This is a genomic window from Streptomyces sp. SX-6 (assembly GCF_059089585.1).
Map to the genome: position 1 here is coordinate 55,592 of NZ_JBTHHU010000014.1, position 55,545 is coordinate 111,136.

Here is a 55,545-nt window from a genome sequence, read left to right on the forward strand (position 1 = left end):
CGACCTCGATCGCACTGGTTCTTGTCGTCATGCCGACCATGCTGCGAGGTTGCCCCTGCGTCAGGGTCAACCGGCGGTGTCGCCCATATGCACCCTCGTCCTCAGCCGCCTAGGGCCTTCGACATGCCGAACCATCTGCCCCGGGCGAGACTGTGCCTGTTGCCGTCACCGCAGGAGGTTTTCCATGAGGCGTACGCACTCCGCCGGGGTAGCTGTTGCCACTGTCGCCGTTCTGTTCACCGGAACCGTCGCCGGCACGGCGCAAGCCGCCGAAGCCCACGGTCGTCATGCTGCCGCCTCCAGGGCTCTGGTCAAGGCCCTGTTCAACCGCTGGAACGCGGCTCTGGCCACCGGCGATGCGAACCGTGTCGCAGACCTCTACGCCTGCGACGCCGTACTACTGCCGACCGTCTCCTCGGAGATCCGCACCACGCGGGCTGCAAGGGTCGACTACTTCAAGCACTTCCTGGAGAGCAAGCCGGTTGGCCGCATCCAGCAGCGTCGCATCAAGATCCTGAGCCGTAACGAAGCCGTCGACACCGGCTTGTACGAGTTCACGCTGACCAACAAGGACGGCAGCAAGTCCAAAGTCGACGCCCGCTACACGTTCGTCTACGAGCGGCGCGGAGGCAGATGGCTCATCCTCAACCACCATTCCTCGGCGGTGCCTGCGGGGTGAGTACCAGGAAATGTGTGAGATGTGGTCACGGCGACGGTGCACATGGGTGAGCCATCGGCGAGCCGGCCCGCTGAGGCGCAGGGTGGTGTCCGCCAGCAGCTCACCCACGGGGGTGCCTCCTTGTTCAGGTGGACGAGATCGTCTTGAGTGCGAGGGTCCGTAGTGGCGCGATCCGGGTGCGGGCCGGGCCGTGGTAGACGGCGTTCGTGCAGACGACCACGTAACGGCCGGTGGCCGGGGCGAGATAGAGGCTGGTGCCGGTGAAGCCGTGGTGATAGGCCACGGTCCCGCCATGGGCGAGGATCCAGGACAGACCCCTGTCGAGTCCTGGCTCGATGCCTGACTGGGGCACGGTGCTGGCGCGCCACCAATCACCGAGCGGGCTGTTCGCGTCGCTGGTCAGGAGTTGGCGGGCGTAGGTGGCGAGGTCGTGCGGTGTGGAGAACACGCCGGCGTGACCGGCCACTCCGCCGAGCAGGGCGGCGTTGTCGTCGTGCGCAGCGCCCCAGATCCTCGGCGCGCCGGGGAATCGTCGTTCGGTGGGCGCGACCTGTGGGGTGCGGGTGACCGGGCCGTAGGCCGTCGCCGCCATGCCCAGCGAACCCCACATCCGGGCGGCGAGTTCGTCGAGCGGCCGATCGTTGATGTGGGCGAGGGCGAGGCCGAGGAGGATGTAGCCCCTGTTGATGTACCGGTGTTGGCCGGGGTTGTCCTCGAGCGGCTCTCGGCACATTGCTTCGTGCAGGGGGATTTCGGCGCCGCGGTAGTGGTCCAGGCGGGTGGAGGCCCGCAGGCCCGAGGTGTGGGCGAGCAGTTGGCGTACGGTGGCCTCCCCGCTGGGTACTTCGCCGTTCATCGCCGGGAGGATGTCGCGTACAGGCGCGTCCAGGTCGATCAAGCCATCCCGCACGGCCCGGCCGACAAGCGGCCAAGTGGCAATGACCTTGGTCAGTGAGGCGATGTCGTACAGGGTGCGGGCGGTGGGTGGTTGGGGGCCGCACTCCGGGGCGATGGTGCCGGCCGTCATGACCTGTTGATCGCCGTCGATGGTGCCGGTGATGACGACACCGCCGGGCGTGCCGCCATCGTTGACGATCTCCCGGAGCGTCTCGTTGAGGCGGTTGCTGTCGTCGGTGCTGAAAGGTGCGGGCATCTACTTCTCCGATGACGTGGTGATCTCGGCGCCCAGCGTGGCCAGTCGAGTGAGCAAGTGCCCGTAGCCGCGCCGGAAGTGGTGCAGGCCCCGGATGGTAGAGGTGCCGTCGGCCGCCAGGGCGGCAATCAGCAGTGCTGTCACCGCCCGGATGTCAGCCGCTTCCACTTCCGACGCATGGAGCCTGCTGGGGCCGTGCAGACGGATCACGGACCCGGTTGAGGTGATGTCCGCGCCGAAGGCCCGCAGGGGTGGCACGTGGGTGTCCCGTCGCGGATAGACGCGCTCGTCGATCACCGAGGGACCGACCGCCTGCGTGAGCACCGCGGCCAACTGTGGAGCGGTGTCGGTGGGGAGAGCGGGGTGCGGGCCGGTCGCTGTCCGTATGCCAGAGAGCGCTCCGGCGGGCTGTGCGTGAACGGTGTCGCCAGCGGCAGTGAGAGCGATGCCCGCATGGGCGAGGACCGCGATCAGCCCGTCGGGGAGACCGGCGTACGTGATGCCGTCCAGAGTGACGCTGCCGCCGGTCACGGTCGCTGCCATGGCGACAGTCGCGGCCTCGATGCGGTCCCCGGCCACCTGGAAGGTGCCGCCGCCGATCCGGTCGCTGCCCGTCACATGCAACCCATCGGCGTCCCAGCCGACTTCCACGCCCCGTTCGCCGAGAAACCGGCAGGTCTCGGTTACTTCGGGCTCGACGCTCGGACTGGTGATCAATGAGGTGCCCGATGTACGGGCAGCCAGCAGCAGCGCGGTCGCCGTTGCCCCCAGGCTCGGACCGTAGCGGGTGCCCACGTCCACGGTGAACGCGCGCAACCCGCGCGGGCCGGCCACGACCCGCACACCGGCTCCAGTGGTGATGACCTGTGCACCGGCGGCCCGCATGGCCGCCAAGTGCCGGTCGATCAACCGAGGGCAAAACGCGTCGCCGCCGGGGTACGGGAAGGTGACTTCTCCGGTGCGGGCGAGCACGGCAGCAGCCAGGACGGCGGTTGTGCGTACTCGCTTGCCGAGGTCCGGCCGGATCGCGGGGTGCAGCGTGTCGGCAGGGGTTACGGAGAACCGGTGTCCGTCAAACGTGACCGAGGCGCCAACGTTCCGGAGGATGCTGGCACACACACCGGTGTCGACGATGTCCGGTGCCTGTTCCAGCGCCACCGGAGCCTCGGCGAGGAAGGCCGCCGCGTATAGGTGCAGAGCAATGTTCTTACTGCCCTGCACCCGGTAACGGCCCTTCAACGCCCGTCCGCCGGTGACCTTGACGAGCCCGCCCGAGGGGATGTCGTAGGCCACGGTGGTCACCTGGCCCGTGACCCGGTGGGCAGGAAGCCGCCGATGTGGTGGTGGGGATAGATCACGGTGCCAGGACCGATCAGAGTGCCAGGAGACATTACGGTCCCGGCGGGCAACGCCACCTCGTCGCCGATGACCGCGCCGAACTTGGTCTGTCCGCTGCCGATCCGACAGCCGTCCAGGTTGACGGTGATCTCCTCGATGGCCGGTTCCGCGATCGGGCCCCGATCGCATCGCAGGCCGGTTGTCGAGCAGAAGGCACCGATGTTGACCCGTCGCCCGAGGATCGAGTCGCCAACAAAGCAGGGGTGTTTGGCGAAGGTGTGCCCGACGAGCAGACTGCGGGTGATGTCCGCGCCGAACCCGATCCGACAGCCTGGACCGATCACGGAGTGGTCCCGCACCAACGCGCCCGCCCCGACAACGGAGCCGGCGCAGATCAGTGCAGGCCCCACGACCTGAGCCCCGGTCTCGATCCGCGCCCCTGCCTGAACGATGACATTGCCCTGGCACAGCGCCCCGTCCTCGATCACGCCGCCCCGGTCTGTGTCCAGGCCGCAGACAGCCGGGGCGTCCAGGTCAGCGGTCAGCCGAGGCTTGACGTCGAACACAGTCCGGCAGCGGGCCAACAGTCCCGCGACGTAACCGCTGACGGCAGCGGAGTCGATGTAGTAACCGGTGCTGAGCCGTTCGTCCCGTGTCGTCGCGGTCGGGACGGGTGAGCGTTGCTGCACAGGAACCTCCGATATGCGTCGTGGAGTCGAGCGAGGAGGAACGACCGACCTTCGGCAACAAGTTCCGTGCCGGAGGCCAACGAGCCATCTACGGAGTGACGGTGTCCGGACGGGCATCCGGAGACGTCACGACCACACCGACACCCCTGGACTCGGTGCGCACGTCATGGGCGACGATCATCGCCAGGAGCGAAAAGCCGGCGACCGTCCCGGTCAGCCAGACGAGCACGCTCGTGGTCTCGGCATCAATCCGCGACCGGTGGCGTCCCATCACCGACCACCCGCTGCCCGGGCACGCTCACGAGCGGCAACCGCGCGGTCGATCTGGACTGCCGCGGCGTGCATCTGCCCCGGGTCCAGCACGAGTTCCGTACGGAGGGCCCGGCCGTCACGGAACCGGACCTCGACGGCCATGCGGGTCTGCTCGGCAACGTGGTCGTATCGGGCGTCCCGCTGGAGCGGCACGACGCACTCGACCATGGGGAGATGTGCGGCGGCACTGCTGTGCGTCACCTCTTCGAGCGGGGCGCTGGTTCTGCCTGTTCCTGAGCCATGCACCGTGAGATCACCAGCTCTCTGTTCACCGGGGCAGCCGGAAACGGGCAGCCGACAGCCCATGCGGGTAGGGGGATGCCGTGCCGATGGGATGGCCGAATCAGCCGACGGCGACCAGTGAAGAGCGGATCGACAAGCGCGGTAACCCCATGCAGGGGGCACCCACGGTGGGTACATTCCGTGGGGGTACGTCCAACTGAGGGGGCAGGTATGGAACTTCCGGCTTCACCGGCGGCGATCCCCTCCGCCCTGCTCAATGATCAACGACTCGTCCGCGCACTCGTCCGTCGCGACATCGGCACGGTGTTCGCGCTGGCCCATGGCGAGGCCGGCATCAGCTTCAACCGCATCAGCGAAGCCTGCGGAATCCGCGCCGAACGGGTAGGCAAGATGGCACGCGGGGATGGAACAGTCACATCCCTCCCCGTCCTGGAACGGATCGCCGACGGTCTCCGGATTCCGGGCCAGGACTTAGGCTTGGCCCAAAGGCCATGGGAGAGCCACAACCCCACAACTCCCCAACATCACCACGCAGATGGAGATGACCCCATGAAGCGCCGCGACGCAGTGCGCGCGCTCGCTGCCGGTCTGGCAGGTCCCGGGCTCGCCGCTTTGACTACCACCCGCCACAACGTCGACGCTGCCCTCGCCGCCGACCACACACCGTCCGACCTCGGTTTCTGGGAGAGCACAGCCGAACGGTACGGATACGGCTACCACGGCCAGGCTCCAACCGACGTGCTCTCGAACCTCGTCCAGGACTTCGACGAGCTCAAGCCCCTCCTGGACCAACCGCAAACGGTCAAGGCCCGCGCCACCCTGTGCCATGTGACAGGGCAGATGGCGGGCATGGTCGCCATCGTCCTGCACGACCTCGGCCAGCACCGCGAGGCGCACCACTGGTTCCGCACCGCCGGCCGGGCCGCCGAGCAGGCCGGAGACAACCTCCTGCACTCCTGGGTTCTGGGTCGCGAGGCCATGGTGCCGCTCAACTACGGCTCCCCACAGGCAGCCGCACAACTCGCCGAGAAGGCCCGCCACCTGGCCGGCGGCAAACCCAGCGCTGCGTCCGCCCTGGCAACGGCCGTCGCGGCCCGTGCCTACGCCACCCATGGCCACCGGGACAAGGCCCTGCACTTCGTGAACGCCGCCGAGGAACTTGCCGAACGGCTGACGCCTCAGCAGCGCACCGACACGTGGTTCGGCTACCCGATGCAGAAGCACCACGTCCACATGAGCCAGGCCCTGACCCTGCTCGGCGAAACGGGCCGTGCCTACGCCGCCCAGGACCAGGCACGGGCACTCTCCCGCGCGCCCTCGCTCATGACCCGCGCGCTGATCTCCATCGATCAGGCATCGTGCCGCGCCCGCGACGGTGAACGGGCCGAAGCGGCACACCTCGCCGCCACGGCGTACGGCGCCCTGCCTGCCTCGTACCAGACCGGACTCACCCGAACCAGGGCCCTCACTCTGTACCGAACACTCCCAAGCGATACCCCTGGATTGGACAACCTCTCCGACGCACTCGCGTTTGCCAGCTGACAGCCTCCAGGGCAAGGCCCTTGCCGCATGCCGACTCTGCGCTGGACTCCCATGCTGCGACTTCCATTCTTGGGGGTGTTGGAGGCTCGTAGGAGGGTTATCACTTCCAGATGGTCACCCGGGCAGTGCCATAGCGGTTTGGGGGCGTAAGTACCTTGAGGTAACCAATTCGTCCCTCTTTTGTGACGAAGCAAGCCGTGTGATGGATCCGCACGTCAACGCGTGGCATGGGGGTGCTGGTGGACAGGAGGCGAGCGCATTGTTGCTGTCGAGGATCCGTGGCTTGGTCCCATGCTGAAATCATGTTTCCAGAAATCGAAGCTGAGGCACAGGTCGAAGCGCACGTGATGGTGAAGTCGCCCATTTCGTCTGGTGCCGCCTCTGGTGGTGCGTGGTCTGTATACCAGCTTTTCCCCTGGCTAAGGTTAAGGATTCCGTTCCACAGAACAGGAAGGTCTGTAGAGTCTGTTGAGCCTGGGGTTCCGGACGGCGGAGTCTGTTGCGGAGAGGTGACGGCTGGACCAGGATCGCCGTGGGGCGGCTGGCTTTGGCTCACGACCCTGGTGAATGCGTAGAAGAAGACTGCTATAGCCACCAAAATTATGTACAGCCATGGCCGGCTGAAGCGTGACGTGCTCACTGTTACGCATGCCGTGGCTGTGTGCCCTGAAGGGTAATGCGGCCGCGGCGTCAGGCGGGTCTCGTTCTCGCTGGAATCCTTTATAGCTGTAGCGTCAGTGTGAGGGTTAGAAGCTCCAGGGAGTTGCACGTCGAGTAGTGACGCCATGTAGCGCCGCCGCCAGGAATAGCGTGAGTGATCTCTTTCCAGGGGGGCGGACGCCGGTGAGGAATCGGTGCCGATCAAGGCATTTGCGTACCGTCGCGCAAATTTCATCTGCATCACCGCGCTGCAGGGTTGCTGTGTCCGCCGTCAGGCTGGGGAGCTGGATCTGGTGATGGCTCGCCGGGCTGCTGGTCACTTCCCCTAACGGCAACTTGCACAGTTCGAAAAGCTCCAAGCTGTCGGATCAGCGCCGGCGCTGAAGCCCCGGCAGCAACTGCAGCGTAAAGGCCGGTAATTTGAGGGTGCAGCAGCCACCCCATGAGAGATCCCAGGAGGATGCGGCTCAGTCCAGCTGCGAGGTCGGCGGGGAGATCGATGTACTTGCGTAACGGGGGAAGTCTCCTTCTGCTTTCACGCGCCTCATGGCGGGCTGCCTGCCAAGTCAACAGGTACCCATTCCACACCAGAGCTTCGACAAGTCCTCCACCGATGGCTCCGTAGGCAGCAGCTTGAGTCCAGTTCATGCGCCCTCCACCACGGTTGACGGCCCGTCCCTGCCAGCCACTTGGCATGAACGGCCCGACTCTCGCGAGGTAGCGTGTCAGCCTGGGGAGGCTGCCACAACTGGTTCAGGCATAGTCTTCGTCGCAGTGGAGCCGCATCAGCCACAAATACATTCCTGTCTTTCGGGATGTGGCGGGAGGGTGCGTAGGGGCGGGCGTGCATCGGGTAGTAGATGCGCCCGTCCGCCCCGGGGCCGTCGACCACCAGCACTCCGCCCGGGTGTGGGCGGCGGCCGGGTCGGTCAGCAGCAGTTCCAGACGGCAGGCGTTGACTGGCAGCAGCAGGCTGGCCAGATACTCACGGAACGCACGCCGCTGGGCCAGTGTCCCGAAGAGATCATCCAAGTGAACAGCGTACACAGCCGCTTCGTCATCTCGGTCTCCCCAGAACATGGTTGACGCCCCTTCCACGGCCTACTCCCGCACGAACCCGCCGTCAATACGCCACCGCGGCTTGACCGCGAAGCAGCGGTCGCAGCGGGAACAGGTGCGGTTCGAGGCCGCGGAGTTATTCGCGCATGGAGTGGGGCCACCGCAGGTCGCCCGGCAGTTACGGGGCTTGAGGAAGTCGGCCCATGCCGGGCACGCCCGCTGCCTCGATCGGGCGATTAGGGCGCGTATCGAGTCGTGATCAAGCGGCTGGCGCAAGGTCTTTGATCCAGATCATGGAGGCGCGGAGATGAAGGCCGGCGAGGTAGCTCTCGGGGGTCTTGTCGTAGAACGCGGTACCGCGGTACTTGTCTCCCACCAGCCAGCTTCCCGTGCGGACGAAACTGCTGACGATGCCGGCATCCTTGGTGGAGGTCGGTGTGCTGCTCGTCCAGGGGACCGGCTGCAGGTCCTTCACTATGGATTCCAGTTCGGCCTTGGACTTGGCGCTGTACACCAACTCCAGGCGCTCATCCAGTTCGTCGGCGGAGACCCGGCCATCGGCGGTGGCGGCTTGCAGTACGGCCGCGGTCCGCTCGCGGTCGGCATCGGAGGCGCGGAGTGCGGGGGTGGTTTCGGAGGGCTGTGAGATGTCCATGGTGTCCGAGCGTACGTCCGTCGAGCGCCCTGAAAGGGACGTACGCGGCTTACCGTCCCCGGCGGACTGTGGCGCATGAGAGGAGGCGGGCTGCCTTCCGGGCCTGGCTGGTCAGGGCGCCGAGCAGGAAGGACAGCGCGAGGATTGCGTACGCCGTCCGTTTCGCCGCCGTACCCACGGCCGTTGGCACGGTGCGCGGGTCCTCTTCATACGCCTTCCGGGCCTCGTGGCGCACGTACGCCGTCGGTACCCGGCGTCGCCAACTCCGCTGACGGCGTGACTGTACCTCATTGTCCTTGACTGTCAGGGCTTCTGTTGGGGCAAAGGTGGACCGTCCGTATTCCACGGCAGTCCGCCATACCCTGATCCAGCGTGGAGTCTGCGGATCGTCAGGGTCTCCCGCGTCATTGAGCAGTGCCATGACGGCGTCGCCGACCTCTTTGATCTCCTGCGGCCTGAGGGAGGATTGGAGCAACGTGCTGTCTGGTTGGGTGAGTTGCGCGAGATGTTCTTCCATCCAGAGGCGCGCCTGATACTCCGTCGGCTGTCCCCCATGCGTGCGGTCAGACGGTGCCTCGGCGACGAGGATGGCCTTGTGCAGCCGCTGCTCCTGCTCTCTGCGCTCCTCATCGCTCATGCCGTCGAGGAGGCGCAGCAAGTGGTGCGCGCCGTCCATACGGCCCCAGGTGAAATCGGACTGCCGCCATTCCGCATCGATGAACGCGCCGAAGTGGGACAGGCGAACCCCGTAGAGCTTGCGCTCACCCATGTCGTCAAGGTGGTCCTCATGGAAGAGCGGGCTCATTGTGTCCGGACCGAGTCGCATGAATTCGAACTTCGGCGGGAGCGGTTCGACGAGTTTCGAAGGCGGCGCGTAGGCGCGCGTCACGACTTCGACGGCCAGGCAAGCAGTGACGGCCTCCTGAGCGCTCCAGCCGTTGTGCAGACCCGCCGCGTTCATCGCCTCCACATACTGCTCCCCTGCGGCCTTGATGGTCTCCCTCAGCTGCTCGGGGATGTCCAGCTGCCGGTAGAGCCCTTCATAGAGTCGAGCTGCCCCTTCTTCCGCCACATCACCGGGATTGGCTTTGATCAGGATCTCGGTGTCGAGCGCTTCGGCCAGAGCGAGCACGCGCCGCAGATACGTGCTGACCTTTTGCCCTCCGCAAATCAGGGCCGACTGAATGTCCTTATTCGTCTCTGTGTCAAGTATTTCCAGAAGGTGGCCGGTGAGGCACTGGAGGACACGCTCAGCTGCGATGATCCCCCAGTTCCACGGCCCGTCCGGGGCGAATTCCACGGGCTGGTCGTAACAGGGGATCCAGCTCGGGTTTTCGTCTCGTCCTGTGTCGCTCGGGGCAAGGACCTTTTCGAGGCGGGCGCTACCCATTTCTGGCGTCGCCATCAGTGATCTGGTCTGGCCAGTCTCACTGATCCGCTTGCGCAGGTCGTAGAGGAGGGCTGCGGCTCGGTTACGGCGGTATTCGTTATTGAGGCCGCCTGCCACGTTCCGGATGTGTTGATAAAATACTTCCTTGCCTCCGATGTTCTTCACATCGTTGAATATCCTCTGGAACAGTTCCAGTTGGCGATCGCGGATGCCGGAACATACGCGCGCGGCGAGCTCTTCCGTACCGGACCGGAGATTGACCTCCTGCGGATAGCGGATCGCGTTCAGAGCCGTCGAGCTCCAGCGGATCTTGTCGCACGGCTGTTCCTTGGTGCTCTCCTGGGCCAGTCGGCCTACTGACGGCACCACGTAGACGACGACGCGCTTCAGGGGATTGTCGAGCTTGCGCCTGGTGATCGCTTCAAGGACAGGGCCGAAGGGAGCGTTGTTGAGGATGCCGCCATCGAGAACGCAGCTGGCGGGAAAGTCGAGCTCAGTGCGCGGCTGTACGCGGTAGTCCAGCAGCGGGTACTCGGACACCGCGGGGAAGGCCACCGGAAACCCGGCGGTGGCACGGGCAGCCTCGACCAGCGCCGGTAGATCCTCGTCCTTGAAATGAGAGACACAACCACTTACGTCGAATTTCCAGTGTCGGCAGTCTTTCTTCTTGTACGTCACGTGCTCGTCTTGCTCAAAGCGATAGAGGCGCCTATGGTCACGGACGTCGAATTCTCCGCCGAATCCGTCCTCGTAATTGAGGTTGCGTCCGTCCAGGGCCGTTGCTGTCACGAACAGCGTGACGGGATGGCCGCTGCTGCACGGGGCACCGCCGATGTCGCGCACGGCTTCGTCGACCTTCTTTCTGAAGGTGTCGCCGTTGAGCACACTGATCTGTGACGGCGGACGCAGCAGTGTTTTGAGATCTGCGGAGTCCTTCCACAGCGCGCGCAGCTGGGGCTGCTTCGCGTTCCGGGCGATCGTCGTGGCCAGCATCAGACCGTTGATACCGCCGGCCGAAGTTCCCGAGATGACGTCGATCACGACCCGCGTTCCTGCCTTGCGCACGAGCTCGGCCCAGATGCTGAATACCGCCCGGTCCCGTTCGTCGATGCCCTCGGGCTGGCCGTTGGACGCGCGGCGCAGCAGGTCGAGTTCATGGGTGACGCCGCCCATCCACACGGCGAGGCTGACGCCCCCGTTCATCACCAAGGCAAGCCGGGTTTCGTGATGAGGGGTCGTGTCGGTGTCGTTGGCCATCCCGACTTCCCTTCCCTTGGGGAAATCGCTCCGGGCTTACCCGGCGCCTCCATCAGCCGGAGCGACCATCTGCGCCGATGCGCATTGATCGCCCTGTGTAACCGACCATCGGCCAAGTGCGGGGGCGCCGCAACTCAAAGGCGTCTCACTGGCCCAACAGGAATGGGCCCGTCCAGCCGGTCGGCCAGGAACCGCCGCCGCCACTTACGGACCGTGTCCGCAGCCGGTTCTCGGGCGACTGCGACGATCGGCGGCGCCTCCGGCACCGCACACGCCAGCACAATCCGCGCTCGCAAAGCAACGCCTGGGCCGACATCGCCCGGCGTATCCGTCGCTTCAACACCGCCCGCTCCTCATCAGAGAGCAGCAACGGTTCCGGCTTCGGGTTCTGACAAGGAACTGGCGCACCAGCAACAGAAGTTACACAGCAACTAACGATCAACTGCTGGCGCAGAACGCTAGCGTGCTGTAGGCCCGGTTCGCCAAGCGTGCGGCACGACCCGAACTCCCATCGGCTGGAGAGCGAGCGCCGGCCGCGGTGTGATGCGCTCCGGGTGGAGGAGCTCCAGCCGGAAGCGGTGCCAGATGTCGGCGACCAAGTGGACGGTTTCCGTCATGGCGACGGCGGCGCCCACGCAGACCCGGGGGCCGAGGCCGAACGGGAAGTACGAGCCGCGGGGCATGGATGCGGCGCGGCCCTCGAGCCAGCGTTCGGGGCGGAATTCTGTCGGGTGTTCCCAGTGGCGGGGGTCACGGTGGTTGACCCATTGGCTCACGGTGACCGTGGTGCCGGCTGGAATCACATAGCCGCTGAAATCGAGGTCTTCGATGGTGTCGCGGCTGGTCAGCCAGACGGGCGGATACAGGCGCAGCGCTTCGCGGACCACCGCGTGGGTATACGGAAGAGCCTCCAGTCGGGCCATTCCGGCCGGGGTGGAGGAAAAAGCGGCCCGGGCCTCGGCCCGTAATCGCTCGGCAGCGTCCGGGTGTTGCGCGAGCAGCACGCAGGTCCACACGACGGCGTCATTGGAAGTCTCGAAACCCGCCATGACCAATGTGGCGAGTTCATCGCGTAGTTCCTCTGCCGATGGAGCGGGATTCCCGTGCACCAGGGCATGCAGGACGGGTGCGCGCTCGGGATCGGATGCGGCGGGGGAGTCGGCGAGTGCGTAGAGGGTGCGGTCGATACGTGCCAGGGAACGCCGGATGCGTAACTTGCGTGGTGTCGGTGCCCATTCCGGCAGTCGGACGGGTGTGGTGGACAAGTCCATGATGGGTGCCACCAGGCGGGCCACTTCCGCAGTGTCCGCGTCGCTGAATTCGTCCCCGAACATCAGCTGTGTGACCAGTCGGAGGGTCACTTTCGCGATGTCGTCCTGCAGTGTGCGAGCCTGCCCCGAGCGCCAGCCGCTGAGCATCTTCGCACCCTGGACGTCGACGATCTCGGCCGCCTTGATGGACAGCGAGCGGCCGAACGCCGGTTGCATGCGGTGCCGTTTGGCATGCCAGTCGGCACCGTCGCTGTTCATCGTCGACCGGGGAAATCCTTGTCGCCGGAATCCGCGCCGGGTGTCGGCGCTGCGCTTGGAGAACTGGGCATTCCGGTCGACCAGCATCTTCTCGACGTCACCGGGATCGGTGAGCAGGACATTGTTGGCACCGAGCCGGACCACGTCCCCGTATTTCCGTGAGCACTCGGTGAGGAAGCCGAGTGGGTCGGCGAAGAAGTCATGAAGATTGCCGAGGTATTTGTCGCCGACGGGACCGGGGAGATCGGTGCGCAGAGGGGCAGCAGCCATGAACACCTCTCTGAGGTGGCCCGGGCATCGCTGCCACGGGCCACTGTCTGTGCATTCCGCTCAGCCGGTTCAGTAGTAGTAATACGGCAGGGTGAGTCGGTCCTTACGCGTGAGCCGGGCGAAGAGTGCGCCGGTCAGGATCATCTTGCGCATGGCGGTCACCATCCTCTCGATGGGCTCGCATTCAGCGTGATCACTGCATTGCGTTAAGAAAAATGTAGCCAACTGACCGTCCAGCGACAAGAGTTGGCGCTTCATGTTCGGTCAGGGTTTATTCGGAAAGCCGGAATCCGTATTCGGCGAGAGGCGGAGTGCTACCCCCGGGTCTCCAGCTCCGCGATGGTGCGCTCCAGCCAGGCGCGGTCCGCGGTGCTGGTGGCACCGGCCAGCTGGAGCATGCCGCGGCGGAAGCGGTCGGTCATGTCGCGGGCGCGCAGAGGGCGGCCGTTGTCGTAGAAGAAGCTGCCGGGTTCGTCCATGAACGCGAGGCGGCGGCGCAGGACGCGGGCCTGGTCGGCGGGGTCGGGCAGCCGGCCGAGGAAGGCGAGCAGGACGAAGAAGGAGTTGCGGTCGGTGATCTCGACGTCGGTCGGCTCGCGCAGTCGGCGCAGCAACTCGGTCCGGCCCGACTCGGTGAGGGTGAGGACCTGACGTGGAGCGGCCCGGTCGCCGGGCTCGGTGTGCCGGGTGAGGTGCCCTGCGGCCTCCAGGCGCTTGACGGCGGGGTAGAGGGCGCCGTCGCTGACGGGGCGGACGTGGCCGCTGAGTCCGGAGATGCGGGCGCGCAGCTCGTATGCGTGCAGGGGTCCCTCGTCGAGGAATCCGAGGATGCAGAGCGTGAGCACCGGGCCTCCGGGGTCGTCGGGTTGTTCGTGGCTGTCCAGGGTAGCCGCGCAAAAAGCACTAGCTCTAATCGAGATACCTCGATTAGAGTCATCGTCATGACAACGACCACCACGCAGTACTTCCGCACCCCCGACGGCGTCTGCCTCGCCTACCTCGACCTCGGCGGCACCGGCCACCCCGTCCTCGCGCTGCACGGCGCCTACGGACGCGGGCGGGCCATGCTCGCGCTGGCGGACCATCTCGGCCCCGAGTACCGGCTGATCGCGCTCGACCAGCGAGGACATGGCCTCTCCGACCACCCCGACGACTACAGCCGGGACGGTTACATCGCCGACGCGGCCGCGCTCGTCGAGCACCTCGGGCTCGGTCCGGTCGCGGTCGTCGGGCACTCGCTCGGTGGCGTCACCGGATATCAACTCGCCGCGCGACGGCCCGAACTGGTGTCGGCCGTGGCCGTGCTGGACTTTCCGGCGGCGTACCTGGCCCCGATCGGCGACGACCTGCTGCGCGCCCTGCCGGCGCACTTCCCGAGCCTGCGGGCGATGCAGGACGCCCTCGCGTTCGTGGACGAACCCCGGCACTTCACCGAGAGCGCGGTGGAGGACCCCGAGGGCTGGCGCTTCCTGTGGCGGGCCGACGAGGTGCACGCGACCAAGGTCGCAATCCGGGGCGACTGGTGGGGCGACTTCACTTCCGTGAAGCAGCCGATGATGGTGGTACGGGGTGGGCGCAGCCCGCTTGTCCCGCCCGAGCACGCGGAGGAGATGGTCCGCCGTCGGCCCGGCACGGAGGTGGTGACGATCGACGGGCACCACGACTTCTACATCACGCACACGCCGGAACTGGCGGCGATCGTGCGGAAATTCCTCGGATCGGCGGGGTAGGCGTCATCCGTGGTCGCCTTGCGCCCTTGTGCGCGCCCGCGCGCGGGTGGGACGTTTGCACAGGGGTGATCGCCATGGTCTTCGTCGACGAGAACAACATCACCGAACTGGCGGAGCAGCGCTGGGCCACCGCCCGGCCCCCGCGCCTGGCCGAGATCATGACCGCTCTGGTGCGGTACCTGCATGACTTCGCTCGTGAAGTACGGCTCACCGAGGACGAGTTGAAGGAGGCGATGGACTGGCTGGCGGCTGCCGGGCATGTCTGTGACGACAAGCGCCAGGAATTCGTTCTCGCCTCCGATGTCCTGGGGCTGAGCATGCTCGTCGTCCAGATGGACAACCGGCTTCGGGACGGTGCCACCCCGGCGAACCTCGAGGGCCCCTTCCATATCGACGGTTCGCCCACCGTTTCCTATGGCCACGACATGTCCGACGGCATTCCCGGCCGGCCGCTGTTCATCACCGGCACCGTCACCGACATCGACGGCAAGCCGGTTCCCCGCGCGGTTCTGGACGTGTGGCACGCCGATGCCGACGGGAAGTACGAGGCACAGGTCGCGGAGGCGGACGAGGCGCGGTTGCGGGCGAGGTACCGGAGCCGCGAGGACGGTACGTACTGCATCCGCACCATCGTTCCGCGTGCGTACTCCGTCCCCGTGGACGGGCCTGTCGGCGAGCTTGTCGGCAGGACTGCCATCAGCCCCTACCGCGCGACCCACGTTCACCTGCTCATCGACGAGCCGGGCTACGAGAAGCTGATCACCCAGCTCTACCAGGAAGGCTCGGAATTCCTGGAATCCGACGTGGTCTTCAGCGTCAAGGACGAGCTGATCACCCCGTTCGTCCGGCATGAGGCCGGTCCCACGCCGGACGGTGGCAGGATTGACGAGCCCTACTGGCAGGCGACGTACGACATTGTGCTGCAGCCCCGGTGATCGGTCACTTGTGACCAGAGCCGGTCGCTGCCGCCTTCCACCACGCGTCGCCCGATCCTCCGGAACCAGGCGTGTTCGCTGCCGTCCTCGTCGCGCCAGGACCACATGCGGGTGGTGGCCAGGCGGAGCGGGCTGAGTTCGGTGAAACCGATCGCGCCGTGCAACTGGTGGGCGATGCGGGCGATCTCGGCGACCGAGGCGGAAGCCTGCGCGGCGGCGATCCAGGCGGCGAACTCGGCGGTGCCGGGATCGGCCAGGGCGGCGCCCGCCGCGTCGACGGCCGCCGCGACCAGGGCCGCCTCCTCGATCAGCCTGGCCTCCTCCTGCTTGACCGCCTGGAAGTGGCTCAGGGGACGGCCGAATTGCACGCGGGATGTCGTATGGGCGACCGTCAGCTCCACGCAGCGGCGCGCCGCGCCGGCGATCAGGGCGGCCCGTGCCAGGCCGGAGCGCCACTCCGCCTCCCGGAGCAGTGCGGCCGGGACCCTGCGGACCCGCTCGGCGGGGACGGCGACGTCGACGAGGACGAGTTCGTCCCGGGGCTCGCCCGCCAGGTTCGTGCCCTCGACGCGCAGGAAATCGGTGGTCTCGAGGAGCAGGAGCATCGGTCCGCCGGACGGGCCCTCGGTCAGGACGACCACGGCGTCGGCGGCCCCGGCCCACGGCACCCGGCTCAGAGTCCCGCTGACGCGCAGGGCGTCATCGGTGCCGCGCGCACCCGGGGGGCCGACCCTGTTGCCCGTGTCTATGTGCGCGAACCGTACGTCGAGCGGGCCGGACGCCACCGTGAGCAGCCCGTCCGGGACGGTGAGCCCGGCCGCGGCCAGCAGTGGGCGAGCGACGAGCAGCGTCTCGGCGAGCGGAGCCGCGGTGCCGTGATAGCCGGCCTCGCCTGCTAGGGCCACCAGGGTGGCCGGGGCGGTGTCGAGCGGCGGCAGGGTGCAGGGGAATTCGGTGTTCACGAGGACAGCTCCAGGCCACGAGTGATGATTCCGCGAAGGATTTCGTTGGTGCCGCCGCGCAGCGTGTACCCCGGCGAGTGCAGGATCGCGGTGGCGAGCAATTCGGGGAAGGTGCCGCGAGTGGCGTCGAAACGGGCGGCGACGGGCAGGATCTCCCGGACTTCGCCCACGAGTTCGCCCTCGAAGCGCGTCCCCAGGTCCTTGACCAGCGCGGCCTGCACATCGGCCGGGCGGCCCGCCTCCAGGGCGGCGGCCACGCCCAGCGACAGCTGCCGGATCGAGGACAGCCGCGCGATGAGACGGCCCACGCGAGCGTGCTGCTCCGGGCTGCACGCTGTTCGCTGCAACTGCCCGACGAGGGCGGTCAGGAGCGGCAGTGTGGACAGGAAGCGCTCCGGTCCGCTGCGTTCCAGGCCCAGTTCCCCGGTGACCTGCTTCCAGCCGTCACCGGGGCGGCCGAGCAGAGCGTCGTCGGTGAGCTCGACGCCTTCCATGTGGAAGTAGTTGAAGGTGTGCTCACCGTTGAGCAGGCGGATCGGCTCGACCCGGACGCGTGGAGCGCGCAGGTCGACGATGAACTGGCTCAGCCCGGCGTGCCGGTCCTCGGACTCCTCGGTGCGGGCGAGCACGATCGCGTAGTCGTTGACGTGTGCGCCGCCCGTCCACATCTTGGTGCCGGTCAGCAGCCAGCCGTTGGCGGTCCGCTCGGCCCGGGTCCGCACCGAGGCCAGGTCGGAGCCGCTGTTCTGCTCGCTCATCCCGATCGAGAAGAAGCACTTGCCTGCCGCGATCCTCGGCAGGTAGAAGCGTCGTTGCTCTTCGGTGCCGTGGCGCAGGATGGACGGACCGGCCTGCCTGTCGGCAACCCAGTGGGCCGAGACCGGGGCACCGGCCGCCAGCAGTTCCTCGATGACGACATAGCGTTCGAGATTGCCGCGACCGCTGCCGCCGTACTCCTGCGGCAGGGCCATGCCGACCCAGCCGCGCTCGGCGAGGCGGCGGGTGAACGCGGGATCCCAGCCGGTGAACCAGGAGTCGGGCCGGCCCAGGACGGTGCCGGCGGCGCGCTCCGCGTCGAGGAAGTCGCGCACCTCCTGCCGCAACGCCCGTGTCTCGGGCGGCAGTTGCACAGCCCCGGTGCTCAGGGTGGAGAGGGTCATTCCGGTACTCCTCGCAGGTAGTGGCGCTCAGGCGCCGGTGAAGTGCGGGTGGCGGTGCTCGCGGCGGGCCCGGACGCCCTCGCGGAAGTCGTCCGTGGTGGTCGTCACCGGCTGGGCGAGCGCCTCCCAGGTCAGCGCCTGCTCGACGGTGAGCGGGCCCTGGGCCAGGGCGCTCTTGGTCAGCCGGACCGCCAGCGGGGCCGCGGCGGCTGTCTCGTCGGCTACGTCGAGCGCGGTACGGAGCACTTCGTCCGCGGGCACGGCCTCGTGCACCATGCCCATGGCGGCGGCTTGTGTGCCGCTGACCAGCCGCCCGGTCAGCAGGAGTTCACGTGCGCGCGGCAGGCCGACGGCCTCGGCGAGCAGTGCGGTGGTGGCCATGCCCGGGTGCAGGCCGAGCCGGACGAACGGTGCGCCGAGCCTCGCCTCCTCGGCGGCGTAGCGCAGGTCGCAGGCCAGGGCGAGGGCCAGCCCGGCACCCACCGCATGCCCGTTGACGGCAGCGATGGTCGGGACGGGCAGGTCACGGACGGCCAGCCAGGTCCGGTAGAAGTCCGACAGACGGTCCCGGGCGTCGGAGAGGCCCTCGTTGTGCCGGTCGGCGAGGTCCCCGAGGTCGGCCCCCGAGCAGAACGCGGGGCCGGTGCCGGTGACCACGACGGCGCGCAGGCCGGGAGCCTCGCGCAGGGACCGCATGGTGTGCTGCCACTGCTCGGTCAGGCGCCTGGTCATCGGATTGCGCTTGCCGGGGTTGTCGAAGGTGAGCACGGTGACGCCGTTCGGCCGGTGCTCGACGCGCAGCGGGTCCTGTTCGCTCATGAGGTCCTCGATTCCGGGGTGTTGGGGCTCACGTATGGGGGGTTCACGTATCGGGGGTTCACGTGGACGGGCGGTAGTCGATCTCGGCGAACACTTCCTCGGTGTGCTCGCCGATCCGCGGGCAGTGCCGGTGCAGGCCGGCCGGGGTGGCCCAGAAGCGCACGGGCTGGCCGATGAGGTGGTAGCTGCCCTCGGTGGGGTGCTCGGCCGTCCGCAACAGGCCGCCTTCGGCGGCGTAGTCGCCGGCGGCGGCCTCCTCGAGGCTCAGCACCGGCGCCGCGGGGATGCTGGCCGCGTCGCAGAACTCCTGCCACTCGGCGTTCGTGTGCTTGGAAGTGAACTCGCCTGCCAGTACGTAGAGTTCGTCGGCGTTGCGGGCACGGTCGACGAGCGAGCCGAAGCGCGGATCGTCGGCCAGCTCCGGGTGGCCGACGAACGCGAAGAAATCACGCCAGTTACGGTCGCTGTAGGGCAGGATGCACATCCAGCCGTCCGCCGTGCGCGAGGCCTTGCGATGGGAACTGAGCGCCCGCGAGTAACCCATCGGGCCCTCCGGCGGGTCGAAGGTCGCCGCCGCCAGATGCTCGACCAGATTGAAGGCCAGCATCGTGTCGGCCATCGGGACCTCGACATGCTGCCCCTGGCCGGTGCGGTCACGGTGATGGAGCGCGGCGAGCACCGACTGCACGATCACCAGGCCGCATATCTTGTCCGCCAGCACGGTGGGGACGAAGTGCGGGACACCGCTGACCTGTTCGTTCAGCCACACCAGGCCGGAGGCCGCCTGCACGATGTCGTCGTAGGCGGCGCGCCCGCCGAGCCCGGAGTCGCTGCGGAAGCCCTGGGCGTTCAGGTAGACCAGGCCGGAGTTGACGGCCGCCACGTCCTCGTAGCCCAGGCCGAGCCGTTCGAGGGCCTGCGGACGGACGTTGGTGATGAACACGTCCGCAGTCTCGATCAGGGCGAGCAGCGCGTCGCGACCGCCCGGAGCCTTCAGATCGATCGCGACGCTGCGCTTGTTGCGGTTGAGGTTGAGCGTCAGCGCGCCCATCCCGGGGCTGCGCGTCGGCGTGTACTGGCGGGTCATGTCGCCCGCCGGCGGCTCGACCTTGATCACGTCCGCCCCGAGGTCCCCGAGCTGCTGTGCCGCGTAAGGGGCCATGATCACGCTGGCCAGTTCGACCACCCGCACGCCGTTCAACGGCCCTGTGCCGCCGGTCTCTTGCTGTACTGCCGTCATCGCACGCCTCCGATCGTCCTTGCGTTGACAGACAGTCAATCCCCGGCCAGTTCATACCGTCCAATACTTCTTTCCGCTCTCCCTCATAGGCTTCGCCATATGGAACTGACCCAGCGCATCCTCGAACAGTTCGTCGTGCTGGCCGAAGAACAGCACTTCGGCCGCGCCGCGGAACGGCTCTCCATGAGGCAGCCGCCGCTCAGCCAGGCGATCCAACGGCTCGAACGCGGCCTCGGAGTCGTCCTGTTCGAGCGCACCCCGCGCGGCGCACGGCTCACCCCGGCAGGCCGCGCGTTCACCGAGGACGCCCGGCGGCTGCTCGAAGCACAGGCCGCCGCCATCGACCGGGCCCGGCGCATCGCGAGCGGTCTCGAGGGCGAGCTCCGGCTCGGGTTCGTCAGCAGCCTCGGCTACGACTTCCTGCCACGCCTGCTGCGCCATACCCACGCGGAACTGCCCGGCCTGCGGCTGCATCTGAACCAGCACCCTTCCGGGGAGCTGATCGACATGCTCCGTTCCGGGACGCTCGACCTCGCACTGGTCCGTCTCCCGGTCACCGGCACGGAACGCATGACCGTCCGGCGCATCGGCGTGGAACGCCTGGTCGTGGTCCTCCCCGAACACCACGCGCTCGCCGCCGAGCCGTCCCTCGGCCTGCGTGAGCTCGCCGGGCAGGAGTTCGCGCTCCCCGAGCCCGGCACCCTGCGCGGCCTCTCCGAACAGGTCGCGCTGGTCTGCGCCCAGGCCGGATTCGCGCCCCGATCACTTGGCCGGGCGGCCGACTTGCCGGGTCTGCTCAGCTATGTCGCCGCCGGCCTCTGCCTGACGCTCGCCCCCGAGCAGGTGCGCTCACTGGGGATTCCCGGTGTCGTCTTCCGCCCTCTGCGCGATGAGTCTCCCTACCTGGAGACCGCGATAGCGGCCGTTCACCGCTCGGACGGACCCGATGCCGCCGTACAGCAGGTTCTGAGGACGTGCGAGAGGATCGCGGACGTGCCGTAAGGGAGTTCGCCGGAGGTCAGCCGCCGGCTCTGAGGGCGTCCAGGTGCTGTCGCAGTACCTGCCGGAGCAGCTCGGGCGGATAGCGGTCCGGCAGCAGCGTCGCCTGGAGATTGAGTCCGTCGAGGAGGGCGGCCAGCCGCGTGCTTTCCAGTTCGACGTCCATGCTGTCCGGCAGCCCGCCTGCGCACTGGGCTTCGTGCAGCACGCGCGTCATCAGGGTGTGCAGGCCGGCTTGCATTTCGGCGGCGCAGGGCCGCAGTTCGGGGCGGGTCTGCGCCGCGGCGGCGAAGGCGAGCCAGAGCGCGGATTCCTGGCGGCGGGCCTCGTCCAGGGGGAGGAACTCGGCCAGGAGCTCTTCCGCTCCGGCCCGGCGGTCGATGCCGCCGTCGGGAGCCAGGAGCCGCTCGGCGTGGGCGCGGATCCGGTCGCCGATGCGCCGGCTCAGCTCCCTCATCGTGAAGGTCATCAACTCGTCGGTGTCGGCGAAGTAGTGACGGACCGAGCCGATGGCGAGTCCGGCTTCGTCGGCGACATTGCGCAGCGACGCATGCTCCAGCCCCTGCCGGGCGGCGACGGACAGGACGGCCTGTGCCACCGCCCTGCGGCGGGCCACGGGATCAACGATCTTTGGCACCTTGTCTTTATAGCACGGTCGAGCTAGCGTGTTTTAGCGCAAGCGTGCTACAAAGAATGGGCGGTATCCACATGAATCCCTGGCTGCTCGCCGCGATCATCGCGGCGGTCGTGATCGTGGTCGTGATCAAACGGATGGCCGGTGAACCGGTCAACACGAAGGAACTCTTCATCACCCCGGCGATCCTGATCGGGATCGGCGTCCTGTCCCTCGTCAAGAAGACGGATCTGACCGGCACCGACCTCGCCTGGGTCATCGTGAGCACCGTCTTCAGCGCGGCACTCGGCGCGCTCCGCGGCGCCACCGTTCAACTCGTCGACAGGGGAGGTGTTCTGTGGCAGCGATACTCCGGCCGCACCTTCCTCACCCTGATCGGCACCCTGGTGGCCACGGTCGGCTTCAATGTCCTGGCGGTGGCGATGGGCATGCACGAGAGTGCACGCCCCCTCCAGCTCTCCATCGGCGCGAGCTTCCTCGGTGAGTCCCTCATGGTCGGCCGGCGCGGCCTGACTTCGGGGATCCCCTTCGCCCCGGCACGTACTCGCTGATCAGGCTGTGCTGGATCAGGATTTGACCGCGGCCTTGTCCAGTTCCCAGCCGAGGAAGGCGTACAGCACGATCAGGGCACCCCCGCCGGTGATCGCCCAGTCGGCGAGGTTCATCACGCTGAAGCCGCGGACGGAGATGAAGTCGACCACCGCACCCCGCAGGTTGCCGGGCGAGCGGAACAGACGGTCCGTCAGATTGCCGAGCGAGCCGCCCAGCAGCAGGCCCAGGGCGATCGCCCACGGGACGCTGTAGAGCTTGCGCGCCAGACGGACGATCGCCAGGGAGACGGCCACGGCGATGACCGTGAACACGATGGTCATCGCCCCGCCCATGCCGAACGCCGCGCCGGGGTTGCGCATCACCCGCAGCTCCAGCCAGTTGCCGATCACCTCGACGGGGGCGCGATGCTCCAGCTCCGAGACCACGGCCAGCTTGCTGCACAGGTCGACCGCGTAGGCGGTGACTGCCACTGCCAGAAGCAGAAGGATCCGCCGCCGTTCGCCGTGTCCGCCCTCGGCCCGCCCCGTATCCGTCACGCTCGGTCCCCTCGAAGTCCGTTGATCTCCCTTCACCCTACGGAACGAGCCAGGAGGCGAAGTACGCGGCGGTCGGGGTGCCGAGGCCGGTGACGTCGTCGTAGCCGGGGGTCGCGGACAGGGACTGGTCGAGGCCGAAGGTCGCCAGGTAGGGCCGGGTGGGGCTGCCGGGGGCCGGGACCTGGGCCGTGGTGGGCCCGGCGGAAGTGAGACGGACGCCCGGACCGAGCGGGTGGTCGGTGACGTCGTGGTAGGCCCCGGTGGCGTGGCGGGCGTAGAGGGCTGGATTGGCGAAGCCGATGGGGTCGCCTCCGGCGGCCTGCTCCGCGTCGGCCTGCATGCCGGCGATCTCCGGCCCGGAGGAACTGTTCCCGCCGAACGCGAACTCGTGGTACCCGGTGGGCATTCCGGGCCCCTGGCCGGGCGGAATCGTCAGACCGACGCGTATGCCCGTACTGGCGTCGGCATCGGCGGCGATGTCGGGCACCACGCGCATGGGGGCCGCGGAGCCGTGCGCATGGCTCAGGGAGTGCGGCACGACGCCTTCCTGGTACGCGGGTTGGCGCAGGACGTCGCTGGGGCCGCCGCCCGATCCGCCGACGAACGCACCCGGCAGGTGCGACCAGCTCTTGCGGTCGGGGGCGAGGGGCGCCTGGTGGTTGCCCCAGCCCGTCTCCCACTCGTACCGGCCGTCCGGCCCGATGGCCAGGCTCGTACCGCCCACTCCGGTCACCCAGGGATCGCTGCTGGGGTAACTGACGGCCGGTTCGGTCGGGATGCCGGGCCCGCAGGTGCCGTCCAGCAGACAGCCCGAGCCGTCGCCGTGGTCGGCGGCACCGGCGTAGAAGCCGATGCCTTCGACGGCGCCCTGCTGGAAGACCTGCTCGAAGACCGCGATCAGACCGGGGGACGGGCCGGGGTCGTAGTGCCGGATGGTCCAGGTGCTGACCACACTGGCCAGGTGCCGGTCGGTGACCGTGGTGAGCGCGTCCAGCTGCGGCAGCGCCTGCAGGTCGTCGTCGCAGGGGGCGCCGAGGTAGAGGACGCGGGCATCGGGGGCCATGGCGCGGACGGCCTCGACACGGGAGATCTCCTCGGAGAAGAACGGGCCGTTGGCGTCACAGGAGGCATCCAGGCCGGACGGGATGGATTCGGTGAACTGGCCGGGCCGGAGCGGCTGCCCGTGCCGTCGGCCGAAGGCGGCCACGTCCTGCGCGGCGGTCTTCATCCGCCCTTCGTCGACCACGGCCACGGTCACGCCCTTGCCGGTCAGCCGTGCGGGGATGCCGTAGGCGCTGCGCAACTGCCGCGGGGTGTAGCCGCAGACGTCGTACGGGGCGTGGTGGCCGTAGGCGGGAGGAAGGGAGGTGGCCAGGCGCTGGCCGTAGAAGTCGGAACAGGCGGGGGGAGCGGAGGCGGCCTTCGGGGCGGTGACCGGAGCCTTCACGGGTGCGCGGGCCGGGAGCCCGATCTCGGTGGGGACGACCGCCAGTACTGCTTCGGCGGACGGCCTCGGAGCGCTGAGCAGGACCCCCGGCGGAGGCGCCTGCTGCGTGAACCGGCCGGCGAGCCGGTAGCGGTGCCAGGTGGCTCCGAAAGCGTGCCGGGCCTGGGCGGCGGTGCCGTGTACTTCGAGGTAGTGCGGGGTGGCTGTGGTCACCCGCAGTCCGGCGGCGGTCAACCACGAGCGTACGTCGGCCAGTTGGGCGGTGGACGGCCCGAAGCGCTTCTGGACCTGAGCAGGAGCCAGGTAGTGGTGGAACAAGCGGTTGTGCGGTGTCGAGACCGCCGTGGCGTAGCGGGCCAGCCCGTGCGGGTCCCGGCCGGAGAGATAGACGCGGGCGGCGGCGGGCGCACCCGGCGGTGCGGGGCCGAGGTCCTCGGACTCGGTGCCGCCGCTGACCGACTTGGGCAGGGTCCAGGCGGGTACGTACGGCGGCAGCGCTTGCGGCGGGGTGCGCACGGCGGCCGGAGCGACCACCGAGGCCAACAGGGTCGAGGCGACGGCCAGTACGCGGATCATCCGTAACATGCCTTCAAAGGTGCCGAAGGCAGGGCGCGATGCCGTCGGACCGGAGTATCGAGTTGACCGTCATACCGTGGTGCCACACGATCGGATCCCATGACCGACGACACGTTCCTCGACCACGTCGCCGACCGGCTCGCCGCGCTGCCCGCCGTGCGGGCCGTCACCCTCGGCGGCTCGCGGGCCCAGGGCACCCACACCCCGGACAGCGACTGGGACCTGGCCGTGTACTACCGGGGCGGCTTCGACCCGGCGGACCTGCGGGCCGTCGGCTGGGACGGCGAGGTCTCCGAAGTCGGCGCCTGGGGCGGGGGCGTCTTCAACGGGGGAGCGTGGCTCACGGTCGACGGCCGGCACGTCGACGTCCACTACCGCGATCTCGACGCCGTCGAGCACGAGCTGGCCGAGGCCCGGCAGGGGCGCTTCCGGTGGGAGCCGCTGATGTTCCACCTCGCGGGTATTCCCAGTTACCTGGTGGTCGCCGAACTCGCCGTCAACCGGGTGCTGCGCGGCACGCTCCCGTGCCCGGAGTATCCGGAGGCGCTGCGGCGCGAGGCCCGGCAGATGTGGCGGGGCCGGGCGGGGCTGACGCTCCAGTACGCCAGGGGCGCGTACGTCCGGCGGGGTCAGGTCACCGAAGTCGCGGGCGCGTTGGCCACTGCCGCCATGGAGACGGCGCATGCGGTGCTGGCGGCGCGCGGTGAGTGGGTCACCAACGAGAAGCGGCTGCTGCGGAGCGCGGGGCTGCGCGGCATCGACGCGATCACGGCCGGACTGCGGCCGGAGCCCGAAGCCCTCGAGCGGGCCCTCGCCGAGGCGGAGAAGCTGTTCGCGGCCGCCGTCTGAGCTGCAGTCCGTCAGGGCGTCCCTCAACTTCGGCGTCTACGGCGCCGACGGTGCGCAGGCGGCCTACGCACGCGTCGTCACCGATCTGGCGACCTTCGCCTGGCTCTGCGACGTGTACGTCGCTCCTGCGCACCGGGGCAAGGGACTTGGCACCTGGCCGGCCTCCGCGGTCCGTGACCATCTGGCCCCGTACAAGCTCAAGCGGGTGCTGCTGTCCACTCTCGATGCCCATGAGGTCTATGCGAAGGCGGGCTTCGTTCCCTTCCCCGACCCCGAGAAGCTCATGGTTCTCAAGGGCTGATGCTGTCGGATCAGTTCGCGAGGTGGAAGCCGGCGCCGACGCCGCCGTTGGTGTTCATCTCGTCGATGATGCTGAGGATCGGCGAACTGTGCTGGACGCCCCAGGCGTTGCCGACCAGCGTCTGACCGCTGACCACGGGGGAGCCGGAGTCGCCGCCGTCGGTCCAGACGAGGTGGGTGAACCAGATGTCGTGGGTGCCCAGCTTGATGCCGCAGGTGAGGCCGGTCCGGTGGCCCTGCTTGCACATGCGGGTGCCGTTGGGGGGCGGGGCGCCGATCGAGTTGATGGTCACCCCGCCCACGGTGTTGGTGGGGGCGACTCTCGACTCGTCCAGCTTGATGACCGCGAAGTCCAGGCCCTCGGGTCCGCCGCCGAGCAGGTTGTTGGGCGTGCTGACGTACGTCACCGTGCCGATGACGCCCGTCTGCACATCGGGGCGGGTGGCGTTGACGGGGGCCGGGGAGAACGCGGTCCCCGCGGGGGAGGCGTCCCGGTAGACCTTCTCGCCGACCAGCTTGTTGCCCTTCTCGTCGATGAAGCAGTGGGCATTGGTCAGGCCGACCAGGTTGCCGGCGTTGTCGCGGCCGACGGCGGTGAGCGTGCAGATGTGGAGGTACTGGGGGTTCTCCGGGGTCCCGGTGATCCGGAAGACGATCCCGGTGCCGCCTCCGACGGGCGTGAGCGTCGTCTGGGCGTTCGCGGCAGGGGCCGCGGTGAGGGACATCCCTGCCGCGAGAACGGCGAGACCGAGGGCACGTAACGCGCGAAGCATGCGATCACTTCCTGTCAGAGGACCGGCACTTACGCCACATAGAAGAACACGAGCCTATTCCCGCCACCAGGTGATCTGTGTCACTGGCGCCCTTCGGCCGGAGTCGTATCGGGAACGTGGCATACCAGTTGGCGAACGCCTCTCGCGCGCGGCCGTCGGCGATGCCAGGCTGACGCCGTGTCAGTCAGCTACCGGGAGATCGCAGTACGCACGCTCGAGGCCGTGGACCCCGAGGCCGGCTGGGTGGTGAAGAACGGCGAGTTCTGGTGCATGGTCACCCCGCCGTGCCATGTGCGGCGGACACAGGGCTGGAAGCTGCACGTGTCGGCGACACCCGCCTCCTCCGCGCTCGTACTGGAACGGGCGGCACGGGTGCTGGTGGTGCACCGGTGCGCATTCAAGTTCGCCGTCTCGCCGCGGTTCGTCACCGAGCTCAGCTCCATGCGGGCAAACCGGGCGCAGTCGGGTAAATTCCTCACGGTGTATCCGTCGGATGACGATCAACTGCGTGCCATAGCCGAGGAGTTGCACCGCGTCACGCTCGGGCTCGCGGGTCCTGCGATCCTGTCGGACCGCCGGTACCGGCCCGGCAGCCTGGTCCACTACCGCTACGGCGGTTTCTCCCGGCCGCGGGAGCTCAACGACGAGGGCTTCTACGAAGGGCGGCTCGAGGCCCCCGACGGCAGCCTGGTCCCCGACGAGCGCAACCCCTGGTTCTCCCCGCCCTCTTGGGCCGAGCCGCCGTTCGCCGGCCCGGAGCCCGTCCGGCCCGGGCGCCGACGGGGCGATCCGGTACTGCTCGCGGACCGCTATACGGTCCGGGAGGCGATCCGCCACTCCAACCGCGGCGGCGTCTACCGCGCCCACGACCGGCACACCGGCGAGGACGTGCTGCTCAAGGAGGCCCGGCCGCACGTCGGTTCGGGAACCGACGGCAAGGACGCCCGCGACCGGCTGCGCCACGAGGCCCGCATGCTGGAGCATCTCGCGCCGTACGGTGTTACCCCGGCCGTCCGTGAGGTCTTCACATCCGGCGGGCACGTCTTCCTCGCCGAGGACCTGATCGACGGCACGAGCCTCCAGCAGTGGGCGGCGGACCGAGCGGACCGCATGCCGGTTCCGCTGGTGAGACGGCTCGCACGCCAACTCGCCGGCATCATCGGCACGGTGCACGCCGCCGGGCTCGTCCTGCGCGACTTCAAACCGGGCAACATCGTGATGACGCCCGACGGCACACCCGTGCTCGTCGACCTCGAGTGCGCGCTCGCCCCCGGCACCACGGCGCAGGTCATGGGCACACCCGGGTTCACCGCACCCGAGTACCTCGAAGGAGCCGACCGTGACGCTCCGGCCCCGGGACCCGAGGCCGACTGCTACAGCCTCGGCGCCACACTGCTGTTCGTCGCCACCGGCATCAATCCCGTACTCGCCGCCGACACCCCGCCCGCCCGCACCGCCGGGGAACGGCTCGCGGCGATCGTCGACGCCGCGGGACCGTCCCATCCCGCGCTGCGCGCCCTCGCCCCGCTCGTCTCCGGCCTCCTGGCGGACGCGGAAGCCCGCTGGCCGCTGGCGAAAGCGGTGTCCTTCCTGGAATCGGAGTCCCCGCACCTGGAGTCGGAGTCCCCGCAACCCGCGTCCGCCGGGAGGCACTTGCCGCGTCATGACCTCGACGCGCTCGTGTCCGACGGCCTGGCCCACCTCGCGGCCACCGCCGAGCCACAGGGCGAATACCTGTGGCCCCGGCCACGGGCGCTCCCGTACCCGGACCCCTGCAACGTCCAGCTGGGCGCGGCCGGGGTGCTGGCCGTGCTCGACCGGGCCGTCCGCTGCGGAAGGGACGGCACCGAGCCGCTGCTGCGGACTGCCGCCCGGTGGCTGGACGAGCGGCTGACCCTGCCGGGCCGGATCCTTCCCGGCCTGTACTTCGGCCGTTCCGGCGCGGCATGGGCCCTGCACGGCGCGGCACGCACGCTCGGCGACCGTGCCCTCGAGGACCGGGCCCGCACGTATGCCCTGCGCATCCCGCTCGACTGGCACAATCCCGACATCTGCCATGGCCTCGCCGGGGCAGGACTTGCCCAGCTCCACTTCTGGCACGCGACCGGCGACCAGCGGTTCGCGGAGCGGGCGGCGGAGTGCGCGGACCGGCTGGTGCGCCTGACCGCCGGGGCGAAGGCCGGCGTGCACTGGCCCGTGGACCCCGCCCACCGCTCCGAGCTCGCGGGATCCGCGCTGTACGGCTTCGGGCACGGCGTCGCCGGGAACGCCGCCTTCCTCCTCGCCGCGGGCCGTGACCTGGACCGCCCGGAGCTGACCGGCATCGCGGTCGGAGGCGGGCACGCCCTGTGCGCGGTCGCCGAGCGGCGGGGCCGTGGTGCGCACTGGCCCAAGGGGCCGGGCCGCACCGAGCGCACCGGCCTGGACTTCTGGTGCAACGGCACCTCGGGTGTCGGCACCTTCCTGGTCCGGCTGTGGCAGACGACGGGGGACGCACGGTTCCGCGAGTACGCCGAACGGGCCGGGCACACGGTTCACGCGAACCGCTGGCGGCTCGGCCCCAGCGCCTGCCACGGCGTCACCGGCAGCGGCGAGCTTCTGCTCGACCTGGCCGCGGCGACCGGTGACGAGCGGTACCGCGCATGGGCGTCCGACGTCGCGACCTGCCTGTCGGTACGGGCAGCCCGGCGGGACGGCCGGTTCGTGATCCCTGACGACACCCTGCGCGACACCTGTGCGAGCTACAACGTCGGCTTCGCCGGGGCGCTGGACTTCCTCCTGCGCCTTCAACACGGCGGCAGCCGATCCTGGTTGGTCGATCCCTGCTGAAGGAGGAACACGACATGGACACCGAGGTCCTGGAACTGCAGGAGCTTCCCCAGACGGACGCGGACCTGCTGGAACCGGCGATGTGCTGCGACACCGGAGCCACCACCGACATCTGTTCGGACAACTGCCCCACGGCGAACTGCCTGGCGTAGTGGTCCGGGGTCCGTCGGTCACCCTGCGCGGACGCACCCGGCGGGGCGTCCGCACACCACTCGCCTGTTCGGCCCTCCGTGCGTGCGCCCCCGGGCGGTTCGGTGCCTGATGGAATCATGTCGGCGCAACGGTTCCTGCGGGTCATCGACCAGCCCGGGGCGGGCCTCGGCCTGATCACCGAGGTTCATGTCCGGGGAGGTGACGTGGTGGCCCGGATCCACGGGCACGTGTACCGAAGCCGCCCCACCCGTATGTCCGTCCAGGTCGGCGTCGGCCGGCACATCGACCACCTGCAGGACCTGGCCTACCTCAACCACTCGTGCGACCCGAACGTCCACGTGGACGTCGAGGCGCTCTCGGTCGTCGCCCTCCGGGACCTGGCGGCCGGAGAACCGCTGACCTTCTTCTATCCGTCCACCGAGTGGGAGATGGAATCCCCCTTCACCTGCGCCTGTGCCGGTGAAGGGTGCCTGCGCCGCATCGAGGGTGCCCGCACGGTGCCCACGGCCGTGCTCGCCCGGTACCGCCTCAACGCGCACATCCAGGACCTGGTCGCCGCCCGGGACGCGGCCGCGGCGCCGCCGTGAGCGGCAGCCGCAGCAGCAGACCCCGGCAGCGGCAGGGCCCGCCGCACCGGGGGCAACTCCGGCCGTTGTGCGTCCAGTAGCCGTCCAGGACGGTGACCGGCTGCCAGCCGGAAGCCGTGAGGGTGCCTTCGCTGCGGTCCGGCCCCTCGTGCAGCCAGGAGATCACGTAGGCCTCGGCACAGCGTTCGCGCAGCCACTCCGTGCAGCGGGCGGTGAGGGCGCTGCCCACGCCGTGCCCGCGCAGCGGAGCGGCCACGGCCAGCGACTCCAGCAGGCCCGTCCGCCGGCCCCCTGCGGGCGGCGGGGCGGCGGGCAGGGTGCCGGGCGGCATCGGGGCGGTGAACCGGGCGTACCCCTCGTCGTCCAGGACGCGGGCGGTCGCCGCCCCCACCACCGCGCGCGGCCGCTGTGCGGACGCGGCGAGGAACAGCAGCGTCCCGCCACGGAGCCCGGCACGCGCCCGGCCGACGGTGAGCGTGCCCCGTCCGAGAACGTCCTCGAGCAGTCCGACGGCTTCCGGCAGGACCTGACGGTCGTGCGGACCGAGTGCGGTGAGCGTCCAGCCGGTCATGTTGGTCATGTCGGTCATGGGGAGAATCTCACCGCGGGGAGCGCGTGTTCGCCTGAGGGGCACGGGAGTTCGTAACTTCTTCACCCGTTGGGGAACTGATTTCCCGTCCTGCGGGCTCGGATGCGATCATGCGGTCGCCCAAACCCGACAAGCGAGGAATCCTGGAGACCCAATGGAGCGAAGTGGGGGCAGCGCAGCCGGCCGCCGGTGGGCGGTGCTGACCGCGTCCGCGGTGGCCCTGGCCGCCGCACTCCCGGCCGCCGACGCCCATGCGGAGGCCGCGGCAGCCGGCCCCGCGGGAATCGGCGCCAAGGGCGCGTACCTGCTCGACAGCAGTGCCGACCGCCCGTTGTGGGGCAAGGCGGCCGACACCGGGATGCCGGTGGCGAGCACCACCAAGATCATGACGGCGGTGGTGGTCCTCGACAGCCGCGCCGACCTGAACAAGCCCGTCACCATCAAGCAGTCCTACCGCGACTATGTGGTGCGCCACGGCGCGAGCACGGCGGACCTGCGGGCCGGCGACAAGCTGACCGTACGGCAGCTGCTCTACGGGCTGATGCTGCCGTCGGGCTGCGACGCCGCGTACGCCCTCGCGGACTCCCTGGGCAGCGGCGGCAGCGAGGAGGCGCGGACGAAGTCGTTCATCACCAAGATGAACCGCAAGGCCGCCGAACTGCGGCTCGCCAACACGCACTTCGACTCGTTCGACGGCATCTCCTCCGGCGCGAACGTCTCCACCCCGCACGACCTCGCGAAGCTGTCCCGGCACGCCCTGGGCAACAGCACCTTCGACACGGTCGTGAAGGCGATGAGCACCCGGCAGAAGGCGCTGAACGTCAACCGGCAGTACACCTGGTACAACACCAACAAGCTGCTGGGCTCGTACGAAGGCGTGTTCGGGATCAAGACGGGGTCGACGAGGGCCGCCGGGCCGTGCCTGGTCTTCGCCGCGAAGCGCGGCGGACGGACGGTCATCGGGGTCGTCCTCAACGACCCCGCCAGCCGCTTCGAGGACTCCGCGAAGATGCTGGACTACGCCTACCGCACGCACACGAAGTTCACGCTGCGCAAGCTGCCCGCCGCGGCGCACGAGGACTGAGGGTCCCCGCGCCGGCGCGGGGACCCTCAGTCCTCCGCGCTGGCGCGGGGCGAAGGGAGCGGCTTGCGGGCCTTCCGTCCGACGTACTCGACCGGATGGCAGTAGTCCAGGCCGGCCAGCGGGCCGCCGGAGAAGAAACGGGTGATCAGGTCCACCATCTCCTCGGGCCGCTCGAGATGGACGACATGATCGGCTTCCTTGAACGTGGTGAACCGGGCGTCGGTGAACCGGGTGGCGGCCTCCCGGCTCAGCGCGGGCGGAGTCAGCGGATCGTGCTCGCCGGTCGCCACCAGGACCGGGATGCGGATCGGCGGACCGTCCGGAAGCACCGAAAGTCTCAGCAGACGCCGGGTGTTGTCGCGGTACTTGGTGAGGTCGTCCGCGCTCAGGTCGTGCAGGGCGCGGGTGAGACACCGGATGGCAGTGGGCCGGCGCGAGACCGACACCTGCGGAGAGTGGCACATCATGACCTCAAGTACGTTCTCCACGAACTCCGTTCGGTCGTCCTGCTCCGCGAGCCGCAGGAGATGCTCGAGCCGGGCGCGGACGTGATCGGTCAGATGCGCCATGGTGCCGATGAGCGCCAGCCGCTCGATCCGGCCGGGCGCGAACTGCGCCCAGCGGTAGGCCACTCCACTGCCGTAGGAGGTGCCCATGACATGGACGGTGGATGGTGCGACCTTGGTCAGCAACTGGTCGAGCGCCTCGGCGAGGAAGTCGAACCCGTAGCGCGCGGGCAGCCGGTCGGCACCGCCCCAGCCCGGCAGATCGACGGTGATCACACTCGCTTCGCGCAGGAAACCCTGCTCCAAACGGCCCCAGGAGGTCTGCTGTTGGAACGCTCCGCCGACCATGACCACGGGGGACATGCTGGCGTTCGGCTGGTGGACGATCCGACCGCTGTACGCGTAACCGTCAAGGGCGAGAGGAATGAACTCTTCCTGGAGTGCGGTACGCATTGTCACGATCTGTCTCCTTCGTGGTAGTTCGTCCTCACCAGTCCAAACGACAACCGTGACGCGGACGTTACTGTCGCTATGTCCGATGGTCGGCGGAGCGCTCCCGTCATGGGCGCAGCGAGCGGATCTCCTCCCTGATGAGCACGGGCAGGCACGCCGCCAGGTCCCGGTGGCGCTGGTCGGTCACGGCTGTCACCGTCACCTCCGTGTCGTGCAGGACCATGCTCAGGGCCAGGGGATGGCCCGGGCTGAGCGGCGGCAGGCCGACGATGCGGGCCAGCGGAGCCGTGCCGAGGACGAGCCCGTCCGTGTGCGCCGCGACGCTGGTGCACAGGAGCGAGGAGTACAGCGGCGAGTCGGCGTACCGGCCGAGCACGTCGCTCAGCAGCCCGTTGCGGTGCGGCCGGGAGGAGACCAGCTGGGCCTGGGCCCAGGCCCGCTGGTGCAGCGAGGTCCGGCGGGTGAAACGGTCCACCGCGGCGAGCCGTTGCTCCGCGTGCCGGTGCACGGGCAGCGGCACACGGACCGTGGCGTAGTGGTTCCCGAGGGCCTGGGTCTCGCCATCGGTGCGGACGTCCACGGGGACCATCGCGCATACGCCCGGCAGCAGGGGAAGACGGCCCGTGAGGCCCGTCGTCCGCAGGGCCCCGGCCGTCGCGGCGAGGAAGACGGCGTTGGCGGTCACCCGCCCCGAGGCGAGCGCGTCGCGGGCGATGTTCAGCTCCTCCTTCGGCAGCCGGCTCCAGGACACGGCTCTGCGGGAGTCCACCGGACCGTGGAACGGCAACGGGCGCGCTCTGGGCAGCGCGTCGGCGACGGCACGCGCCACGGCCATCCGCGGTGACACGGCCTGCGCGGGAATTCTCCGGCGCGGCACGGAGGTTCGCGCCGACTGCCCGTCGTGCCCGTCGAACAGCGCGCACAGCAGCGTGACGAGCGACTTCCCGTCGAGCAGCGCGTGGTGGGCGCGGAGCAGGAGGGCGAAGCCGTCCGCGGACGGCAGCAGATGTAGCTGCCACGGAGGTTTCTCGGGGCCCAGCGGCTGGGCGAGGAGCTGCGCGGTGAGCGCCTCGAGGGCGGCGGGCCCGTACTCCGGCGCCGTGACCACGTGATGGGCGGGGTCGAACTCCGGGCCCGCCACCCACTGCGGCCAGGACTCGGGCGACGTGGCGAGCGCGGGTGCGAAGCACAGCCGCCCGTACGACCGCCAGCGGTCGGCGACCAGCGCGCGCAGCGCGGACAGGGCGGGCGGGGGACCGGTGAACCAGGCCAGCAGGCCCGCGGTCATGCAGACCGCGCCGCTGCTCTGGTGCCGGTGCAGCCAGGCGTCCAGCGGTGGCATGTCGGACACGGTGCTCCGCTCGGTGCCGGGAACACCGGGAACGTACGGAGCGGTGCGCAATGTCATGGGTGAAGTCACGTGCTGTCCCTGTCTAGTGGCGCTACGGCCTGTTGGTTTTCGACATCGAGGGGTGTGCGGCCGCCCGGTCGACGGCCCGGGCCACCACGCCCGCCCCGTCCTCCCGCGCCAGCCGCGCGGCCATGTGGGCCGCGCGCCGGGCGAAGCGCGGATCCTTGGTCGCCCGCGTCAGGGCCTCGGCCAGCCGCCCCGCGGTCAGCGCGGCATGCGGCAGGACGCACGGGCTCACGCCCAGCCGCACCAGGCGGGCCGCCCACCAGGGCTGGTCGGTGAGGACGGGCACGGGGACGGCGGGGACCCCGGCCCGCAGGCCCGCCGCCGTGGTTCCGGCCCCGGCGTGGTGCACGACCGCGGCCGTGCGGGGCAGCAGCCAGCCGTGCGGGAGCGGGCCGACGGTGATCACGTCGTCGCTCACCACCGACAGCCCCGCCCAGCCCGACTGGACGATGCCGCGCAGCCCGGCCCGGCGCAGCGCCCGCGAGGTGATGTCGCCGAGCCGGTCCGTGTCGCCGGGCATCATGCTGCCGAAGCCGACGAACACCGGGGGCGGGCCCGCGGCGAGGAAGTCGGCGACCAGGTCGGGGGGTTGCCAGTGCGGGCACTCGTGCGGCCACCAGTACCCGGCGACGCCCAGCCCCGGCCGCCAGTCCGCGGGGCGCGGGACGACGGAGGGACTGAAGCCGTGCCAGATGGGCCAGCGGCCGCGCTCCCGTTCCTCGCGCAGCGCCCGGCCGCTCCGGCGGGCGAGTCCGAGGCGGTCGTGCAGCCGCCGGTGGGCGGCGGCGTAGAGGGAGTCCATGACGGCGTTGACGGCCCGGGCCCGCAGCCGGTTGCCGGGGCCGGGCGGCCGCCAGGGCAGTACGCAGGGGGAGAAGGCCGAGGTGGGGACGTCGGGCTGGAGGAAGACGCCCATGCTGCGGATGCCGTGGTGCCGCGCGATCACCCTGCCGAGGGGCGCGGCGATCGTGGACAGCAGGATCAGATCCGCGCCGGGATCCACGGCGGTGAGCATCCCGTCGACAAGCGCCAGCGCGGCCCGTTCGGTCGCCCGCGCGAAACGGCGGAGGGAGTCGGGGGAGAGGCGCGCACCCTGGAAACGGCTGTGCGCGCCGAGCAGTTCCTCGAACGGGTCCGGTTCCAGCGGGCGGGTACGCAGGCCGCAGCAGGCGACGGTGTCCGCGAACTTCGCATGGGTGACCAGCTCCACGTCGTGGCCCTCGGCCAGGAGCCGGTGTGCGAGACCGGTGTACGGCGCGACGGAGCCCGTGGTGCCCGCCGTGATGATGTCGATGCGCATGTCCCGGCCTTCCCGTCCGCCGGGACCGGCCGACGCGTCGTAGTCGAGGTGCCTGACGCATCAACGAGAGCGCACCCGGGCCGGATACGGCACGGGTGCGGTCCGAACAACGGGACGGGTTACTTCGCGGCGGCTCCGGAGGGTACGGGCAGCGGCTTGCCCGGGCACGTGACGTCGTGCGCCGGTGCCTTGCCGTCGAGGAGATAGCGGTTGACGATGCCGTCCACACAGGCGTTGGCGTTCATGTACTGACCGTGGTCGCCGTCGCCGGTCACGGTCACCAGCCGCGAGCCCTTCAGGTCCTTGTGGCCCCGCACGGCGCCCTCGTAGTAAGTGGCCGGGTCATGGACCGAGTTGAGCATCAGGGTGGCGGGCAGGCCGGCACCGGTGACCTTCACCTTCGGCGCCGTGGGCGCCGTCCAGTTCGCGCACACCGCGGCGAACGTGAGTTCCCGGGCACCGGCGAGCGGAAGGGCCTTGCTGTCCTTGGCGCTGTGCTCGACCCAGTAGGAGGTGCTGCGGTTCCAGGCGGTGTCGGCGCAGGTCACGGAGAAGAACTCGGCGAGGAATCCGGCGTTGTAATTGCCGGACAATCCTGCGGCGTTCTGCTTCTCCTGCGGCGTCGCCGTGTCCCAGTGGCGGAAGGCGCCGAGCGCCGATGCCAGGGCCGGGAAGTACTGGGCGTTGTAGACCGCGTTGATCGCCGCGTTGTCGAACTGGTTGGGGCCGATGGTCTGCGACCCGGCGGTCACCGGGTGGTCGCGCAGCGCGCGGCGCTGCCGCTCCCAGTTGGCCTTGGCCTCGGCGGTGGTGCGGCCGTAGTGGTAAACACTGTCGTACTTGGCGAGCCAGGGCAGGAAGTCCTGTTCGAAACGGCGCTGGAAGCTCTTGGGCTGGCCCATCTCCCAGTCCTGCCAGGTGTCGTTGAAGGCGATGTTGCTGTCGAGCACGGCCCGTTCGACGCGCTTGGGGAACACGGTGGCGTAGGCGGCACCGATCCTCGTGGCGTAGGAGGGACCGTAGTACGAGATCTTCCGCTCGCCCAGCAGGGAGCGGAACAGGTCCATGTCACGGACCGTCTGCTCGGTGGTGAGGTAGGGCAGCAGGCCCCCGCTGCGCTTGTTGCAGTCCTCCGCGAACGTACGGGCGTTGGCGAGGACGCGCTTGGTCGCGGTGGCGGACCGGTCGCGGAGGTCCTGGGTGAAGAGGCTGCTCAGCTCCGTGTCGGTCTGGCATGTCGGGGTGGTGCTCCGGCCGACCCCGCGCTGGTCGAAGCTCACCACGTCGTAGACGGCGGCCACCGAGGGCGCGTACTTCACCAGGTTCGCGGGCCGCGTACGGCCCTTGCCGCCGGGGCCGCCCGCCGCCATCATCAGCACCCCGCGCCGCTTGGCGGGATCGCCGCCCGCCTTGTGCCGGGAGACGGCGATCGTCAGATCGGGGCCGGCGTCCGGGTGGTGCCAGTCGCGGGGCGGGGCCATGGCCGCGCACTCCAGGGACGCTGCGTCGTCGCAGGGCTTCCAGTCCAGCTTCTGGTGTGCGTAACGGGCCGGAACGGGCGCTTCCTGCGCATGCGCCACGGACGCGGGCAGGACCGCCGCGGCGACCGCCGAGACAAGGGCACCCGATACGACGGACGCGGTGCGCCGTGAAGTTCCGGACGTGAACATCGATCCTCCTGGGGAGAGCTGGTGACAGGAACGATCCTTCCGTCCGGCGCTCTCCCGATCGATCCCGCCAGTATCCGTTCCGAGGGTGGTACTGGTGCCACCCCCTTGTTGCCGACGTGCTTGGATAACGGCATGCAAGAATTAAATGTGACATACATCGATCACATTCTGGACATCTGGAACACGGACGGCGACACCGAGGCCGTGATCCAGGGAGAGCTTCGTCTGACCCGCACCCAGGCCCGTGACGAGCTGTTCCGCATCGGACGGGCGCTGACCGCGGAGGGACTTGCCCCCGGCGACTCCGTCGGGCTCTTCCTGGTCAACCGCCCCGAGGCGGTGCTGGTTCAGCTCGCCGTCCACCTCATCGGCTGCCGCGTCGTCTTCCTGCCCCCGGAGCCGGGACAGAGCGAACTCGCCGCGCTGGCAGGGCAGGCCGAGGCGCGGGCGATCGTCTTCGACCCGCGTCACGCCGACGCCGCCACCGCGCTGCCCGGCCTCATGGATTCCTCCCCGCGCCTGCTGTGCCTCGGCCCCGACGACCGGGCCACGGACCTCCTCGCCGCGGCGGCCGTCCAGCCCGCGCTCCGCCCGGATGCCGTCGCCGCCCCCACGGACGACGACACGGTCACCGTCCTCTACACGGGCGGCACCCTGGGATGCCCGAAACTCGCGGGGCAGGGGCGGCGCTTCTACGACCGGATGGTCGCCCTGGCCGAACCCGCCCCGGGCGCCCGCACGCTGGTCCCCACCCTGCTCACCCACGGCAGCGGCCACATCATGTCCCTCACCGCCCTCGCCGCCGGTGCCGCCGTCGTGCTGATCGGGGAGTTCGAGCCCGGCCGGGCGCTGGCCGCCCTGCGCGAGGAGCGGATCGATGCCGCCATGTTCGTCCCGCCCATGCTCTACGACATGCTCGATCACCCCGACTGCCGCCGCGAGCCCTTCCCCGCGCTGAAGTCCCTCACCGTCGGGGGCGCGGCGACGTCACCGAGCCGGCTGCGGCAGGCCCGCGAGGTGTTCGGGCGCGTGATCGGGCAGGGATACGGCCAGTCCGAGGCTCTTGGCATCACCATGCTGTACGACGACGAGCTCGACGACGACCACCCCGAGCGCTGGAGCAGCTGCGGACGGGTCGCGCCCGGCGTGGAGTTGGAGATCCGCGGCGAGGACGGCGCCGTGCTCGCCACCGGCGAGGCCGGTGAGGTGTGCGTCCGCGGCACCACCGTGATGATCGGCTACTACCGCGACCCGGAGCGCACGGCCGAGGCGTTGCGGGACGGCTGGCTGCGCACCGGCGACGTGGGGTACCAGGACGCGGACGGCTACCTCTACCTCGTCGACCGGGCGAAGGACGTCATCGTCACCGGCCCGACCAGTGACAACGTCTACTCCAGGGTGCTCGAGGACTTCCTGATGTCCCTGAAGGGCGTCTACAACGCCGCCGCCGTGGCTGTCCCCGACGACCGGTACGGCGAGGCCGTGCAGGTCTTCCTCGCCACCGGCGACGAGGAGGTCGTCGACCCGGAGGCCGTACGCGCCGCCGTGGTGGCCGAGTTGGGGGAGCTCTACGAGCCGCGGGAGATCGTGCTGCTGCCGTCGCTGCCCCTCACCCCCATAGGCAAGGTGGACAAGAAGGTGCTGCGCGCCTCGGTCACGGGCTGACACCCGCCGGGTCCGGGGCCGCGGCCCCGGACCCGGCCTCATCTGCGCGAAGATCCTTGCGAGTTCGGCGCCAGGCAACTTAGGCTTACCTAAGTTGAACATGGTTCGTGGCATGAACGGTCCCTGCCCCTCGCGCATTTGAGGAACGCCTTGACCACCTCCGACTCCCGGTCCGGCCGTGCGGCGCTGGCGGCGCTCGTCCTGACGGCCCTGTCCTACTCCCTCGTCCAGACCATGCTGGTGCCCGCCCTGGGCGTCCTGCAGCGCGACTTGAACGCCTCCGCGTCCGCCGCGTCCTGGGCGGTGCTCAGCGCCACCCTGCTCACCAGCGCGGTGGTCACCCCGCTGATCAGCCGCCTCGGCGACAGCCACGGTAAGCGGAAGGCGCTGCTCGTGACGCTGGTCGTCCACCTGGCGAGCACCGTCGGCGCGGCCTTCGCCTGGGACATCACCTCCCTGGCCGTCTTCCGGGCCGGCGAGGGCGTCAGCCTGGCGCTGGTGCCGCTCGCCCTGGGGGTGATCCGCGAGACGCTGCCGCCGGAAAAGGTCGCCTTCGGGCTGGGGTTCACCTCCGGAATGATCGCGGGCGCGGCGGGCGCCGGGCTGCTGGTCGGCGGACTCCTCGTCGACCTCGCCTCGTGGCGCTGGATGTTCGTGGCCGGCGCGGTCCTGATCGCCGCCGCCCTGGGGGCGGTGCTCCGCTGGGTGCCGCCCGGCCCGGCCGCGGTCCGCGAACCCCTGGACATCCCCGGCGCCGTCCTGCTCGGGGCCGCTCTGGTCAGTGTGCTGCTCGCCCTGACCGAGGGGCCCGACTGGGGCTGGGCCTCGGCCCCGGTGCTCGGCCTGTTCGCCGGCTGCGCCGTCCTCGCGGCCGTCTTCCTGGCGTGGGAGCGGCGTGTGCGGCACCCGCTCGTCGATCCCGGACTCCTGCTGGGCCGCGCCATCGGCACCGCGCACCTGGGCGCCTTCCTGCTGGGTGCGACGCAGTTCGTCTTCTATGTGCTGATCCCCAAGCTCGCCGAACTCCCCGCCGCGGGGCACGGGTTCGGGGCGTCGGTCACCACCGCCGGACTCGTCCTGGTACCCGGCACCCTGTGCGGCCTGCCCGCCAGCTCGCTGGCCGGGCGGATCGAGGGACGGTTCGGAGCCCGTGCGCCGCTCGCGCTCGGACTCGGCATCAGCGCTGTCGGCGGCGCGCTGGTGGCCCTGTTCCACGGGGGCCTGTGGGAGATGGCCGGCGGCTATGCCGTCATCGGCACCGGCTTCGGCTTCGCCATGACCGCACTGCCGCGGGCCGTCCATCAGGTGACCACGGCGGCCAGGAGCGCAACGGCCAACGGCATCAACACCGTTGCCCGCACCGTGGGCGGGGCGGTCGGCAGCCAGCTCGCCACCGCGATCCTCGCCTCGCGCACCGTCGGCCGCACGGCGCTGCCCGCGGCCTCCGGGTTCACCATGTCCTTCTGGACCGCCGCCGGGATCTCGGCGGTCGGCGGGATCCTGATGCTGGGCGGCTCCCGCGGGGGCGGCTCCCGCGGGGGCGGCGGCCGGGGCGCGGTCGCCGCGTCGCCCGGCGCGTCCCGTGCCGCGTCACACGCCGGCTGAACCGCGGGCGTCCAGCCCGTAGACCCGCCGGGCGTTGCCGGACCCGACCAGCGACGCGACGCGCTCGGCGTCGCCGGACGACCAGGCGCCGTCGCTCACCCAGCCGCTCAGCAGGCGGTTCAGCCCCTGGCGGAAGAGCCTCGCCCCCACCACGTACTTCTCCGGCAGGCCGTGGGCGTCGGTGGAGAACATCAGCTTCCCGAACGGGGCCAGCTCCAGCGCCTCCGCCAGCACGGCCTCGGCGCGCACACCGGTGAAGGCCAGCGCCAGCCCGACGTCGGCGTAGACGTGGGGGAAGGCGTGGGCGAGGTAGGCGGCCTGCCGGTGGTACGGGTAGCAGTGCAGCAGGATCAGCGAACAGCCCGTCGGGCGGACGGCCCGCGCGAAGTCGGTGAGCAGCACGGGGTCGGAGCGGTGCAGCCGCAGGTCGGGATCGCCGAACCCGGTGTGCAGTTGCACCGGCAGCGCGGTCTCGGCCGCCGACCACAGCAGATGGCGCAGCAGCACGGGGTCGGTGACGCGGTCGCGCGGCGACCGCTCGCTCAGCCAGCGGTCGGCCGCCGCGCGCACCTCGGCCGGGCCCGGGGGGTTGGGCGCGAAGTCCAGCCCATAGCGGTACGCGGCCACCGACTTGAAGCCGACCGCGGTGCGGGACGCCTCCCACACGGCGTCCGCGAGACTGTCGAGGAAGGCCGCGAGAGAGCCGGCCCCGTCGGCGATCCACTCGGCCAGGGTCTCCAGCCGGACGATCTCGTGGGAGGCGGCCCCGCCCAGCGCGGCCAGCTCCTGATGGCTCGTCAAATCGCCCGGGATGCCGGTGTCGACCAGGTAGTCGGTGATGCCGGTGGCGCCCAGCAGCAGCCGGGTGGCCTCGCGCGCGCCCAGCTCGCGCCGCCGGGCCAGGTACTCGGCGGGCGGGCAGTGCGGGTCGAGGCCCAGCAGCGGCGGGCACCAGCGCCGCACCGCGAAGCCCAGCTGGCTGTCGAGGACGGACGTGCCCGGCGCGGCGGGGGAGTCGGACTCCGTGAGATAGGCCGCGAAGGTCTCCGGGCCGGGGTCGGTGCGGATCACCCCGTGACAGTGCTGGTCCACCAGCGGGGGCAGGGCGGGCGCGGTCATTCAGTACCGCCGGCGGGTGGCGTCCGCGATGTCCTGCGGCGCGGCGCCCTCGTACAGCGCCGCCTCCCCGCGGCGCACGGCCGCGACAGCCTCGAACAGCGGGTCGCCCAGCGCCTCGCGGAGCAGGTCCGAGCGCTCGAAGTGGTGCAGCGCCGCCGTCAGCGAGTCGGGCAGGCGCTGCTGGCCGCCGGTGCGGGCCGGGTCGCCGGCCGCCGGCTCCGGCAGGGTCAGGCCGGCCTCGACGCCGGCGAGCCCGGCGGCGATCACGGCGCCCGTGACCAGATACGGATTGGCCGCCGGGTCAAGGCACTTGATCTCGGCGTTGGCCGCCCCGGGGGCATCCGGCGGGCCGGGGACGAAGCGGAGCGCGGCCTCGCGGTTCTCCGGGCCCCAGCAGGCGAAGACGCCCGCCCAGTGCGAGGGCTGGAGCCGCAGATAGCTGGCGGGGGAGGGGGCGCCGAGGGCGAGCAGGGCGGGCAGCTCCCGCAGCACGCCCGCGAGGAACGCCTCGCACTCCGCCGTCATCCCGCTGGGGCCGTCGCCGCCCCCGCACAGGTTCCGCCCGTCCCGCCAGAGGCTCAGGTGCAGGTGCGCGCCGTTGCCGACGGCGCCCGCCTCGACCACGGGACCGAACTCGGCGTCGAGCCCGTGCCGCACCGACACCGCACGGACCGTCTCGCGGACGAGCACGGCGAGATCGGCCGCGCCCACCGGGTCCGAGGGGGCGACCGAGACCTCGAACTGGCCCGGGGAGTACTCGGGATGGATCTGCAGGACGTCGACGCGCTGGGCGATGAGCGCGTCGAGAATCCCGCGGAGGTAGCCGGACAGCTCGACCAGCCGGGCCATGCCGTACGCCGGGCCGGTGCACGCGTACTCCGGCACCGACTCGGGCTTGCGCGGATCGCCCCCGTCACGGGTGACGACCCATTCGGTCTCGAACCCCATGCGCAGCCGCAGCCCGCGGTCCGCCGCGCGCTCGGTCATCCGGCGGGCGAACTGCCGCTGGCACGCGGCGTAGGGGCTGCCGTCCTGCTCGTACCGGTCGACCGGGGCCCAGGCCCAGCCGGGCAGCGCGGCGAGCACGGTCAGCCGGTCCAGGTCGGGGAAGAGCCGCAGGTCACCCTCGGGGCCGCCGATGTGGGGGCTGGTGACGGCGGAGTCGTCCGAAAGATAGACGTCGAAGACGGGCGACATGCCCACCCCCCACCGCGCCGTGTGCGCGAGCCGGGAGGTGGGGACGGCCTTGACGCGGGTGATGCCCGCGTTGTCCACCCAGGTGAGGGCGACGCCGTGCACACCCTGGGCGGTGAGCTGCGCGGCTTCCTGCCGGGCGGCCGACTCGGCTCGCTCCCGCTGCGGGCTGTGCATGGCTCGCTCCTTTGCCGGCGTCCGGTGAACCGCGTCTGAACCGCGTCGCTCACAAGAGTCTGGGCCGGATCTTCTCGTATTACACCTCGGCCCGGGGGAGTTTCGGCCCAGGGGGTGTCCGATGGGTCAGCACAGGCCCCACGACGCCTGGCACGGCGCCTCGCCGCGTTGTCGCATCGCCCTCCCCCATAGCCCTGGACGGGCATGGGGGTGCCCCCATCGCCCAGTACGCGGGCGATGCTCCGCCTTGCGATGCACCGCGCCAGACGCCGCGGGGCCCGCACTGACCCATCGGACACCCCCTGGCGGGCCCGGCCGCGGGGGTCAGCGCAGCGAGGTGAGCGTGTTCAGTGCCTCCCGCGTCCTGGCGGAGGACTTCGCGGTGCCGCAGTAATCGGCCTCGAGCAGCGAGGCGAACTCGCCGGTCCAGTCGCCGTTGAAGTTGGCCGCCAGCGTGTGACGGCCGTCGGCGGTGGAGGCCGCCAGGGAGACGGAACCGTGGATGCCGCCGTCGTGCGTCCAGATGGGTACGCCGCACGAGAGCTTCAGGGTGCTGATGCCCAGCCCGTACCGGCCGCCCGCGGGCCCGGTCGGCACCGTGGTGAGCAGCTCGCGCTGCTGCTGGCGGGGGAGGAGCTTGCCGCCGAGCAGGGCGCTGTAGAAGCGGTTGAGGTCACCGGTGGTCGAGATGATCTCGCCCGCCGAGCCGCCCCACGAGGGGTTGAGCTCGGTGACGTCGTAGACCTTGGCGTCCTTGGCGGGGTTCTGGAGCTTGCTGTACGCGCGCCCGTGCGGGCTCGGCATCCGGTGCGAGGTGCCGGGCAGGACGGTGGCGTGCAGGCCGAGCGGGCGGATGACGCGCCGCTGGATCTCGTCCGCGTACGAGTGGCCGGTCACCTTCCGGATGACCATCCCGGCGAGGATGTAGTTGGTGTTGGAGTACTTCCATCCCTTGCCCGGTGCGAAGTAGGGCCGGTGCTTCATGGCGATGGCGACCAGCTGGGCGGGCGTCTTGGTCTCGAAGCGGTGGCGGAAGAAGTCCGTGGTGAGCTCCTTCCCGAGCGTTTCGTCCTCGGTGTAGTTGAAGATGCCGCTGGAGTGGTTGAGCAGCTGACGGATCGTGATCCGGTCGCCGTCGTGGCCGTTGCCGTGCACCACGCCGGGCAGCCAGTGCCCGACGGTGTCGTCGAGACGGATCCTGCCCTCGGCCTCGAGCTGGAGCAGGACGACGGAGCTGAAGGCCTTGCTGATGCTCCCGATGCGGAAGCGGTCCTCGGGAAGACGCTTGCGGTGGGTGACACGGTCCGCGACCCCGGCCGAGCCGTCCCAGGTCCCGTGGCCGTCCCGGGCCTCGGCCAGAGCCCCGGGCACCCCTGCCTTCACCTGGGCCTCGAGAGCCGTTTGCGAGGCGGCGTGAGAGGACCCTCCCCGGCCCGGGTCGGCGGCGGCGGTCGACGTGAGGGCCGTGGCGGCCATCGCGGTGGCCGCCAGCACCGTGACCAGGGCTCGGCGTGCCGTGCGTACATTCCGTACGGTCATGGCGTACTGCCTTTCGCTCGCAGATGACGTTCCGATGTGTAGTCAGGACTCGGCCCGTCATCACCGCGTTGAGCGGAAATCAGCCAAGTGAGGGCGGCCACCGGATGGCGGAGCCTTCGGTTGCGGGAGCGCGGGGGTGCGCCGAGGCTGGTGCCAAGATCACAGGATCTGCTCGGGTGCGTCACCCGTGAGGAGTCAGCATGTCGGGAATCCGTGGCGTCCTCCAGCCCGGCCGCGGGCGCCATCGCAGGCGCCGGCGGACCTCGCTGAAGGCCGCCGCGGCCGCCACCGTGCTGATGGCCGGCTCGGCGTTCGCGGTGGTCTCGGTGGAGGACCGGCAGGAATGCCCGCCCCGGGCCGGGGCGGTCGCCGGGGGCGCGTGCGAGGACGGCGCCGCCCAGCAGCGGGCGGGCGCCCAGGCGCACCGGCCCGTCGGGCAACTGCCCCCCGCACCCCCGCCGGGCCCGCCCGGCGGGTGCTGCCGGCAGGCTCCCGCCCCCGTCCCCGCACCGGCACCCGCCGGGGAGGCGGAGGGCGGCTGGGACCGCGAACGATGCGGCAACACCTCCGGCCGGGTCCTCCTGACGTTCGACGACTGGCCCTACGGAGACCCGGACCGCGCCGTGCGCATCGGCGCCCAGCTGCAGTCCATGGGCGTCCGCGCGGCGTTCTTCCTCATCAACCAGTACGCCGCCGAATACCCCCAGATCGTCACGGCCCTGCGCCAGCAGGGCCACTGGGTCGGCAACCACACCTATTCGCACCGCCAGTTGACCAAACTGTCCGACCAGGAGGTCGAGGACGAGATCCACGGAGGCGTGGCCGGGAACCTGCTGCGCCCCCCGTACGGGGACGCCGGGGCCCGCGAGACGGAGATCGCCTCCAAGGAGGGCTTCCGGGTGTGCAACTGGACGATCGACACCATGGACTGGCAGACCGTCCAGGGCAGCCTCCGCAGCGCGGACGCCATCCGTGCGACCATCCGGGAGGCGACACCCGAGGAGAAGCACAACGGGGTCGTCCTCGGCCACCTGTTCAGCCACTTCGGCGACGCCCTGCCCGCGGTCGTCAACGACCTCCACGAGCAGGGCTACCAGCTGTGCCGCAACACCGGCGCCGTCGGCGACCAGGTGCCCTACCCCCTGCCGTGCTGACCGGCGGTCAGCCCGTACCGGCGGTGCGGCGGGGGCCGGGCACCACCGGCCCGTCGTCCGCGAACTGGCTGCGCTGCAGCTCGTAGAGCTCGCGGAAGATGCCCTCCGGCGGGTCGTTCATCAGCTCCTCGAACGTGCCGCTCTCGCGGAGCCGGCCGTGCTCCAGGACATGGATGACGTCCGCGTGGCGCACCGAGGCCAGGCGGTGGGTGATGAGCAGCACCGTCCGGCCGTCGTCCGCGAGCCGCCGGATCCGGTCGAAGACCTGGAGCTCGGCCCGGGCGTCCAGCGCGGAGGTCGGCTCGTCGACGATGAGGATCCGGCCCTCGCGGTACCGGGCCCGGGCGATGCCGAGCCGCTGCCACTGGCCGCCGGACAGCTGGTGGCCGCCCTGGTAGCCGCGGGCCAGCAGGGTGTCCCAGCCGTTCGGCAGTTCCTCGACCATCCCGTCGGCCCCGGCGTGCCGGGCCGCCGTCCGAAGGAGCTCGTCGCACACGGGACGGTCGCTGCGGCCGATGGCGACGTTCATCCGGCACGTGAACGGCCAGCGGTGGAAGTCCTGGCCGACCATCGCGAACCGGCTGAACAGCTCGGACCGGTCGAGGTCGTTCGCGTCGACGCCGTCCCAGCGGATCCGCCCGGCGTCGGGCCGGTAGAGCCCGGCGAGGAGCTTGACGAGCGTGGACTTGCCCGAGCCGTTCTCGCCGACCAGGGCGATCACCTTGCCGCGCGGGATACCGAACGTGATGTCCTCGAGCACGGGCCGCCTGCCCTCCGCGCCGCCGCCCGGATAGGTGAACGAGACGTTCTCCAGCCGGATTTCGGCCGGGTGCTCCGGCACCGGGAGCCCGCCGTCGGGGATGGCCCGCTCGGCCGCCTCATGGCACAGCCGCTCCAGGTCCTGGACGTAACAGGCCTCCTCGTAAAGGCTGTTGACCTGGAGCAGCAGGCCGGCCAGGCTCGCCGAGCCGCTGCGCGTGGCCAGCACGGCCGTGCCCGCGACCGACAGCTTCATCACCCCGGTGAGCAGCAGACCGCCCAGCGCGAGATACGTGGCCAGCGCCGCGGCCCCGGTCAGCGCGGAGGCGATGAGCCGGGTACGGGCCGCTTCGGCGGCCAGCCGGGTCTGCTCCGCCTCCGAACTCTCCGACATGCCGCGGAAGTGCCGCAGCAGGAAGGGCCCCACGCCGTGCACCCGTACCTCGGGCGCCGGGTCGGCCTGGATCAGCAGACTGCTGATCAGCCGCCCCGCGCGCGAGTGCTGGACCCAGCGCCGGAAGGAGGAGTAGCGGGCCCGGGCGTTGCGCAGCGCGGCCCACGAGCGCGGCACGGTCGTCAGCACGAGCAGCGGCAGCAGCACCGGGTGGAGCACCGTCAGCACACCGGCTGCCGCGGCGAAGGCGACCAGCGCCCCCATGACCGCGGTGCAGTACTTGATCATCCGGCGTGCCGCGGCGGCCCCGTACTGGGCGGAGTCCAGCAGCCGGTGGAACTCCTCGTCCTCGATCGCCGCCAGCTCGACCCGGGTCACCCGCTCCAGGTACATCTCGGTCGCGACCCGCTCGACCTTGGGCTCCAGACGGCCGGTGCCGGAGGTGGAGGCCGAGGTGGCCAGGGCCCCGACGGCACCGGCGACGGCGACGGCCAGCAGCGCGGGGAGGGCCGCGTACAGCCGGTGGCCCGTCGACCCGGCGGCGAGCACGGCGGCCAGGACGCTGTTCACGGCGGTCAGGCTCACGGCCTGGCCGACGCCCTGGGCGAGTTCGGCCACGGCCACCGTGCGCAGCGCACTCCGGTCCGCCCGCCACGCCAGCCGGACGGTGGAGGCGATCAGGCGGGGTAGCCGGAGCGCCATCGTCCACAGGGACATCTCCAGGTAGGCGTCCTCGTGCGTGTTCCAGCCCGCGTCGTGGCGCAGCGGCCCGCCGAAGAGCAACTGCTCGGACTGCGAGGCGGTTTCCTCCTCGGACGTCGTGATGTGCCGGGTGCGTCGCAGTCTCATGCCGTACCTCCGGCGGTCCAGCCCGGCAGGGACAGCAGTGCTCCGGAAGTGAACTGCCGCAGCAGCGCGGCGGCTTCCGCGTCGCATCCGGCGGGCGGCGGGACCGGGTGCGCCCACACGAGGGTCGAGTACGACGCGGGCTCCTGGATGCGCGGTTCGCCCGTCCACCGCTGGGCGGTGAAGACGAAGCCGAACTCCGCGTGCGCGCCGGGTGTTCGCCGGTGCACCAGGTGGCAGAACTCCATGTCGTCCGGCGCCACGGTGATGCCCACCGCGCGGTCCGCGGTACGCAGCGCGGTGGTGAGGATGCTCTCCTCCGAGACGACCCCTCCGCCCGGCGGCGCCAGACGGCCCTGGCCGGGCGTGCCGTTCGTACTGGGGGAGTCCGGTGCGCGCCGCAGGAGCAGGATCCGTCCGTCGTCGCGGTGCAGCAGGACGGTGACGACGCCGGATGGGCAATCGCGGTGTTCGTGCTCGTGTGGCCGTTTTTGCCGGTGATGCACTGTGCCTCCTCGTTGACGCCGGGATCGGACGAGTGATCGGAAAACGACGCCCGTTGGGGGGCCGTCACGGCTCTGCGAGGGCGCTTTCTCGTCCACGAATTCGACAGGGCGTCAAGGGGCCCGCAGTCACCGGACGGGGAGGTCGTCACGCGGTGTGCGATTCACCCCGCCGTGGTGGATCACTCGATACGGGGCTTGCGTTGCGGCCGGAAACGATCACGCGGGCAGAAAGAAGACCGGCGCCGAGGACGGCGCCGGTCTGTCAACGCCGCGCGTTCGCGCGGCAGTCGGGAGGTTCTACACGGATACGAGGAACGTGCGCAGCCGCCCCCGGCGGGCCCGCTCCACCAAGGGCGCGGCCCGGGTGGCCAGCAGCGTCAGCGGCACCGCCAGGACGATGCCGACCAGCGCACCGGCCACCACATCATGCGGATAGTGCGCCCCGACCCAGACCCGCGAGGCGCCCATCGCGACCGCCGCCAGCACGGCCACCGCGCCCAGGCGCCGGTCGATCAGCCACAGCGCGGTCGCCGCGGAGAAGGCGATCACCGAGTGGTTGCTGGGGAAGGACCAGTCGGTCGGCGCCGGGCAGGACTCCAGGGTGAAGCTGCCGGTGAGCGACCGGCAGGGCCTGACCTCGCGCACCAGCGACTTGACCACCATGTCCACCCCGAACACGGCCACCACGACCAGCGGCACGGCCAGCGTCCGCGCCATCGCCGGGGCGTCCGCGCGCCGGGCCCGCCACCAGGCCGCCAGCATCAGCACGGCGAACAGGCCCAGACCGAACGTCGACCAGGCGGAGATGACGTCGTTGAGCAGCAGCGGCGCGTGGCGCGCCTCCTCGGTGACGTCCGTGTAGAGACTGCCGTCGATGTGCGAGCCGTCGAAAGCGAGGGCTATGCGCGTCATGTGTGTTGTCGTTCCTGTCGTCAGTACGGTCGGTCAGCGGTTCTCGTCCGCGGTGTCCTGGACGGCCGCCCGCGCCCGGCGGCGGCCGCGCAGCAGCTCCACGGCCATCGGCGACACGGACACCAGCACCACCAGGGCCACGATCGGCAGCAGGTACCGGTCCACGTTCGGCACGACGGAGCCGAGCCCGAACCCGGCCAGCACGAGGCCGGCCGTCCACACCAGGCCGCCGGCCGCCTGCCACACCGCGAACGTGCGCGGCGCGACCCCCAGCGCCCCCGCGAGCGGATTGAGCACAGTGCGCACGATCGGTACGAACCGGGCGAGCACGATCGCGCGCGCATGTCCGTACCGTCCGAGCAGTTCCTCGGCGCGCGCGGCCCCTTCGTGCAGCCGCTTGTTGCGGGACCGGGTCAGCAGCGTCCGGCCGCCGCGGCGGCCCAGTACGTAACCGCACTGCGCGCCGACGAGCGCACCCGCCACCGAGGCGAGCAGGACCTGCGTCAGATCCAGATGCGGCCCGGAGTGCGCCCCCGTGCGGCACAGCAGGCCCGCGGTGAACAGCAGCGAATCCCCGGGAAGGAAGAAACCGACCAGCAGGCCGGTCTCGGCGAACAGCACCACGGCGATGCCGAGCGCTCCGAAGGCCGAGAGCAGCGACGAAGCGTCCAGAACGTTCACGGCCAGAGCGGCGGGCGGTGCGGGCACGGGCGGGATGCCTCCCATAATCGAGGGCAGGGCGTCGTACGCAGAGAGCGACGCCCCCACCGTCTACAGCGCAGTAGACGGTCTACAGGACTGTAGACGATCCCTGGGAGGGAGCGGTTCCCGTGACCGAGTCCATACGCCGCCCGTCGGGCGAGCTCGAGGCAGCAGTGCTCTCCGCCCTCTGGGCGGCCGAGCGCCCGCTGACCCCGCCCGAGGTCCGGGACGTGCTGCCCAGCACGCTCGCCCGCACCACCATCGCGACCATCCTGACCCGGCTCCACGACAAGGGGACCGTGCGCCGCACCCGCGCCGGGCGCGCCTACGCCTACAGCCCGGTGGTCGAGGACACCGCGGCCCTCGCCGCCCACCGCATGCACAGCGAGCTCGACAAGGGGATCGACCGCCCCGGCGTGCTCGCCCGCTTCGTCTCCCGCCTCTCCTCCGACGACGAGGAGCTTCTGCGCGACCTGCTGGGCCAGGTCTCCGGACCGGGAGAGCGCCGGTGATCGTGGCCGTCTGGGCACCCCTGCTCGCACCGCTGGCCGGCGTCCCCGCCGCCCGGTGGCTGGCCGCCCTGCTGCCGCCGCGCCCCGCGGCCCTGCTCCTCGCCGTCACCGCCGGCGCCCTCGCGGCCTTCAGCAGCGCGGCCCTGGCCCTGCTGACCGTGGCCGCCCTGCTGCACCTGCCGTTCGTCGCCGCGCTCGGCCATGTCTCCGTGGCCCTCCTCCCGCACGACGCGGCCTTCGGCGCCCCGCTCGGCGCGATCGCCACGGCCGCGGCCCTCACGGCGGCGGCCGCCGCCGGGCGCACCCTGCTGCGCCGTCGCCGCCAGGTGCTGCGCGCCCACGCCGACACGGCCGGCCGGTCCGCCGCCGGGGACCTCACCGTGCTGCCGGACACGGGCGCGGACGCCTACGCGCTCCCCGGCCGCCCGGGCCGGGTCGTCGTCACCGCGGGCATGCTGCGCAGCCTCGGCGGCGAGGAGCGCGCCGCCCTGCTCGCCCACGAGCGCGCCCACCTGACGGGCCGCCATCACATCCTGCTGCTCACCGCGGACCTCGCCGCCTGCCTGCACCCGGTGCTGCGCGGGCTGCGCGAACCGCTCGCCTTCCAGCTGGAGCGGTGGGCCGACGAGGCGGCGGTGGCCGCCGTCGGCGACCGCCACGTGGTGGCCCGGGCGGTGGGCCGCGCCGCGCTCGCCGCCTCGGCGAGCCCCGCCGGCCGCCGGCCGGCCGCCGCCCTGTCCGCCGTCGCGGGGCCCGTGCCCCGGCGGGTCGCGGCGCTGCTCGCCGCCTCCGGCACCCCCCGCCGTACGGGGTGGGCCGCCCGGTGCGCCGCCGCCCTGCTGGGCGCGTGCCTGCTCGCCTCCGGCGCGGCGGCGGCCGACGCGACCGGTGACCTGCACACGAACATCGAGACCGCGCAGCACGGCGCGCCGTGATCCCGTCGTGAGCGGATCCCGTCGTGACCGCTCAGCTGCCGCCGCGGCTCTGCCGGTAACGCTCGCCCACGACGCCCTGATCGGTCTCCCACCAGGGCCGGGTCAGCTCCGGCTCGGGGACGGCCGGCTCAGGGACGGCCGCGGGCGCCGCCGTCTCGTGCGCGGGGGCCTCGGCCGCCGGCACCTTCTCCAGTTCCACGTCCAGGCGCCGGTCCAGCTCCGCTGTCCTGGACCGCTCCGCGCGCAGCCACTCCACGAAGACCGCGATGAGGAACGGCAGCCCGACGAGTTCGGCGATCGCCAGCATCAGCCCGCCGCCGAGCACTTGGTCCCGGTCCGGCGAGGGCCCCCAGTCGCGCTGCCGGCCCTCGTACCAGCCGCCCGCGATCAGCGTGCCGCTCGTCATCACCACGATGCCGGGCACCGCGTCGACGATCCCGTCGACGAAGACGAGAAGTGCCCGGACCGGGTGACTGCACCAGGACGGCAACAGCTCCTCACGGGTGAGCATCGGCAGCACGAACAGACAGCCGCACGCCAGCAGGTGCAGATACATCAGCCGGTGGATCGCCCCGTCGCGCAGGGCTGCCTCGAAGTACGGCGTGAAGTAGATGCCCAGCTCGGAGCCGAGCACCAGCGCCGTACTCACCAGCGGGAACGTCAGCGCCCGTACCACCGGCCCGCGCATCGCGCGCCGCAGCAGGCGGGCACCGCGCTCGGGCAGGGCGCGCCCCGCCAGCGCCAGCGGATCGCCCAGGGCGAGGCCGAGCGGGGCGATGAGGTCGAGCACGATGTTCTGCACGGCAGCGGGCCAGAACAGTTCCCGGTCGTAGACCGCGAGCGACGACATCGTCGCCACGGCGATCATCCCGAGCCCGAGGAACGCGAACGCGGCCGTACGGACCGGGGACCAGCGCTCACCGCGCCGCGCCAGCCGCACGACCCCCCACGCGTACAGACCGCCCAGCACCGCGATGAGCGCGAGCCCGAACGGATCCGCCTGCCAGGTGCCGAACATCCGGGCGGGAGTGAGCTCGGGGAGTGCGTTTGCCATTGCCACGAGCGACCAGGGTAGTGACGCACATGAACGATCAATCGGCGGGTTCTGTCTCTTTGCGATCCCAAAAGAAAGGCGGTGTCAGGCAAAGAAAAGCCCATGGCGGAACCGAGGGAGGCCCGCAGCCCTCCCTACCCTGCGGACAATCCGACGAAGGGACGAAAAGGTGGCGGACGAGCCGGGTCTGGTACCCGCTCCGGGAACACGGCGGACCAAGCGCCGCGGGCTGAGCTACGAGCTGATCGAGTGCGCCCTGCACGGCCATCGCCTCGTCGGCACCGACGCCGCGGCCGTACGCCCCGCCGACGCGATGCTGGTGCGCGAGACCGGCGACGGCATGCGCTGGCACCGCTGCCTGCGCTGCGACGCCTGGCTGGCGCTGCCGCCGCCCGGACGGCCGGAGCGCGACGTCCCGCACGACCGCTCCGAGATCGAGCTCCCGCTGCGCGGAAAGCCGCTGCGGGACCGCTACGTACTGCGTCTGATCGCCATCGACCGGATGCTGCACTTCGTGGTCCTCGCCGTGCTGGCCGTCGCGGTCTTCCTCTTCGCCCATGAGCGGAGCCGGCTCAAGGACCCCTTCTACCGGATCGTCGACGCCGTGCAGAACGGCGTCGGAGGCCCCAGCGGCACCCACGGCCACGGCCTGCTCGGCGAACTGGACAAGGCGTTCGCCGCCCACACCAGGACGCTGTGGGTGATCGGCGTGGTCATCGCCCTGTACGCGGTACTCGAGGGCGTGGAGGCGATCGGCCTGTGGCGCGCCGCGCGCTGGGCGGAGTACCTCACCTTCGTGGCCACCGCGGTGCTGCTCGTCCCCGAGGTCTACGAACTGACCGGGCACATCAGCGCGCTGAAGATCTGCACCCTGCTGATCAACCTGGCGGTCGTCGTCTACCTGCTGGTCGCCAAGCGGCTGTTCGGCCTGCGCGGCGGCGGCAGGGCGGAAGCGGCCGAGCGCGCCCATGACAGCGGCTGGCAGGCGCTGGAGCGCGTCCTCCCCGGACCGCACTGACCGTCCTGACACGTTCCGCTCACCTTCCCGTGACACGGCCTGAGTTAGGGTGCGTGTTCCAACAGACGCGTTCCACCAGGCGTTTTCCATCAAGAAAGGGGCGGGGAGAACACATGACGGCACACTGGCCGGCGTACCGGCCCTCGGCCCTGGCACGCCGGCTGCCCGCGACGGCGGTCTACGTGGCCGTGCTGCTGGGCACGGCCGCCTGGATGGCTGTCCAGTCGTCCTCCGCGCAGGCACGTTTCATCCGGCACATCAGCAGCAACGTGCACCACTTCGAGGTCGGCAAGTGGTACACGCTGTTCACCAGTGGCCTGGTGGTGGACGGGGTGCCCGTGCTGCTCGGCATCGCCGCCGTGGCCGCGGTGCTGGGTGCCGCGGAGTGGCGCTGGGGCGCCGCGCGCGGCATCGGCATCTTCCTCTTCGGCCACGTGGCCGCCACGCTGCTGACCGAGGGCGTGGTGTGGCTGATGCACCTGATGCACCTGCCGGGCGCGCTCGCCCGGGCCCGCGACGTCGGCATCAGCTACGGCCTGGTGGCCACCCTCGGCTGCCTGCTGGCCCTGGGGGGCGGCCGGTGGGTCGACACGGGCCCTGCGGCGCCTGGCACGGCGCCTCGCCGCGTTGTCGCATCGCCCTCCCCCATAGCCCTGGACGGGCATGGGGGTGCCCCCATCGCCCAGTACGCGGGTGATGCTCCGCCTTGCGATGCACCGCACCAGACACCGCAGGACCCGCGCCGACCCACCGGCCGCCCCCCAGGCCGGCCCCGCACCCGCCGCTACGGGCTCCCGGCGCTCACCGCCCTGCTCGTCATCGCGTGGATCATCAACCACGACCTGGCCGACGCCGGCCACCTGGTCGCGCTGGGCCTCGGCGTCCTGGGCGCGCGCTCGCGCTGGCTGCGCACCGCTCAGCCGCTGCGGGGGCGTTTGGAGTCGACCCGTACGGACTGCAGCAGACCGATGGCGCCGCAGATGGCGAACATCGAGGACCCCCCGTAGGACACGAACGGCAGGGGGATGCCGGCGACCGGCATGATGCCGAGCGTCATCCCGATGTTCTCGAACGACTGGAAGGCCAGCCAGCACACGACGCCGGTGGCCAGCAGTGTCGCGAACATGTCCCCCGCACGCCGGGCGATGTTCAGGCCGCGCCACAGCACCACGCCGAGCAGCCCGATGACGGCACCGGCGCCCAGGAAGCCGAGCTCCTCGCCCGCGACGGTGAAGACGAAGTCCGTCTGCTGCTCGGGCACGAACCCGCCGTTCGTCTGGTCGCCGTGGAACAGCCCCTGGCCGAGCAGCCCCCCGGAGCCGATCGCGATGCGGGCCTGGTGCGTGTTGTAGCCGACCCCGGCCGGGTCGAGCTGGGGATCGGCGAACGCCGCGAACCGGTTGAGCTGGTACGGGCTGAGCAGGTGCAGCGCGAACACCGCGGTGACCACGACCGTGGCCACGCCCGCCAGAACGGCCAGGTGCCGGGCGGGAACCCCCGCGGTGAACAGCAGACCGGCGGTGATGGCCGCCAGCACCAGGCTGGTGCCCAGCTCATGGCTGGCCATGATGACCACGGCCGGCACGCCGAACAGCGCGAGCGCCACCAGCATCTGACGCCCGCTCGGCGCGATCGCCTCCCGCGCGTCCCGTGACTCGGCCAGCAGCGCCGCGAGCATCACGACGAGGGCGAGCTTGACGAACTCCGAAGGCTGCAGGGAGAAGCCGCCGCCGAGCACGATCCACGAGTGCGCGCCGTTGATGGTGCTGGCCAGCGGCGTCAGCACGGTGAACAGGAACAGCAGCGAGGCCCCGTAGAAGAAGGGCGCGTAACCGCGCAGCCGGCGGTAGTCGACGATGCTGATGGCCGTGCAGATCGCCAGCCCGATGAGCAGGTTGAGCAGATGGCGCTTCAGGTAGCTGTTCGGATCCCCGCCGGTGACGTCCTGCCGGTGGAGCGTCGCCGACCAGGTGAGCAGCCCCCCGATGCCGCCCAGCGCCACCACGGCGCCCAGTAGCACCCAGTCCAGGCGCCACAGCGGCGAGGAACGGCCGAGCGCCCGCAACGCGGGGCGGCGGAGCGGCGATTGCAGGAGCGAGGTTCCCACGGTCGAAGCCTCCCGGGACGAGGTGTGCAGCTTGGAACGGGCATGCCGTCGCAGGTTACAGTTCACTGGTTGCGCAAGAGTCAAAGTGCTTGCGGCCAGGGGCGGGAGGGGCGTGACGTGTCGGAGCTCTGGGAGAGCGCGGTGCTCGGCGGAGGACCGGCGGACGGACTGTCCGTACGGGTGGCGGGGCGCCCCGCGGTGCTCCAGGTGACGCATCCCTGCCCGGCCGAGGACGCCCCGGACGGCATGCGGATCCAGGCGCTCCACATCTACCGGCGGGTGCCGGGGGAGCCGCTGCGCTACGGCTTCGACCCCGTCAGCCCCTGAGTCCGGAGGGTCTCGTCCGGCGGAAGTTACGATGTCGGCATGGGATCAGCAGCCGAATCGTGGGACTCAGCCGGCGCCGAACGAGCGGTGGCGATGCTGAAGGCTGTGGCCGACCCCACGCGGTACCGGCTGCTGTGGGCGCTG

52 protein-coding genes and 4 pseudogenes (2 of these 56 only partly in view) are annotated in these 55,545 nt (G+C 70.6%); 22 read left to right on the forward strand and 34 right to left on the reverse strand.

Going from position 1 to position 55,545, the window contains the following annotated elements; all coding sequences use genetic code 11:
* Nucleotides 1-31: the beginning of an ATP-binding cassette domain-containing protein gene (locus ACV530_RS18810; protein ID WP_494333680.1), read on the reverse strand. It extends 914 nt beyond the left edge of the window; 31 of the gene's 945 nt are visible here — the first part of the coding sequence; the start codon lies at nucleotides 29-31; the stop codon falls past the left edge of the window.
* A 153-nt stretch (nucleotides 32-184) separates the two neighbouring features.
* Here ACV530_RS18810 and ACV530_RS18815 point away from each other — a divergent pair, with 153 nt between their 5' ends.
* The gene (locus tag ACV530_RS18815) at nucleotides 185-679 is read left to right on the forward strand and encodes an SgcJ/EcaC family oxidoreductase (protein WP_494333681.1); all 495 of its coding nucleotides are present in this window, start codon (nucleotides 185-187) and stop codon (nucleotides 677-679) included.
* Nucleotides 680-803: 124 nt separating this feature from the next.
* Here ACV530_RS18815 and ACV530_RS18820 read toward each other — a convergent pair whose 3' ends face one another.
* From ACV530_RS18820 to ACV530_RS18840, 5 genes are all read right to left on the reverse strand, one after another.
* A complete protein-coding gene (locus tag ACV530_RS18820; protein WP_494333682.1) occupies nucleotides 804-1,832 on the reverse strand; it encodes a serine hydrolase domain-containing protein in 1,029 nt (342 codons plus the stop codon).
* Nucleotides 1,833-3,125, reverse strand: coding sequence for a UDP-N-acetylglucosamine 1-carboxyvinyltransferase (locus ACV530_RS18825; protein WP_494333683.1), 1,293 nt, complete (start codon nucleotides 3,123-3,125; stop codon nucleotides 1,833-1,835).
* 5 nt (nucleotides 3,126-3,130) lie between these two features.
* Nucleotides 3,131-3,859: an LbetaH domain-containing protein gene (locus ACV530_RS18830; protein WP_494333684.1), complete on the reverse strand. Its 729-nt coding sequence runs from the start codon at nucleotides 3,857-3,859 to the stop codon at nucleotides 3,131-3,133.
* Between the two features lie 88 nt (nucleotides 3,860-3,947).
* Nucleotides 3,948-4,130: a hypothetical protein gene (locus tag ACV530_RS18835; RefSeq protein WP_494333685.1), complete on the reverse strand. Its 183-nt coding sequence runs from the start codon at nucleotides 4,128-4,130 to the stop codon at nucleotides 3,948-3,950.
* Nucleotides 4,130-4,372 carry a hypothetical protein gene (locus ACV530_RS18840; protein WP_494333686.1) on the reverse strand — a complete coding sequence of 81 codons (243 nt, stop codon included), beginning with the start codon at nucleotides 4,370-4,372 and terminating at the stop codon, nucleotides 4,130-4,132. The genes ACV530_RS18835 and ACV530_RS18840 overlap by 1 nt, the downstream gene beginning before the upstream one ends.
* A gap of 252 nt (nucleotides 4,373-4,624) precedes the next feature.
* On the opposite strand from ACV530_RS18840, the gene ACV530_RS18845 reads away from it, so the two are divergent.
* On the forward strand, nucleotides 4,625-5,956 hold the full coding sequence (locus ACV530_RS18845) for an NsdA family TPR-like regulatory protein (RefSeq protein WP_494333687.1): 1,332 nt from the start codon (nucleotides 4,625-4,627) through the stop codon (nucleotides 5,954-5,956).
* Between the two features lie 1,459 nt (nucleotides 5,957-7,415).
* Here the strand turns inward: ACV530_RS18845 and ACV530_RS18850 are convergent.
* A pseudogene (locus tag ACV530_RS18850) lies at nucleotides 7,416-7,696 on the reverse strand (hypothetical protein); the annotation flags it as partial.
* Here ACV530_RS18850 and ACV530_RS18855 point away from each other — a divergent pair.
* Nucleotides 7,695-7,895, forward strand: a pseudogene (locus tag ACV530_RS18855) (hypothetical protein); the annotation flags it as partial. The pseudogenes ACV530_RS18850 and ACV530_RS18855 overlap by 2 nt on opposite strands.
* A 252-nt stretch (nucleotides 7,896-8,147) precedes the next feature.
* On the opposite strand, the pseudogene ACV530_RS18860 reads toward ACV530_RS18855, so the two are convergent.
* The 5 genes and pseudogenes from ACV530_RS18860 to ACV530_RS18880 form a co-directional block, all read right to left on the reverse strand.
* Nucleotides 8,148-8,330: pseudogene (locus ACV530_RS18860) on the reverse strand (DUF1707 SHOCT-like domain-containing protein); the annotation flags it as partial.
* A gap of 49 nt (nucleotides 8,331-8,379) precedes the next feature.
* Nucleotides 8,380-10,977: a DUF3376 domain-containing protein gene (locus ACV530_RS18865; protein ID WP_494333688.1), complete on the reverse strand. Its 2,598-nt coding sequence runs from the start codon at nucleotides 10,975-10,977 to the stop codon at nucleotides 8,380-8,382.
* Between the two features lie 458 nt (nucleotides 10,978-11,435).
* Entirely contained in the window at nucleotides 11,436-12,776 is a 1,341-nt protein-coding gene (locus ACV530_RS18870; protein ID WP_494333689.1) for a cytochrome P450, read from the reverse strand.
* Between the two features lie 69 nt (nucleotides 12,777-12,845).
* Nucleotides 12,846-13,034, reverse strand: coding sequence for a cittilin family RiPP precursor (locus ACV530_RS18875; RefSeq protein WP_494333690.1), 189 nt, complete (start codon nucleotides 13,032-13,034; stop codon nucleotides 12,846-12,848).
* Nucleotides 13,035-13,090: 56 nt separating this feature from the next.
* On the reverse strand, nucleotides 13,091-13,621 hold the full coding sequence (locus ACV530_RS18880; protein WP_494333691.1) for a PadR family transcriptional regulator: 531 nt from the start codon (nucleotides 13,619-13,621) through the stop codon (nucleotides 13,091-13,093).
* A 96-nt stretch (nucleotides 13,622-13,717) separates the two neighbouring features.
* On the opposite strand from ACV530_RS18880, the gene ACV530_RS18885 reads away from it, so the two are divergent.
* Together ACV530_RS18885 and ACV530_RS18890 are read left to right on the forward strand one after the other, a co-directional pair.
* Nucleotides 13,718-14,506, forward strand: coding sequence for an alpha/beta fold hydrolase (locus ACV530_RS18885; protein ID WP_494333692.1), 789 nt, complete (start codon nucleotides 13,718-13,720; stop codon nucleotides 14,504-14,506).
* A gap of 74 nt (nucleotides 14,507-14,580) precedes the next feature.
* Entirely contained in the window at nucleotides 14,581-15,441 is an 861-nt protein-coding gene (locus ACV530_RS18890; RefSeq protein WP_494333693.1) for a dioxygenase family protein, read from the forward strand.
* On the opposite strand, the gene ACV530_RS18895 is transcribed toward ACV530_RS18890, so the two are convergent.
* The 4 genes from ACV530_RS18895 to ACV530_RS18910 are packed head-to-tail and all read right to left on the reverse strand — an operon-like array spanning nucleotide 15,399 to nucleotide 19,622.
* Entirely contained in the window at nucleotides 15,399-16,403 is a 1,005-nt protein-coding gene (locus ACV530_RS18895; protein ID WP_494333694.1) for an acyl-CoA dehydrogenase family protein, read from the reverse strand. The two genes, ACV530_RS18890 and ACV530_RS18895, sit on opposite strands and share 43 nt — an antisense overlap.
* Entirely contained in the window at nucleotides 16,400-17,563 is a 1,164-nt protein-coding gene (locus ACV530_RS18900; RefSeq protein WP_494333695.1) for an acyl-CoA dehydrogenase family protein, read from the reverse strand. The genes ACV530_RS18895 and ACV530_RS18900 overlap by 4 nt, the downstream gene beginning before the upstream one ends.
* Nucleotides 17,564-17,590: 27 nt before the next feature.
* Entirely contained in the window at nucleotides 17,591-18,382 is a 792-nt protein-coding gene (locus ACV530_RS18905) for an enoyl-CoA hydratase/isomerase family protein (protein ID WP_494333696.1), read from the reverse strand.
* A gap of 58 nt (nucleotides 18,383-18,440) precedes the next feature.
* Nucleotides 18,441-19,622, reverse strand: a complete 1,182-nt coding sequence (locus tag ACV530_RS18910) for a CaiB/BaiF CoA transferase family protein (protein WP_494333697.1) — start codon at nucleotides 19,620-19,622, stop codon at nucleotides 18,441-18,443.
* A gap of 99 nt (nucleotides 19,623-19,721) precedes the next feature.
* Between ACV530_RS18910 and ACV530_RS18915 the strand changes: the two genes are divergently transcribed.
* Nucleotides 19,722-20,624, forward strand: a complete 903-nt coding sequence (locus ACV530_RS18915; RefSeq protein WP_494333698.1) for a LysR family transcriptional regulator — start codon at nucleotides 19,722-19,724, stop codon at nucleotides 20,622-20,624.
* Between the two features lie 16 nt (nucleotides 20,625-20,640).
* On the opposite strand, the gene ACV530_RS18920 is transcribed toward ACV530_RS18915, so the two are convergent.
* Nucleotides 20,641-21,258, reverse strand: coding sequence for a TetR/AcrR family transcriptional regulator (locus tag ACV530_RS18920; RefSeq protein ID WP_494333699.1), 618 nt, complete (start codon nucleotides 21,256-21,258; stop codon nucleotides 20,641-20,643).
* A 71-nt stretch (nucleotides 21,259-21,329) separates the two neighbouring features.
* Here ACV530_RS18920 and ACV530_RS18925 point away from each other — a divergent pair, with 71 nt between their 5' ends.
* Nucleotides 21,330-21,806, forward strand: a complete 477-nt coding sequence (locus ACV530_RS18925) for a DUF1453 domain-containing protein (protein WP_494333700.1) — start codon at nucleotides 21,330-21,332, stop codon at nucleotides 21,804-21,806.
* 15 nt (nucleotides 21,807-21,821) lie between these two features.
* Here the strand turns inward: ACV530_RS18925 and lspA are convergent, their stop codons facing one another.
* Together lspA and ACV530_RS18935 are read right to left on the reverse strand one after the other, a co-directional pair.
* Nucleotides 21,822-22,343: a signal peptidase II gene (lspA, locus tag ACV530_RS18930; RefSeq protein WP_494333701.1), complete on the reverse strand. Its 522-nt coding sequence runs from the start codon at nucleotides 22,341-22,343 to the stop codon at nucleotides 21,822-21,824.
* A 37-nt stretch (nucleotides 22,344-22,380) separates the two neighbouring features.
* Nucleotides 22,381-24,375: a S53 family peptidase gene (locus ACV530_RS18935; RefSeq protein WP_494333702.1), complete on the reverse strand. Its 1,995-nt coding sequence runs from the start codon at nucleotides 24,373-24,375 to the stop codon at nucleotides 22,381-22,383.
* Nucleotides 24,376-24,465: 90 nt separating this feature from the next.
* Between ACV530_RS18935 and ACV530_RS18940 the strand changes: the two genes are divergently transcribed.
* Both ACV530_RS18940 and ACV530_RS18945 read left to right on the forward strand, forming a co-directional pair.
* The gene (locus tag ACV530_RS18940; RefSeq protein WP_494333703.1) at nucleotides 24,466-25,215 is read left to right on the forward strand and encodes a nucleotidyltransferase domain-containing protein; all 750 of its coding nucleotides are present in this window, start codon (nucleotides 24,466-24,468) and stop codon (nucleotides 25,213-25,215) included.
* A gap of 4 nt (nucleotides 25,216-25,219) precedes the next feature.
* Nucleotides 25,220-25,516, forward strand: a pseudogene (locus tag ACV530_RS18945) (GNAT family N-acetyltransferase); the annotation flags it as partial.
* A gap of 10 nt (nucleotides 25,517-25,526) precedes the next feature.
* On the opposite strand, the gene ACV530_RS18950 reads toward ACV530_RS18945, so the two are convergent.
* Nucleotides 25,527-26,288, reverse strand: a complete 762-nt coding sequence (locus ACV530_RS18950; RefSeq protein ID WP_494333704.1) for a trypsin-like peptidase domain-containing protein — start codon at nucleotides 26,286-26,288, stop codon at nucleotides 25,527-25,529.
* Nucleotides 26,289-26,465: 177 nt separating this feature from the next.
* Between ACV530_RS18950 and lanL the strand changes: the two genes are divergently transcribed.
* From lanL to ACV530_RS18965, 3 genes are all read left to right on the forward strand, one after another.
* Nucleotides 26,466-29,117, forward strand: coding sequence for a class IV lanthionine synthetase LanL (lanL, locus tag ACV530_RS18955; RefSeq protein WP_494333705.1), 2,652 nt, complete (start codon nucleotides 26,466-26,468; stop codon nucleotides 29,115-29,117).
* Between the two features lie 14 nt (nucleotides 29,118-29,131).
* On the forward strand, nucleotides 29,132-29,269 hold the full coding sequence (locus ACV530_RS18960) for a hypothetical protein (RefSeq protein ID WP_494333706.1): 138 nt from the start codon (nucleotides 29,132-29,134) through the stop codon (nucleotides 29,267-29,269).
* A 117-nt stretch (nucleotides 29,270-29,386) separates the two neighbouring features.
* The gene (locus tag ACV530_RS18965; RefSeq protein WP_494333707.1) at nucleotides 29,387-29,857 is read left to right on the forward strand and encodes an SET domain-containing protein-lysine N-methyltransferase; all 471 of its coding nucleotides are present in this window, start codon (nucleotides 29,387-29,389) and stop codon (nucleotides 29,855-29,857) included.
* Here the strand turns inward: ACV530_RS18965 and ACV530_RS18970 are convergent.
* Nucleotides 29,799-30,446 carry a GNAT family N-acetyltransferase gene (locus ACV530_RS18970; RefSeq protein WP_494333708.1) on the reverse strand — a complete coding sequence of 216 codons (648 nt, stop codon included), beginning with the start codon at nucleotides 30,444-30,446 and terminating at the stop codon, nucleotides 29,799-29,801. The two genes, ACV530_RS18965 and ACV530_RS18970, sit on opposite strands and share 59 nt — an antisense overlap.
* Nucleotides 30,447-30,600: 154 nt before the next feature.
* On the opposite strand from ACV530_RS18970, the gene ACV530_RS18975 reads away from it, so the two are divergent.
* Nucleotides 30,601-31,530: a D-alanyl-D-alanine carboxypeptidase family protein gene (locus tag ACV530_RS18975; protein WP_494333709.1), complete on the forward strand. Its 930-nt coding sequence runs from the start codon at nucleotides 30,601-30,603 to the stop codon at nucleotides 31,528-31,530.
* A 26-nt stretch (nucleotides 31,531-31,556) separates the two neighbouring features.
* Here ACV530_RS18975 and ACV530_RS18980 read toward each other — a convergent pair whose 3' ends face one another.
* From ACV530_RS18980 to ACV530_RS18995, 4 genes are all read right to left on the reverse strand, one after another.
* The gene (locus ACV530_RS18980; protein WP_494333798.1) at nucleotides 31,557-32,489 is read right to left on the reverse strand and encodes an alpha/beta fold hydrolase; all 933 of its coding nucleotides are present in this window, start codon (nucleotides 32,487-32,489) and stop codon (nucleotides 31,557-31,559) included.
* Nucleotides 32,490-32,595: 106 nt separating this feature from the next.
* Nucleotides 32,596-33,897, reverse strand: a complete 1,302-nt coding sequence (locus tag ACV530_RS18985; protein WP_494333710.1) for a wax ester/triacylglycerol synthase domain-containing protein — start codon at nucleotides 33,895-33,897, stop codon at nucleotides 32,596-32,598.
* A 34-nt stretch (nucleotides 33,898-33,931) separates the two neighbouring features.
* On the reverse strand, nucleotides 33,932-35,206 hold the full coding sequence (locus ACV530_RS18990; RefSeq protein ID WP_494333711.1) for a glycosyltransferase: 1,275 nt from the start codon (nucleotides 35,204-35,206) through the stop codon (nucleotides 33,932-33,934).
* Nucleotides 35,207-35,325: 119 nt separating this feature from the next.
* Entirely contained in the window at nucleotides 35,326-36,876 is a 1,551-nt protein-coding gene (locus ACV530_RS18995) for an alpha/beta hydrolase (protein WP_494333712.1), read from the reverse strand.
* Nucleotides 36,877-37,023: 147 nt separating this feature from the next.
* Between ACV530_RS18995 and ACV530_RS19000 the strand changes: the two genes are divergently transcribed.
* Together ACV530_RS19000 and ACV530_RS19005 are read left to right on the forward strand one after the other, a co-directional pair.
* Nucleotides 37,024-38,541: an AMP-binding protein gene (locus ACV530_RS19000; RefSeq protein ID WP_494333713.1), complete on the forward strand. Its 1,518-nt coding sequence runs from the start codon at nucleotides 37,024-37,026 to the stop codon at nucleotides 38,539-38,541.
* A gap of 150 nt (nucleotides 38,542-38,691) precedes the next feature.
* Nucleotides 38,692-40,146: an MFS transporter gene (locus ACV530_RS19005; RefSeq protein WP_494333714.1), complete on the forward strand. Its 1,455-nt coding sequence runs from the start codon at nucleotides 38,692-38,694 to the stop codon at nucleotides 40,144-40,146.
* On the opposite strand, the gene ACV530_RS19010 is transcribed toward ACV530_RS19005, so the two are convergent.
* The 3 genes from ACV530_RS19010 to ACV530_RS19020 form a co-directional block, all read right to left on the reverse strand.
* The gene (locus ACV530_RS19010) at nucleotides 40,132-41,265 is read right to left on the reverse strand and encodes an amidohydrolase family protein (protein WP_494333715.1); all 1,134 of its coding nucleotides are present in this window, start codon (nucleotides 41,263-41,265) and stop codon (nucleotides 40,132-40,134) included. The genes ACV530_RS19005 and ACV530_RS19010 overlap by 15 nt on opposite strands.
* The gene (locus ACV530_RS19015) at nucleotides 41,266-42,636 is read right to left on the reverse strand and encodes a glutamine synthetase family protein (RefSeq protein ID WP_494333716.1); all 1,371 of its coding nucleotides are present in this window, start codon (nucleotides 42,634-42,636) and stop codon (nucleotides 41,266-41,268) included.
* A gap of 324 nt (nucleotides 42,637-42,960) precedes the next feature.
* Nucleotides 42,961-44,175, reverse strand: coding sequence for a serine hydrolase domain-containing protein (locus tag ACV530_RS19020; RefSeq protein WP_494333717.1), 1,215 nt, complete (start codon nucleotides 44,173-44,175; stop codon nucleotides 42,961-42,963).
* A gap of 200 nt (nucleotides 44,176-44,375) precedes the next feature.
* Between ACV530_RS19020 and ACV530_RS19025 the strand changes: the two genes are divergently transcribed.
* The gene (locus ACV530_RS19025; RefSeq protein WP_494333718.1) at nucleotides 44,376-45,329 is read left to right on the forward strand and encodes a polysaccharide deacetylase family protein; all 954 of its coding nucleotides are present in this window, start codon (nucleotides 44,376-44,378) and stop codon (nucleotides 45,327-45,329) included.
* Between the two features lie 7 nt (nucleotides 45,330-45,336).
* Here the strand turns inward: ACV530_RS19025 and ACV530_RS19030 are convergent, their stop codons facing one another.
* The 4 genes from ACV530_RS19030 to ACV530_RS19045 form a co-directional block, all read right to left on the reverse strand.
* Nucleotides 45,337-47,331 carry an ABC transporter ATP-binding protein gene (locus tag ACV530_RS19030; RefSeq protein ID WP_494333719.1) on the reverse strand — a complete coding sequence of 665 codons (1,995 nt, stop codon included), beginning with the start codon at nucleotides 47,329-47,331 and terminating at the stop codon, nucleotides 45,337-45,339.
* The gene (locus ACV530_RS19035) at nucleotides 47,328-47,834 is read right to left on the reverse strand and encodes an NUDIX domain-containing protein (protein ID WP_494333720.1); all 507 of its coding nucleotides are present in this window, start codon (nucleotides 47,832-47,834) and stop codon (nucleotides 47,328-47,330) included. Before ACV530_RS19035 ends, ACV530_RS19030 begins: the two co-directional genes overlap by 4 nt.
* Nucleotides 47,835-48,131: 297 nt before the next feature.
* Nucleotides 48,132-48,746 (reverse strand): phosphatase PAP2 family protein, encoded by a 615-nt coding sequence (locus ACV530_RS19040; RefSeq protein ID WP_494333721.1) that lies wholly within the window; start codon nucleotides 48,744-48,746, stop codon nucleotides 48,132-48,134.
* A gap of 33 nt (nucleotides 48,747-48,779) precedes the next feature.
* Nucleotides 48,780-49,454 carry a DedA family protein gene (locus tag ACV530_RS19045; RefSeq protein ID WP_494333722.1) on the reverse strand — a complete coding sequence of 225 codons (675 nt, stop codon included), beginning with the start codon at nucleotides 49,452-49,454 and terminating at the stop codon, nucleotides 48,780-48,782.
* 122 nt (nucleotides 49,455-49,576) lie between these two features.
* Here ACV530_RS19045 and ACV530_RS19050 point away from each other — a divergent pair, with 122 nt between their 5' ends.
* Together ACV530_RS19050 and ACV530_RS19055 are read left to right on the forward strand one after the other, a co-directional pair.
* A complete protein-coding gene (locus ACV530_RS19050; protein ID WP_494333723.1) occupies nucleotides 49,577-49,960 on the forward strand; it encodes a BlaI/MecI/CopY family transcriptional regulator in 384 nt (127 codons plus the stop codon).
* Nucleotides 49,957-50,895 (forward strand): M56 family metallopeptidase, encoded by a 939-nt coding sequence (locus ACV530_RS19055; protein WP_494333724.1) that lies wholly within the window; start codon nucleotides 49,957-49,959, stop codon nucleotides 50,893-50,895. Before ACV530_RS19050 ends, ACV530_RS19055 begins: the two co-directional genes overlap by 4 nt.
* Nucleotides 50,896-50,926: 31 nt before the next feature.
* On the opposite strand, the gene ACV530_RS19060 is transcribed toward ACV530_RS19055, so the two are convergent.
* Entirely contained in the window at nucleotides 50,927-51,949 is a 1,023-nt protein-coding gene (locus ACV530_RS19060) for a cytochrome c oxidase assembly protein (RefSeq protein WP_494333799.1), read from the reverse strand.
* A gap of 169 nt (nucleotides 51,950-52,118) precedes the next feature.
* Between ACV530_RS19060 and ACV530_RS19065 the strand changes: the two genes are divergently transcribed.
* Both ACV530_RS19065 and ACV530_RS19070 read left to right on the forward strand, forming a co-directional pair.
* Nucleotides 52,119-52,967 (forward strand): DUF2127 domain-containing protein, encoded by an 849-nt coding sequence (locus ACV530_RS19065; protein ID WP_494333725.1) that lies wholly within the window; start codon nucleotides 52,119-52,121, stop codon nucleotides 52,965-52,967.
* A 113-nt stretch (nucleotides 52,968-53,080) separates the two neighbouring features.
* Nucleotides 53,081-53,974, forward strand: a complete 894-nt coding sequence (locus ACV530_RS19070; protein WP_494333726.1) for a rhomboid-like protein — start codon at nucleotides 53,081-53,083, stop codon at nucleotides 53,972-53,974.
* Here ACV530_RS19070 and rodA read toward each other — a convergent pair.
* Nucleotides 53,884-55,074, reverse strand: coding sequence for a rod shape-determining protein RodA (gene rodA / locus ACV530_RS19075; protein ID WP_494333727.1), 1,191 nt, complete (start codon nucleotides 55,072-55,074; stop codon nucleotides 53,884-53,886). The two genes, ACV530_RS19070 and rodA, sit on opposite strands and share 91 nt — an antisense overlap.
* Nucleotides 55,075-55,191: 117 nt before the next feature.
* Between rodA and ACV530_RS19080 the strand changes: the two genes are divergently transcribed.
* Together ACV530_RS19080 and ACV530_RS19085 are read left to right on the forward strand one after the other, a co-directional pair.
* Complete coding sequence (locus ACV530_RS19080; protein ID WP_494333728.1) at nucleotides 55,192-55,401, forward strand: hypothetical protein; 210 nt, start codon at nucleotides 55,192-55,194, stop codon at nucleotides 55,399-55,401.
* 39 nt (nucleotides 55,402-55,440) lie between these two features.
* A protein-coding gene (locus tag ACV530_RS19085) for an ArsR/SmtB family transcription factor (protein ID WP_494333729.1) crosses the window boundary here: on the forward strand, nucleotides 55,441-55,545 show its beginning. The gene runs 315 nt beyond the window's last position; the window shows 105 of its 420 coding nt (coding positions 1-105); the start codon lies at nucleotides 55,441-55,443; its stop codon lies off the right edge, out of view.

Coding starts and splice junctions, on each gene's coding strand:
- ACV530_RS18875 (WP_494333690.1), bottom strand. CDS start 13,034: ATGAAGCGCCAACTCTTGTCGCTGGACGGTCAGTTGGCTACATTTTTC.
- ACV530_RS18905 (WP_494333696.1), bottom strand. CDS start 18,382: ATGAGCGAACAGGACCCGCTGCGCGTCGAGCACCGGCCGAACGGCGTC.
- ACV530_RS18815 (WP_494333681.1), top strand. CDS start 185: ATGAGGCGTACGCACTCCGCCGGGGTAGCTGTTGCCACTGTCGCCGTT.
- ACV530_RS19040 (WP_494333721.1), bottom strand. CDS start 48,746: ATGACGCGCATAGCCCTCGCTTTCGACGGCTCGCACATCGACGGCAGT.
- ACV530_RS18890 (WP_494333693.1), top strand. CDS start 14,581: ATGGTCTTCGTCGACGAGAACAACATCACCGAACTGGCGGAGCAGCGC.
- ACV530_RS19030 (WP_494333719.1), bottom strand. CDS start 47,331: ATGAGACTGCGACGCACCCGGCACATCACGACGTCCGAGGAGGAAACC.
- ACV530_RS18940 (WP_494333703.1), top strand. CDS start 24,466: ATGACCGACGACACGTTCCTCGACCACGTCGCCGACCGGCTCGCCGCG.
- ACV530_RS19010 (WP_494333715.1), bottom strand. CDS start 41,265: ATGACCGCGCCCGCCCTGCCCCCGCTGGTGGACCAGCACTGTCACGGG.
- ACV530_RS18935 (WP_494333702.1), bottom strand. CDS start 24,375: ATGTTACGGATGATCCGCGTACTGGCCGTCGCCTCGACCCTGTTGGCC.
- ACV530_RS18870 (WP_494333689.1), bottom strand. CDS start 12,776: ATGGCTGCTGCCCCTCTGCGCACCGATCTCCCCGGTCCCGTCGGCGAC.
- ACV530_RS18925 (WP_494333700.1), top strand. CDS start 21,330: ATGAATCCCTGGCTGCTCGCCGCGATCATCGCGGCGGTCGTGATCGTG.
- ACV530_RS18985 (WP_494333710.1), bottom strand. CDS start 33,897: ATGACATTGCGCACCGCTCCGTACGTTCCCGGTGTTCCCGGCACCGAG.
- ACV530_RS19060 (WP_494333799.1), bottom strand. CDS start 51,949: ATGGCAAACGCACTCCCCGAGCTCACTCCCGCCCGGATGTTCGGCACC.
- ACV530_RS18900 (WP_494333695.1), bottom strand. CDS start 17,563: ATGACCCTCTCCACCCTGAGCACCGGGGCTGTGCAACTGCCGCCCGAG.
- ACV530_RS18980 (WP_494333798.1), bottom strand. CDS start 32,489: ATGCGTACCGCACTCCAGGAAGAGTTCATTCCTCTCGCCCTTGACGGT.
- ACV530_RS19025 (WP_494333718.1), top strand. CDS start 44,376: ATGTCGGGAATCCGTGGCGTCCTCCAGCCCGGCCGCGGGCGCCATCGC.
- ACV530_RS18965 (WP_494333707.1), top strand. CDS start 29,387: ATGTCGGCGCAACGGTTCCTGCGGGTCATCGACCAGCCCGGGGCGGGC.
- ACV530_RS18970 (WP_494333708.1), bottom strand. CDS start 30,446: ATGACCGACATGACCAACATGACCGGCTGGACGCTCACCGCACTCGGT.
- ACV530_RS18995 (WP_494333712.1), bottom strand. CDS start 36,876: ATGTTCACGTCCGGAACTTCACGGCGCACCGCGTCCGTCGTATCGGGT.
- ACV530_RS18990 (WP_494333711.1), bottom strand. CDS start 35,206: ATGCGCATCGACATCATCACGGCGGGCACCACGGGCTCCGTCGCGCCG.
- ACV530_RS18845 (WP_494333687.1), top strand. CDS start 4,625: ATGGAACTTCCGGCTTCACCGGCGGCGATCCCCTCCGCCCTGCTCAAT.
- ACV530_RS18865 (WP_494333688.1), bottom strand. CDS start 10,977: ATGGCCAACGACACCGACACGACCCCTCATCACGAAACCCGGCTTGCC.
- ACV530_RS18960 (WP_494333706.1), top strand. CDS start 29,132: ATGGACACCGAGGTCCTGGAACTGCAGGAGCTTCCCCAGACGGACGCG.
- ACV530_RS18915 (WP_494333698.1), top strand. CDS start 19,722: ATGGAACTGACCCAGCGCATCCTCGAACAGTTCGTCGTGCTGGCCGAA.
- ACV530_RS19020 (WP_494333717.1), bottom strand. CDS start 44,175: ATGACCGTACGGAATGTACGCACGGCACGCCGAGCCCTGGTCACGGTG.
- ACV530_RS18885 (WP_494333692.1), top strand. CDS start 13,718: ATGACAACGACCACCACGCAGTACTTCCGCACCCCCGACGGCGTCTGC.
- ACV530_RS18950 (WP_494333704.1), bottom strand. CDS start 26,288: ATGCTTCGCGCGTTACGTGCCCTCGGTCTCGCCGTTCTCGCGGCAGGG.
- ACV530_RS18910 (WP_494333697.1), bottom strand. CDS start 19,622: ATGACGGCAGTACAGCAAGAGACCGGCGGCACAGGGCCGTTGAACGGC.
- ACV530_RS19015 (WP_494333716.1), bottom strand. CDS start 42,636: ATGCACAGCCCGCAGCGGGAGCGAGCCGAGTCGGCCGCCCGGCAGGAA.
- ACV530_RS18975 (WP_494333709.1), top strand. CDS start 30,601: ATGGAGCGAAGTGGGGGCAGCGCAGCCGGCCGCCGGTGGGCGGTGCTG.
- ACV530_RS18820 (WP_494333682.1), bottom strand. CDS start 1,832: ATGCCCGCACCTTTCAGCACCGACGACAGCAACCGCCTCAACGAGACG.
- ACV530_RS18835 (WP_494333685.1), bottom strand. CDS start 4,130: ATGGGACGCCACCGGTCGCGGATTGATGCCGAGACCACGAGCGTGCTC.
- ACV530_RS19070 (WP_494333726.1), top strand. CDS start 53,081: ATGACGGCACACTGGCCGGCGTACCGGCCCTCGGCCCTGGCACGCCGG.